Raw genomic sequence first — 54,833 nt, forward strand, 5'->3', positions numbered from 1 at the left:
CGCTCGACCGCCTGCGCCTGCGCGATGTCGGCCACCTGAACGGCGAAAGCCTCCCGCTCGACCGCCTGCGCCTGCGCGATGTCGGCCACCTGAACGGCGAAAGCCTCCCCCTCGGCGGCCTGCGCCCGCGCGATGTCGGCCACCCGAACGGCGAAAGCCTCGCGCTCGGCCGTCTGCGCCTGCGCAAGGTCGGCCACCTGAACGGCGAACGCGTCCCGCTCGGCGGCCTGTGCCTGCGCGAAGTCAGCCATCTGAACGGCAAAAGCCTCCCGCTCGCTCAGCAACTGCGCGCTCTGCTTCGCCCACGCATCGCGGTCCGACGACAGAGCGGCTACCTGAGCGGTCAGGATGTCCCGCTCGCGGCGCAGGCTGTCCCGCTCGTTGAGGAGCGGATGAATGCCTCCCTCCGGGGCCTGATCCAGTACGTACCGCGCGGCACCGACGTAATCGATGCGCCGATCGGTGTACGGCAGCAGGAAATTGTCGAATACGTTGGGCGGAACTGCGAAAAGGGATGTGCGCCACGCATCTTCGTCGCGAACGTAGTAGCGGTTGAGTCCATCAAAACAGCAGAAGCGATATCCTTTTGCCAGGAGATCGGGTTCCCAGTCGAGCGAGGCGGACGCGATGCTGTCGGGTTCCGTCGCTTCGATCACCAGAATGCGCGGTCGCACACGCACGAAAGGGTAGGCCATCAGGATCGACGCCTCCGCACCCTCGACGTCGATCTTGAGGAAGTCGACGGTCCGCTCGTCGAGATGGCGCTCGAACAGATCGGTCAGGCTCAAGGCGTCGATCGCGATCACCGCCCGTGCAACACGCCCGCCCGTCGCATGCTGATGCGCGACATCCTTGATGGTGGTCGAGAGACCGTCCAGGAGGTGGAGATGCAGGGGCCCCGTCTGACCACTTACGGCGACGGCCAGGTTGAGATCGTGGGGACGCTGGGCTCTCAGCAAATCTTGAAAAGCAGGGTTGGGCTCGACATTGATCCCGGTCCAGCCCTGACTGTAGAACCACTGCGTGACGTTGTCGACGACGGGGTGGAAGGCGCCGATATCGATGTAGAAACCGCGCGTGATGTCGGGCAGGGCACGGCGCAGCAGCACGTCCTCGAAGTTCTGCGCGTAGCTGATCATCGGCGGCAGAACGCGGCGCTCCGACCAATCCGTCGCGACCGCGGCGGGGGCCGGTGCGGCCTCGACGCCGCGCGTCGCGCCGGGCTGCCTCACCGGCGCCGGGGGACGTCTGTTTCCGCGTTGCCGGGTTGCCACGTTTCCGCCTCGCCTGTGCGCAACAGCTCTGTTAGGAGGGCACGGCGCACCGTCCCCGGGTCGTCTAGAGATAGCAGGCGTCGGTCGTTCGTCCAGAGCGTGTCGCCGTACAGCCCCGCTCCTTGTGCGCGATTGCCTGTCTGTTAGAGAGACACGATGTTTGAAGACCTTGTGTTCCGCGACGTTATCATCCAAAATTGGCAGATGATGCAGTGGGAGCGCATCGCTCTGACCGGGCTTCTGTCGCGGATTCGTCCAGAGGGTGCACTCGAGGTCGGTGTTTATCATGGTGGGAGCCTCAGTCTCACCAGTCAATACGCCCGCGAGATCATCGCCATCGATATCGATCCGGAGGTGCCCGGACGGTTCCATTGTCCGGCCAACGTCGACTTGCGGATCGGACCGTCCCAGGATCTCATTCCGCAGGCGCTCGCCGACTTCGAGGCGCGCGGCGTACCGCTTCACTACGTCCTGATCGATGCCGATCACTCCGCGTCCGGGGTGAAGCGCGACCTCGAACTCGTGCTCGCCTACAGCCCGAGACAGCCCCTCGTGATCCTCATGCACGACTCGGGAAATCCCGACACCCGACGGGGGATCCTGTCGGTCGATTGGGCCGCCAACCCCCATCTCCACTTCGTCGACTGCGATTTCGTCCCGGGTCAGATCATCGAGCACGCCGTGACCGCGGCCTCCGGAGAGATCTGGGGCGGCCTCGGGCTCGCCTACCTCGATCCCACGCCGCGCGCCGGTTTTCCCGAAATCCGCCAAAGCGCACAAACGTCGATCCGCTGCCTTCACCACTGTGCGCCGGATTTGTCGATTTTGCGTTGAGGCGTCAAGCATCTAAGACCCCGACCAGAGCCCTTGGCCGCGTCGAGGTTCGAAAGGTGCTGCGCGAGATCCGATACAACCGGCCGCTTCGTGAGACGCAAGCCGCCGCGAGACCTTGGAAGAGACACAATGCAGCGGGTCGTCATCGTCAGCAACCTGTTCCCGCCCACCGTGGTCGGAGGGGCTGAGATCGTCGCCCATCGTCAGGCGTGCGCGCTCGCGGCCCAGGGTGTCGACGTGGCCGTCTTCGCGGGCGGCTTCGCGCGCGAGGGCTGGGAGGCCGGTTCACTGGTCCTCGAGATGACGGACGGCTTTCCCGTCTACCGCATTGCCCTGGCCTCCCTCGATCCGGGCGAGAACTTCCACAGACCCGAGACGGAGCGGCGCTTCCTGTCCCTTCTCGCCACTCATCAGCCGGACATCGTGCATGTCCACAATCCCGGTGGCCTGGGCATGAACCTCATCCCGGCCGCGAAGGGCTTCGGTGCGCGGGTCGTCGTGACCCTGCACGATCACTGGGGCGTGTGTTTCAAGAACACGTTGCTGCGCAACGACGGGCGCGTCTGTCCCGATGTCGAGGCGTGCGCCGTCTGCCTGCCGGCGACGGCCGCCCGCGACGGGGCGCACCTGCCTATCCGGCTGCGGCGCGATTACGTGGCGTGGTGCCTCGATCAGGCCGACCAGCTCCTCAGTCCGAGCCGCTACCTCGCGGATTTCTACGAGACCACGAACGTCGTCCGGCGTCCGACTCAGGCCCTCTCGAACGGCATTCCCGGCGAGCACATCCCGGTCAGCGCCAAGCCTGCGCCCGATCCCGTGCAGTTTGCCTGCTTCAGCTACCTCGGCGAGCACAAGGGCATCCCCACGCTCCTCGCTGCCGCCGAGGCGCTGGCGCGCGATCCCGCGATGCAGGGGCGCTGGCATCTGACGATCGCGGGGCACGGACACCTCGCCGAGGGACTGGTCCGCGACATCGCCGCCGGGCGCTTCGGCGAGGCCGTGAGCTTCGCAGGACGCCTTGCCCACACGGACGCCCTCGTCCTGCTGGCGCGCGTGCACGTGGTGGTGCTGGCCTCGCACTGGCCCGAGAACGAACCGGTGACGCTGCTGGAGGCGATCGCATCGGGCACGGCGCAGCTCGCGAGCCGGATCGGCGGCAATATCGAGCTCGTCGCGGATGAGGCGTCCGGTCTGCTCGTGACGCCGGGCGACCCCGACGCCCTGGCCGCCGCGATGCGTCGGTTCGTCGACGAGCCGGACCTGGCCCAAAAGTTTGGCGCCTACAATGCGGCGCGCCGCGATGCGTTCGACGAGGCGCGGATCATGGAGCGCCTGCGCGCGCTCTACGAGACGGTGCCGGACGCGCCCGCGCCGGATGATCTCGTCGTGGTGTGCGCGGGCCGGGAACGATCCCGCGCCTTCGCGCTCAAGCTCCAACTGATGCTCGATCGCTTCCACATCGTCGAGGACAGGCCCCGCCGGATTCGCTTCATATGGCACGGCTGGGCCGGATCCCAGGTATGGCGCCGGGCCCGCCTGCTCTGGCTCTGGGGCGAGACGGGCGAGGCGGACCTGCCCCTGGTCCTGCAGGCCCTGCGCGCAGGCGTTCCCGTGCTGGCGCCCGCCGATTCCCCCCTGGCGCGCGTGACGGAGCGGGGCGGGGATGTGGGCACCTACGAGACGCTCCTCGACGCGGTGGGCCGGATTGCGGCCCTGCAGGACGTGGAGAGCGGGGCGGCGCTTGCCCCGAACGGTGCGAGCGCCGCACGCTTCCTCACGGCGCTTGCGCCGCGCACGAGCTTCCATCTCCCGGTCCGAGAACTGGCGTGACAGCCGAGCCTCGCCGCCTCGCCGAACCCCGCATCCTGATCTGCAACGAGCGCTTTCTCGCGCGCTTCGGCGTGGATCGCATCCTCGTCCTGCTCGCCGAGCATCTCGCGGCACACGGCGCGCAGGTGTCCTTCGCCTGCCTGCGCTGCGACCCGGCGGTACTCGGTCGGGTCAGCGATCGGATCGACGTGATTCCGCTTCCCGAGGGGATCGATCTGGCGGGCGCCGATGCGCTGGCCACGCGGCATCTCCTCGACGCCTGGGCGCTTGCGCCCGTCGACGTGGTCGTGAGCGGCGGATGGCCCTTCTTCGGGATCGCCGCACGGGCGCCGGCCATCGGCGTCCACAGCCTCTTCATCGACGCCGGCGCCGTGCCCCACGACGGATTTCCGCAGGCCGCCCTGCCGGTTCAGCAGGAGCTGCGGCGTCTGCGCCAGATGTGCCTGCCGGCCATCGGCGCCGTCCTGCCGATCAGCCGCTTCATCCGCGAGAGTCAGACGGAGCCGGATCGCGGCGGCAGCCAGGGCGTGACGACGATCCCCCTGGGGGCGGATCACATGGCGGATCGGCCCTTCGCGGCGGGCGACGTCGCGGCAGCCGAGGACGGCCTCATCGCGGCGCTCGACGCACGCGTCGAGGCCGGGGAGCGCCTCGTCCTCGCCCTCGGGCGCGTGGAGGTGAATGGCTACAAGAACTCCCTGGCCGCCCTCGACGTTCTGCGCAGCGTCCGGACCGCCGTGCCCGAGGCGCACCTGCTCCTGCTGACCGGACCGGATGCGCTTCCGCTTCCCTCCGACCTGCTGGCCCACGTCACGACGCTGCCGACCCTGAGCGATCCCGGTCTGCAAGCCGTCATGGAGCGGTGCGGGCTCGGCCTGAGCCTCTCGCTGTGGGAAGGTTTCAACCTGCCGATCGCCGAGATGCAGTGGCTGGGGCGCCCCGTCCTCGCCTTCGCGATCGGCGCCCATCCGGAGGTGATCGTCGATCCCTGGTTCCTCTGCCAGTCCCAGGCGGAGATGGCGGACAAGGCCGTCCAAGTGCTGACGACGGGCATCCCGGAGCCGATCGTCCGTCTCGAGCGGTTCGCGGGCTTTCGCGCCCGGTTGTCCTGGGCGGGGACGTTGGCGCGCTGGACGCGCGCGATCCTCGAGCCTCTGCGGCGCCCGATCCCCCGAGCGGCCGAAGCCCGGCGTCTCATCGTGATGGACGTGTCGAACGCCGCGCGCGATCCTGCCAATTCCGGCGTGATCCGGGTGACGCGCCGGCTGGCCGCGGCGCTGACGCAGCGCCCGGATCTCGACATCCTCTTCGTGAAGTGGGATGCGGCAAACCAGACCTACGAACGCTTGTCGATTCACAACTACCCGTTCCTATGCAGCAATGCGGGAGCCAAGGACTGGATCGGCGCCACGGCCGAGGCGCTCGCCTACCGCGAGCCTCTCTCGCATCTTCTGCGTGCGGCCGACCCCGGCTGCACGCGGCCGCCCGTGGTGTTCCTGGCCGAGGTCATCCTCGACAACACCGCCGAGGCGCGCGTGCGCTGGGCGCGCGACCACGGATATTTGACCGCGTTCGTCTTCCACGACATGCTGCCGATCTACGAGGCGCGCTATGTCGATGCAGCCGTCGCCGAAGCCTTCCCCTCCTACCTCGCGGCAGTCCGCGCCGCCGATGCCCTCTACGCGAATTCCGGCTTCAGCCTGCGCGAGTTCGAGCGGTGGCACCGCGACCACGGCGAGCCCGTGCCGGAGCGGCGCGAGGCGATCTGGCTGCCGGCGCAGTTCAGCGACCATGCGCGCGTCGAGACGGCACCGGATGCGGAGGGCGAGCTTCACATCCTCTGCGTATCGACGATCGAACCGCGCAAGAACCACCGCAGCCTGATCGAAGCATTCCAGGCTCTGCGGCGGCGCAGACCGGACTTGCCGGTGCACCTCAACCTCGTCGGCAACAGCTACACCGGCGCCGACGGCCTCGCGGCCTCGGTGCGGCTCGCCGAGCAGGCCGATGCCCACATCGTCTGGCACGGCATCCTGTCCGATGGCGACCTCGCCGCGCAGTACGGGCGCGCGCATTTTACGGTCTACCCCTCCCTCGCGGAGGGTTTCGGTCTGCCCATCATGGAAAGCCTCTGGATGGGCCGGCCGTGCCTGTGTCACGAGGGCGGCGTCATGGCCGAACTCGCCGCCGACGGAGGCTGCTTGACCGTCGATATGAATCACGTGGCCGAGGTCTCTGCCGCTCTCGAGGAAATGGCCACGAACGCGGATCTGCGCGCCATCCTGAACCGCCAGGTTCAGACGCGCGCGATCGGCACGTGGGCATCCTACGGCGACAGGATCGCGGACCGCCTGAGGGAGTTGTGAGCATGGATGCCGTGCCGTCCGGAGAGCTCTCCGCATCCGGCCTCTTCGCCCGGGCGGCGGATCGACGCCGCGCCCTGTTCGTGGCCCGCGATGCGCTCTCGGCGGCCATCCTCCACGAGGCAGAGGCGGCAAGCCTGCCTTCCATCGCGGAGGTCCAAGCCGCCCCGGCGCCCGCGCCGCAGTTCCCCGTCGACGTGACCCAGGAGAAACCGCGCTGGCGGGAACGCCGCCGCTTGTATTTCGTGCCGCCGCCGCCCGTCGTCCCGACCCTGAAGAAGCCCCGTCGCCCGACATCGTGGCGCGCCAAGTGGACCGCCGCGGCCCGGATGCGCAGGCGGCGGGCGGCACTCCTGGCCGCCGGCCTCTTCGACGGTGCATGGTACAACATCCGATACGTCGACGTGCCGGCGGCCGGCGTCGATCCGCTCGCGCACTTCCTCAACGACGGCAGCTACGAGGGCCGATCTCCCGGACCGGCCTTCGACACGATGGCTTACCTCGCACGCTATCCCGACGTCCTCGAGGCGCAGGCCGAACCCTGGCTTCATTATGCCCGACACGGAAAGGCGGAAGGCCGTATTGCCGTAGGACCGATCCAAGGCAGTCCGAGGTCGGTCAGGCATCGCTTATCGATCAAGCCGGCAAAAGTATAATGAATGCAACCGTGTAGGCACGCATGCTAAGGTCGGTTGTCTTGATCTGCGAACGACCGTAAGGATTGATTTTCCACGCATGCTCGCCTCGTTCTGAGACTAGGATCACTGCTGAACATGCATCGCTTGGCGTTCTCGGCGGTGTTAGACTCCAGAAAGGTACCATGATCATGGCCAATGAAAAAGATCAGCTCGGCATCTACATCGATATCAGTAAGGACATTATTCCTAGAATGAATTTTACGATCGGCGATCATACGACAAATGTCGACATCACTCCGGACGGCGCCAACAATCTCGGAACCTCCCTTCTGATGTCGAGCTTCATCTGCAGCATCGGAAGAGGCATTCCGGAGGGGACCGTCGTGTCTCCCGGCGCCCTGCCCGTATCGGGGGTTGAGGGTCACATCGACGGGGCTACGAGCCTGCCCGCTTTGACCCTTAGCTTGGTGGGCGGAGGGACAATGACGTTTCTGCTCTCAGCCGACCTCGTTGCGCAGGCGAGCGCCGCCTTGCTCAAAATGCAGCCATCCGACGAACAACAGTCACTTTCGTAGAAACGTGCCGTAAGAAGGTGTGGCTGTTCCGGGAACACCTGACGCGAGCCGGCGCGATCGACGAACTCTTTGCCGCCCTCGACGCCTGGCTGAAGGGCAAGGGTTGCCGACAGCTACACTCCCGCGTCGAACCGGTCCTTCGCCGTCGCGGCCGCGGGCGTGCTCGCCAACGACACCCTGCCGGGCGGCGGATCGCTGACCGTGACGGCCGTGAACGGGCAGGCCACCGCCGTCGGCCGCGTGCTCGCGGGTCGATACGGCGACCTCGTGCTGAACGCCGACGGCAGCCTCACCTACGCGCCGGACGGGACCAGGGCCGCGGCCGGGCTCGTCGAGCACTTCACCTACACCGAGACCGGAAACTTCCAGACCGCCACCGCGAACCTCGACATCCGGCTGACCAGGCCGAGCGCCGCCGATCTCGCCCTGTTCGGCGCCGTCGAGCACGGCGTGACGAGCCCGGCCGCGGGGGTCTACGCGCTGTACGAAGCCCTCCTCCACCGGGCGCCCGACCCGCTCGGGCTGGAGAACTTCACCGCCTCGATCCAGGCCGGGGCCGGCCTGGCCGAGGTGGCCGGCACCCTGCTGACCTCGGCCGAGCGGGGCGGCCCGGTCGCCGACGCGAACGCCTACATCCAGGGGCTCTACGCCAACCTGCTCCATCGCCCGGCAGACGGCGGCGGACTGATCTACTTCGCGAACGAGCTGGACCGGGGCGTGTCGCAGGCGACGGTGGCCGTGGAAGTCGCCACCTCGGCCGAGGCGCAGGGCGTCATCAGGCCCGCCTTCGACACCGGCGTGTTCGTGGTCGACGCGATCGATGCGGCGATGGCGCGGGAGTACTACGCGGTCCTGGGCCGGACCCCGGATGCGGGCGGGCTCCAGAGCTTCGCGTTCCAGGTGCATCAGGCGGCCGCGAGCGGGGGCGTCGACGGGGCGATCCAGGCGCTGGGTCGCGTGGCGGCCGGCATGCTGGGCTCGTCCGAGTATGCCATGACGCATGCGGGCCTGGACGATGCCGGGTTCGTGGACGGCCTCTACCTCGGCGCGCTCGGGCGGCATGCCGAGCCGGGCGGGGCGGCCTTCTTCGCCGACCAGCTCGCGCACGGCGTGTCTCAGGCGGCGGTCGCCCTGGAGATCGGCCAGAGCGCCAAGGCCCAGGTCCATCTCATCGCGCAGATCGAGAGCGGGCTGCACATCATCGGGTGAACGAGGCGGGGGTGAGCCTGGTCGGGCTGTCGGCGTGGTCCTGAAAGGCCTGGACGTACCGGCGCGCAGGACCTCGTCGGCCCGCTTCGTCTCATCCTCGGAGCGGAAGGGGTGCGGGCCGGCCCTTCCCGGTTGTCCTTGTGCTTCGTCGTCTTGCGCCGGCCGGTCTTCGCGTCGTGCCAGATCGCCGCGATCTCGCCGTGCTCCGGCCGGGCGTCCGTCTCGATGCTGCAGGCGTAGCCCATCTGGCGATCGATGAGGATCGGTTCCGGCGGCTGCCCGCCGGCGCTCTTGCCGCATCCGCGCTTGGGTATGATACCAGAAGCGAGCGTCTGGCCGGAGGGCTGGATCACGCTGGCACTGCAATCGGATCACCCATGCGCCTCCCGACACGCGTTTTCGGTCTCTTGCTCGGCGTCTTGCTGCCATGCTCGGCGATGGCGCAGCCCGCAGCCAAACCCACTGCGCCCGCCATCGCAGCCGATCCCGCTACCCTGAAGGCGGCTCGCGACGTGGTTGCGCAGATGCAGGGCGACCGCACGGCCCTGCTGAACGCGATGGCTACGCCCATGGTCGGAATGATGCAGCAGATCGGGGTCAAGCAGCAGGACCAGGCTCAAGCTCTGGTCCAGGAGGTCGTGCTGCCGACCCTCACCGCGCATTACGACGAGCTTCTGGACATTCAGGCGCGCGGCTTCGCCACCGCGCTCGGGAAAGACGACCTCCAGGCCATCGCGGCGTTCTACGCCACGCCGGTCGGCAAGCGGCTCGTTGCAGCCCAACCACAGCTCGCCCAAGCTCAGATGACGGGAACGCAGCAGTGGATGCAGTCGGTGATGCCCGAGATGCAAGGCAAGCTGGCCAAGGCGATCCAGGCACATGGTTGGGGCGCGGGCGGGCAAGCGCAGCCGCGCTGAGCCCGAGCGACCGAGCGGCGTCACGCCGCCCGCGCGTGGTGCAGCACCGCGACCACCAAGTCCTGGTGGCGGGCCGCATCGCTGCGGCGCTCGGCGTCGTAGGTTCGGACGAACACTTCGATCGGGCGCGGGCCGCGAGGTGCGCCCGCAGGCCGGCGATGACGGCCGCCTGCTCCGGGTCGATCCCGCGCTCACCCGGTGCGCCTGGCACCACGCGGCAGCCGTAGGCCAACCCAACCATGCGCCTCAGAGCGTCGGTCCGCCGTCGGATTGGCAGCACGCGCCTGCAGGGTCTGATGGAGGGTGCGGATACGCTGGGCCTGCGGGCGGAACAAGGTCGAGCATTGCCCGACCGGGCCGCGCTGCCCGTGGACGAACGGCCAACCGCTGTCTGAACTGTAGCCACGACGAGCTTCGTCACCATCTGCAACTGTTGGTGGGGGTGCATCTGGAGCCGCGCCGACGCGAGGGCTGAGATCGGCGCCGGTCTTCGCGTCGACGATCCTCACCGGCGAAGCGCGCCATGCGCCGGCCGGCCCCGACGGCGGAGGAGGCTCAAGGTCCCGCGGCGGCCCGGTTCGGGGCCGGGGCGCCCCAGCGCGTCGCCTCGATGCGCGCCGTTCCCCAGCCCGTGCCGACCGCGATCGCGAGCGGCAGCAGCAGCCCGTCTCCGGTGACGGGGGCGAGGCGCACGCGCATGTCGTCGTTCTCCGACATCCGGCGCACGGACGAGCCCTTGGCGCGGTGGCCCGCCACCGGGACCCAGCGGATTCGGCAATCGAGGGCGGGACCGCGATAGGGCCCGCTCTCGACCTGGACGACCGCGCCGCGCGACAGCACGATGTCGGCCCGCGTCGCGCCGTCGAAGACCGGGATGCGGCGATCGCACAGGGCCGGCGCGAGGGGGCCGGGGCCGACGGGGACGGCCAGCATGCCGATCGGATCGGTGACGCCGGATCGGTCGGCGGCCGTGACCGGCACGCGGTCGGGTTTCGGGGCGGGCTCGGGCTCCACCTCGGCCCTGCGCACGCTGCCCGCATCGAAGGTCACGTGGACGCGCACCGGCGCGGTGCCGTAGCGGCTGTCGATCCGGAACTCGGCCGGCACCGTGCCGCCGGGCGACAGGCGCCCGGCCGAGCGCGCGCTGCCAGACCCCTGGAAGAACCAGCCCGCGAGTCCCGAAAGGCCGCCGCCGAGGCCGATCGCGTAACGCTCGGGCGTGAGGTCCGCTGTGAGTTCCGCCGTGCCCACGCCGAGATCGAGAAAGCTCAGGCGGTAGCTGGCCACGAAGTGCTGCGGCCCGTCCGGGCGCGGCGCCGCCGGAGCAGGGCTCGCCGCGAGGACGGCGAGGGCGGCCGAGAGGACGAACCCGGCAGGCCGAACGGACGTGCGGGCACGCGCACGATCCGGCTTACCCTCCCGTGCGGGAGAGGATCGGGGGAAGCGGACGGGTCTCTCCGGAAGGGTCACGTCCCTCACCTTCGGTCTCTCGCGCGCACGGGGAAGCACTGACGCTCGGTCGAGACGCGTCGGGACCGGCGGCTGCGGCGCGAAGCCTAAGCGGGCTTTCGTGGCTTCGCCAACGAAAGCCTGCTTCGATCTCCTTGGTGCCGCATCATTGGGTGCCGCATCATCGTTCTCGCGCGAACCGGCGGCCACTTCGCGCAATGATGCTTAGCGCGCCGCGGCCGCGAGCGCCATCGTCGCGATGCGCGCGGCGCCGAGCCGGCAGGCGCGACGCGATCCGGTCCCGGACGTGGTGACGGGCGCGGCCGGCGGCGGTGGGCTCCGAGACGGGTCGCCCCGACGCGATCGCGCCGTGCGGGTTTCCCGAGGGCGACGGACTTCGGGTCGAGCGCCGCCTCCGAGCCCCTCGGGGCGGCGCTCGGACCTCTGTCACCGGAGCGTCATGCGCGCGCTTTAAGCGGGCGGTGTTCCGAAGCGTGATCGTCGGTGAGGCCCCGGATGTCCGATACCGCTATGTCACCGGCAGGCTTGCCGGGAGGGGCGTCCGTGCGGGCGCACGGTCCCAAGCTCGATCGCGGCATGCACCCGGGTGGCGTGATCGTCTTCCTGCTCGTGCTCGTGGCCGGCCTCGGCTACGCGGTGGTCAGCCTGATCGCCGACATGAACGCGGTCGGCGAGAGCCCGCTGGCCATCGGCGCCTTCGCGCTGCTGGGCCTCGCGCTGCTGATCGCGCTGGCCTTCGAGTTCGTGAACGGCTTCCACGACACCGCCAACGCGGTCGCGACCGTGATCTACACCCACTCGATGCCGCCGCTGGTCGCGGTGGTGTGGTCGGGCGCCTTCAACTTCCTCGGCGTGATGCTCTCCTCGGGCGCGGTGGCCTACGCCATCGTCACATTGCTGCCGGTCGAGCTGATCCTCCAGGTCGGGTCGGGGGCCGGCTACGCGATGATCTTCGCGCTGCTCATCGCCGCGATCATCTGGAACCTCGGCACCTGGGCGTTCGGCTTGCCGAACTCCTCCTCGCACGCGCTGATCGGCTCGGTGATCGGCGTCGGGCTCGCCAACCAGTTGATGGCGGCCGAAGGCTCGGCGACCTCCGGCGTCGACTGGGGCCAGGCGACGGGCGTGTTCAAGGCGCTGCTGTTCAGCCCTGTCCTCGGCTTCATCGCCGCCGCCCTGCTGCTGCTCGCGCTCAAGGTCACCGTCCGGCGCCACGACCTCTACGAGGCGCCCAAGGGCAACACGCCGCCCCCGCTGTGGATTCGCAGCCTGCTGATCCTGACCTGCACGCTGGTGTCGTTCTTCCACGGCGGCAACGACGGGCAGAAGGGCATGGGCCTGATCATGCTGATCCTGATCGGCGCCGCGCCCACCGCCTACGCCCTCAACCGCACCATGGCCGACGACACCACGCCGGCCTTCGTCCAGGCGTCGCAGGCCGCGAGCCGGGTGTTTGCGGGCTACGCCGGCGCCGACGCCCAGCCGGAGGCGGCGGCCGCGCGCAGGCAGGTCGCCGACGCGCTGCGCACGAAGGACCTGAACCGGCCGGCGGTGTACGGGGCGCTCGCCGCCCTCTCCGCCGACATCGCGGCCAACGTCAAGAACTACGGCGCGATCAGGCAGGTGCCGGCGGCGCAGACCTCGAACCTGCGCAACGACATGTACCTCGCCTCCGACGCGATCCGCCTCCTGCCCAAGAACGGCGCGACGTTCTCCGACGCCGAGGCCGGCACGCTGAAGTCCTACACCGGCCTGCTCAACGACGGCACGCGCTACATCCCGACCTGGGTGAAGGTCTGCGTCGCCCTGGCGCTCGGCCTCGGCACCATGGTCGGCTGGAAGCGGATCGTCGTCACCGTCGGCGAGAAGATCGGCAAGACCCACCTCACCTACGCCCAGGGCGCATCGGCCGAGCTGGTCGCGGCCGGCACGATCGGGCTCGCCGAGCTCTACGGCCTGCCGGTCTCGACCACCCACATCCTGTCGAGCGGGGTCGCGGGCACCATGGCGGCCAACGGCTCCGGCCTGCAGATGTCGACCGTGCGCAACATGGCGCTCGCCTGGGTCCTGACGCTGCCGGCCGCGATCACGCTGGCCGGCGTGCTGTTCTTCATCCTGCGCCACGTGTTCTGAGCGGGTCCGCGCTTTGTGAGGGCGGCGCGGGCGCAGCCGATCGAGGTCGCCGGATGCCGGGAAGACAGCGATGACGAATGCCGCCGATGCGGGGCCGACGCGGCGCGCGGCGGTCACCGGCCTCGGAGCCGCGGCCGGCATCGCCCTCGGCCCGCGCCGGCGCGGGCCGAGGGCCGCGCCTCGGGCACGGTGACCGGCATCGTGTTCGAGGACCACTCCGGGACCGGAGGGACGACCCCGGCATCGCCGACGTGATGGTCTCCAACGGGCGGGACGTTGCCCGGACCGACCGCGACGGCCGCTACGCGCTGCCCGTCGCGGACGGGTCCGCCGTCTTCGTGGTCAAGCCCGCGGGCTGGCGCGTGCCGTGCGACGGCAACAACCTGCCGCGCTTCACCGACCTCCACCAGCCGGCCTCCGAGCCCGAGCGGGCAATGCGGATATGCCTGGAGAGCCAGTTCCACGGCCGCAACCCCGAGCTCGCCCGCGACTACACGATCCAGCAGTTGCTCGGCTCGCCGATCGCCGCCGAGGCCGCCGGCGCGACCGACCTCGTGGTCAACGTCTTCGACGGCGGCCCGAGGACGACGGTGACCTGCCGGCTCGGCGACCGGCCGCCGGCCGCGATGCGGCGGGTGCGGCGCCCCGACTCCTTCGTCGAGCAGGTCTAAGCCCACAACGCCGCGACGCGGAAGCCCTGGGTCAAGGCCGAGCCCTCGACGCGCGTCTGGACGCTGCGCCGGCCGGCCGGCTTGCCCCCCGGCACGCACCGGGCGATGGTCGAGGTCGTCGACGAGTACGGCCGGACCCGCGCGGACGCGCTGCTCATCGAGGTCGTCGGCGCCGACCCGGACGCCTCCGGCCGGCGGATCTGAGGCCGGAGGCGTCGCGCCGCCGCCCGGCGGATCGATCGTGACCCGGACAGTTCGCCCGTATGGTTTGCCGTCTATATTGACTTCGCGTTGCTTTGAGGCAACATCGCCGGACTTGTCTTATTGTGACTGGATTATGACGAAGACGGAAACGTAGACTTCGGTACGACTTCCCCATCCGCCGTCGGGAGCGGTGCGAGGGGGGCGAGCCATGGACCTGAAGCAGGGTGTGTCGATCATCGCGGTGATGGCCGCGGCCTACGCATCGACGGTGGCGCAGGCGCAGACCGTCAACACGACGCCGGCCAACGTGAACGTGCTGAACCTGCTCGGGCCGTATCTCGGCCTCAACGCGACGCCGGTCGGACAGCAGACGCTTCAGCTCAACCTGTCCCAGGCGGTCGCCGAGAACCGCAACGCGTCGATCGCGCAGCAGCAGTTCGCGATCAGCGACAAGTCGCTGCCGGGCAGCACCCCCTTCCTCGGCTCGATCACGCTGGTCAACGGCAGCGTCGTCAACCTCGGGCCGGGCGACAACATCGCGGGCGGCCTTCCGCTCCAGGCGATCCAGAGCAATCCGGGCATGCCGGGGAGCCTCAACCCGCTCCAGCCGGTCGGCGGCCTCGGTCCCGTGCTCGGATCGATCTACCAGACGGGCATCCGCGCCAGCACCGCGACCACCGGGCCGCTGGCGGCGACCTTTAACCTGCTGAACAACGCCTACAACTTCACGAGCGCCGACCTCGGCGTGGCGAAGAACTTCTTCGCCAACGGAGCCGCCACCAACCCGGGCACGACGCCGCCGGGCTACGTCCCGGTCCCGGCCGTCGCGCCGGCCGGCTTCACGCTGCCGACCGCCAACGGCCTGCCGAACACCCGCGACAGCGTCTACGACCTCGCCTACGGCGTGACCAACCGGCAGGCGAACCAGGACGTGTACGGCAGTTCGCGCCCGGTCCAGGTGGCGCCGAACAGCTACAACATCTTCGACCCGACCGCGCTGAACGGGCTCGCCACCAACCCCTCCTTCCCGAGCGGCCACACCAATTACGGGATCACCGACAGCATCCTGCTCGCCATGCTGGTGCCGCAGCAATACCAGAACCTGCTCGCCCGCGGCGCCGAGTACGGCGACAGCCGGATCGTGCTCGGGGTGCACTACCCGCTCGACATCATCGCGTCCCGAGCCTTCGCGGCCTACGACCTCGCCCAGGCCTTCACCAATCCGGGCTACATCGGCAACGCCGCGACGACCGGCACGGCGATCAACCTGCCGGGCCTGTTCACGGCGGCGGCCGCCGAACTCCAGTCCTACGAAGCGGCACAGTGCGGCGCCTCGGTCGCGGTCTGCGCCGCGAGCGCGGCCAACACCGCCGGCAACCCCTACGTCCCGTCGGCGGCCAACCAGGCACTGTACCAGTCGCGCCTCACCTACGGCCTGCCGACCCTGAGCTTCGCGCAAGCACCGCGGGAAGCGGCCCCGACGGGCGGCCCGGACGCGTCGATCCTGCTGGCGCCGCTCTACGGCGGCAGCACGACGGCCGCGCGGACGATCGCCCCGAGCGGCGGCCTCTACGGATCGCTGCAGACGAGCACGATCAACCAGATCATCGTCAACACCGAGACCAACGCGCTGGCGGCGTTCTCCGGCACGGCGCTGAGCTACTGGAGCCGGATCGACCTCTACGCGGCGGCGGGCTATTTCGGCAACGTCACCGGCACGCTCCGCATGGATACCGCGGATCGCGTGACGACGAACGTCGCCATCGGCAACGGCGGCGCCCTCTACGCCAACGGCACGATCACCGGGCTTGCCACGATCGGCAGCGGCGGCCTGCTCGGCGGCACCGGCACGGTCGGCGGCATCGGCGCGATGTCTGGCGGCACGGTCGCGCCGGGCAATTCCATCGGCACGCTCAACGTCTCCGGCAACGTCGGCTTCGCGGCCGGCTCGACCTATCAGGTCGAGGCGAACGCGGCCGGCCAGTCCGACCGGATCGCTACCACCGGCACCGCGACGCTGAACGGCGGCACCGTGCAGGTGCTGGCCGCCGGCGGCAGCTACGACCCGCGCACCCGCTACGCCATCCTCGACGCCGGCGGCGGCGTCACCGGACAGTTCGCGGGCGTGACCGCGAACCTCGCCTTCCTCACCCCGAGCCTGCGCTACCAAGCCAACGCGGTCGACCTGACGCTGACGCGCAACGACATCGCCTTCGCGGCGATCGCGCAGACCCGCAACCAGGCCGCGGTCGCCACCGCGGTCCAGGCCGGCGGCGCGGGGCTGGGCGCCTACGACCGCACCATCGCGCTCTCCACCCCCGAGGCGGTGGCCGCGTTTCAGGCGCTGACCGGCGACATCCACGCCAGCGCGGTCTCGGCCGCGTTCGAGACCGCGTTCTTCGTCCGCGAGGCGATCCTCGACCGGATGCGCTGGGGCGCGACGCCCGGCTACGCCGACGGCGCCGATTACGGCCGCCTGCCGGCGGCCTACACCGCGGACCTGCCAGGCCGGCAGGCGGCGCCCGTCCCGGTGCCGGTGCGCGTCCTCGACCCGCGGGTGTTCGGCCTCTGGGGCCAGGGCTTCGGCAGCTTCGGCCAAGCGCGCACCGACGGCAACGCCGCGGGCCTGTCGCGCCAGACCAGCGGCTTCGTGCTCGGCGCCGACGCGCGCGTCGAGAGCGGCTTCCGCTTCGGCGTGGCCGGCGGCTACACCGTGACCAACCTGGACACCGCCGGCCGCCTGCAATCCGGCTCGATCGAGAGCGGCTTCGGCGGCCTCTACGGCGGCTACGAGCTCGGGCCGGTCTCGCTGCGCCTCGGCGCGGTCTACGCCGACAACTCGGAACGCCTGCGCCGAACGGTGCTGTTTGCCGGCTTCAGCGACACCCCGAGCGCGCGCACCGGCGGCTCGACGATCCAGGGCTTCGGCGAACTCGGTTACAGGTTCTTCCTCGGCGGCGGCGCCTCGCCGCCGATCCGCAAGGATGCCGCGCCGGTGCCTGTGACGACGCTCTCCTACATCGAGCCCTTCGTCGGCGGTGCCATCATCGCGATCGGCCGCGACCGCTTCGCCGAGACCGGCGGGGCCGCCGCGCTCACCGGGTTCGCCCGCGACTACGACCTCGGGACCGCGACCGCCGGCATGCGGGCGCAGACCAGCCTCGACCTCGGCTTCGCGGCCCCGGTCTCGGCCCACGGGCTGCTGGGCTACCGCCGCGCCTTCGGCGACGTGGTGCCCACCGCGCTGCTGGCCTTCGGCGCGAACGGCCCGAGCTTCCTCACGGCCGGCATCCCGATCGACCGCGACGCGCTCGTGGCCGAGGCCGGCCTCGACCTCCGGGTCTCGGCCAATGCGACGCTCGGCATCGCCTATACCGGCCAGGTCGGAAACCGCGCCGAGGACCATGCCGTGAAGGGCAACTTCACCTACCGGTTCTAGAGCACTGTTCGTGATCCCCGGATCATGAAAAGTGCTCTAATACCGACGGCGGCTATCCCTCACCCTTTTGTCTCGGCCCTGCGCAGGGGACGGATGGGTAGATGATAGCCGCCACTGCCATTATATCAGCCCGATGTTGCTACCTGTTGACTGCATCCTCAAATAGTACCGATTCCATGGAATCAATCGTGATTGTTATTGGTAATTTTGATAAACGTAATCGAATTACTTATCAACGTTCATGGTCAAATTAATAAATCATGAGAAGTCTCCGATTCTAGTAACGAGTATCGCAAGCTCGCTCTGCCTTGAAATTCCAAGTTTTCCATAAACCGACTTCAGTTGTGTGCGAACTGTACAGGTCGAAACAGAACCCATCTCAGCGATATCGCGAGGTGATCGACCTGCACCGACAAGAGATGCGATGCGTGCTTCCGCTGGGGTAAGTCCGAGATCCTGCAGCACCTTGATGACTTGATCAGAGGCAGATCGGTATAGATCGCGCAGAAGCAGCATGACCGCCCGACCCGCGACACCGGTGATGCCTGCTGCGACCGCTTCGGAACGGATACCCACCACCTCGACGTACAGCGAGCGGCCACAGCGGGGCCGGCGGATCGCCATCGCGCCTGCACGAACCACGCGACCCTCACTGGCATCTGCGATCAGTCGTTCGAGTTTCATGCGTTCCGTGGATGTCGATGCGCGGGGGACTTGACCAAGCGGCGCTTGAAGACCATCGCCCAACAGCTGCCGTGCTGGTTCACTGACGAAACGCACGCGGCCCTTGGGATCGAGAATGATCACCCCAACGGTCAAATGCTGCAGGGTGGACGAAAAATCAGATGTGAGAGCAAGGGCCTGTGCGAACCGGGACGAGATGGTGAAAGCCCGCGCGATGTGCGGCGCCAAGATTTCAAAACAAGAGATTTCAGTATTCTCATAACGACCAGATTTAAGAGCACGCTGTGTGCTGATCGTTACCAGCCCTCCATCAGGATCATCGGCGATGTAGCTCAGGCAGCTACCAAGCCCGTATTTTCCAAGAAATTCTTGATAGAACGCATCGCGCTGAATAAATTCAGGTGTTATGTGCTGACTGTCGAGAAACACTATTCCGGGGGGGAGGTGTATGTCTTTTGCTTTTTGGATTCGGCTATCAAATTGAAACCATCCCGATCGATAGGCCGCATTTCCTTCGGCCAAACTTTCCGACGCGACGCTCTCTGAAGCACGTGCTTGGTCAAAGGGCAGAATGACAGTCCCGACGGCACCGACATTCTCTGCGAGCACAGCGAGTGCCCGCGGCCATTCGTTGGAATCGAGGGCTGCGGCATACAGGGCATCAAGTGCGGTCTCGACATCAGATTGAGCCATGATGGGGATGCGCCATTTGCCGATCGAACTCTCGATTGGAAGTATCCGCAATTTCCACACCTTATACCAACGGCGGCTAACCCTCACCCTTTTATCTCGGCCCTGCGCAGGGGACGGATGGGTAGATGATAGGCGCCACTGGTATGAGGTCGCATTTTCTCCACGCGAGCCGGTCACCACCTCGCTGGAAGATGCTCCACGGATGCTGGTGGCCCGGCCGGAGCGGATCGGCCGGGCCTCGATGAAGCCGCTCCGTGATGGCCGGGTCGCGCACCGGTGCTTCCTCCGGTTCGGGCCCTCAGCCGCGCGGGACGTCGCGGCGCTCCAGCAGCTCGATGCGCACGTCGTCCGGGCCGGCGATGAAGGCGACGCGCAGGCCCGGCCGCATCGCCTTCGCGTCGACGAGGATCAGCACGCCGCGTGCGCGCAGGTCGGCGAGGGTGGCGTCGAGGTCGGCGACGCCGAGGCCGATATGCTCGATGCCGAGATGGGGCGCCTTCGCCGGCGGCGCGAGGTCGGCGGGCGCCTGCTCGATGAACACGGTGAGCCCGCCGAGATCGAGCACGACCCGGCTCGGCGGCGCGCCCTCGCGGCGGACCTCGCGGGCGGCGAGCACGCCGACGTAGAATCCCGCCGCCGCGACCGCGTCGCGGCTGCGCAGGTGGACGTGGTCGATGTGGAAGCCCATCGCTGGTCTCTTGGTCTCGCTCAGAGCAGGGTGCGGTCGAGGCGGATGATCCGGCACGGGTCGCCGGCGCGGGCCGCCGGGGCGTGCGGCGCGCGGATCAGCAGGGCCTCGGCTTTGCCTAGCACCGCCAGCATCGACGAATCCTGGCGCGATTCCGGGTGCGCCACCGGCATCCGGTCCGGCGCGGTGTCGAGGCCGGCGCGCAGGTAGTCCTGGCGGCCGTCATTGGCGTCGAGGTCGCGGCCGAGGGTGGCGGGCTCGCTGCGGTCGGCCCCCGCGAGGGGGTCGCCGAGGAGGGCCCGGACCGCCGGCACGACGAAGAGCAGCCCGCAGACGATCGACGAGACCGGGTTGCCCGGCAGCCCGATCACCATCATCGAACTTGCCGACGCATCGTCCGAATCCGCAAGCCGAGGATCACCGTGCGGGACGATGCGCAGATGCCCGTGCATCAGCGGCTTGCCCGGCCGCAGGGCCACGCGCCAGAACCCGAGCTCCAGCCCCTCGCGGGCGAGCGCCGCCTGGACGAGGTCGTGATCGCCGACCGAGGCGCCGCCGAGCGTCACCAGCAGGTCGGCGCGCGCGGCCCGCGCCTGCCCGAACGCCGCCTCCAGGGCGGGAAGGCTGTCGCCGGCGATGCCGAGGTCGATCGCCTCGGCCCCGGCCGACGTCACCAGCGCGGCCAGCGCCAGCGCGTTCGAGGCGATGATCTGGTCCCAGGCCGGGGTCTCGCCGGGCTGGACCAGTTCGTCGCCGGTGGCGAGGATCGCGACGCGGGGCTTGCGCCGCACGGCGACGCGACCGTGGCCGGCGGCGGCGGCGAGCGCGAGGCGGCGCGCGTCGAGGGTGTCGCCGGCCGCGAGCAGCGCGTCGCCGGCGAAGAAATCGAGCCCCGCGCGGCGGATGAACCTTTGGGGGACCACCGCCTCCAGGACGACGACGGCCCCGGCCTCGGCTCGCGCGTTCTCCTGGATCAGGACGGCGTCGGCGCCCTCGGGGACCGGCGCCCCGGTGAAGATCCGCACCGTCTCGCCCGGGCCGATCGCGCCGGAGAAGCCGTGGCCGGCAGCACTCGTGCCGACGAGCCGCAACGCCGCGCCCGCCACCGCCGCGTCGGCGCCGCGCACGGCGTAGCCGTCCATCGCCGAGGCCGGGAACGGCGGTTGCGTGCGGAGCGCCGCGACGTCGGCGGCGAGCGTCCGCCCGGCGGCGCGCGCCAGCGCCACCGTTTCGGCCGCGACCGGGCCGGGCACGCCCGCCAGGATGCGCGCCAGCGCCTCGGCGACGGAGATCAGGCCGCTCACGCGAAACGCCTCACCGCGCACCATCCTCCGCCCGGTAGGCGCCGGAGCGTCCGCCGTCCTTGGCGAGCAGGCGGATGCCCTCGATGCGCATGCCGCGATCGACCGCCTTCACCATGTCGTAGACCGTGAGGCAGGCCACCGACACGGCGGTCAGCGCCTCCATCTCGACCCCGGTCGGGCCGTGCACCCGTACCTCGGCGGTCAGCCGCAGGCCTGGCAGCGCGTCGTCGGCCTCGCATTCGACCCGGACCTTGGTGAGCAGCAGCGGGTGGCAGAGCGGGATCAGCTCGTGGGTGCGCTTGGCCGCCATGATGCCGGCGAGCCGCGCCGTGCCGATCACGTCGCCCTTCCTGGCGTCGCCCTCGCGGATCAGCGCGAGCGTCGCGGGCCGCATCACCACGAGCCCTTCGGCGCAGGCGGTGCGGGTGGTCGCCGGCTTGTCGCCGACATCGACCATGTTGGCCGCGCCCGCGGCGTCGAGGTGGGTGAGGCGGGGTGCGGTGTCGTCCACGTCAGCCCTGCGCCTTCGCGGGTGTCTCGCCGAACAGCAGGGCGCGGGTCGCCGCCGTCACGTCGGCCTGCCGCATCAGGCTCTCGCCGACGAGCACCACGTCGAGGCCGTGGGCTGCAAGCCGCGCCACGTCGGCGTGATCCGCGATGCCGCTCTCGGCCACCGCGATGCGGTCGGCGGGAATGCCGGCGCCGAGGCGGATCGCGGTCTCGAACGAGACCGCGAAGGTCTTCAGGTCGCGGTTGTTCACGCCGATCAGCGCGGTGCCGAGCGGGATCGCGCGGGCGAGCTCGGCCGCGTCGTGGACCTCGGCCAGCACGTCCATACCGAGGTCGTGGGCCGTCTCGACCAGGGCCTCGGCCTCGTCGTCGTCGAGGCAGGCCAGGATCGCGAGGATGCAGTCCGCGCCCCAGGCCCGCGCCTCGTAGACCTGGTAAGGCTCGAACAAAAAGTCCTTGCGCAGCACCGGCAGCGCGCAGGCGTCGCGGGCCTGGGTGAGGTACTCGGGGCGCCCCTGGAACGAGGGCTCGTCGGTGAGCACCGAGAGGCAGGTGGCGCCGCCGCGCGCGTAGGCGGCGGCCAGCGCCGCCGGGTCGAAGTCGGCCCGGATCAGGCCCTTCGACGGCGAGGCCTTCTTCACCTCGGCGATCAGCGCCGGGCGCCCGTCCGCGACGTGGGTGCGGATCGCGGCGGCGAATCCCCGCGGCGGGGCGGCCTCGGCGACGCGCGCCTCCAGCTCGGAGAGCGGCACGCGCAGCTTCGCCTCGGCGATCTCGCGGCGCTTGTAGGCCGCGATGCGGGCGAGCACGCTCGGCCGGTCGGGGATCGCGGTCGGCGGTTCGGGCGCGAGGTCGGTCGTGAGGGCGGCGGGCATCGGCACTCCCTATCCGTTCGAGACCGCGACGAGTCGGGCGAGCGTGGCGCCGGCCGCCCCCGAATCGATCGCATCCTGCGCCCGCGCGACGCCCTCGGCGAGGGTGCCGGCTCCGTCTGCGACGACGAGCGCCGCGCCCGCGTTGAGGACCGCGATGTCCCGGTAGGCGTTGCGCGCGCCCGACAGGATCGCTGCGAGCGCGCGGGCATTGTGCTCGGGATCACCCCCGCGCAGGGCGTCGAGGCCGTGGAGCGGCAACCCGACCTCGCGCGGGTCGATGGTGAACGTCGCGATCCGGCCATCCTCCAGGGCCACCACCCGCGTCGGCCCGGTGACGGTGATCTCGTCGAGCCCGTCGGAACCGTGCACGGTCCACACCCGGCGGCTGCCGAGGTCCGCCAGCACCTGCGTCAGCGGCTCGGCCCACGAACCTTGCGAGACGCCGAGGAGCTGATGCTCGACGCCGGCCGGGTTCGCGAGGGGGCCGAGCAGGTTGAAGATCGTCCGCGCCGGCAGTTCGGCGCGCACCGCCGCGACGTGGCGCATCGCGCCGTGGTGGACCTGCGCGAACATGAAGCACAGGCCGGCCTCCCGCAGGCAGCGGCTCAACCCCTCCGGGTCGAGGCCGAGCCTGACGCCCAAGGCCGCCAGCACGTCGGCCGAGCCCGAGCGCGAGGTGGCGGCGCGGTTGCCGTGCTTGGCCACCGGCACGCCGCAGGCGGCGACGAGGATCGCGGCCAGCGTCGAGACGTTGTAGCTGCCCGAGTGGTCGCCGCCGGTGCCGACCACGTCGACGGCGCCCGCCACCGGCGCGACCCGGATCATCCGCGCGCGCATCGCCTCGACGGCGCCGACGATCTCTTCGCGGCCCTCGCCGCGGACCTTCAGGGCGATCAGGAAGGCGCCGGCCTGCACCGGCGTCACCTCGCCCGACAGGAGGTCGTCGAAGGCGGCGCGCGCCTCGGCGCGGCTCAGGCTCAGGCCGGCGGCGACCTTCGCGAGGTGGGGTTTGAAGGCGTCCATGGCGTCTGGCGGGGCCGGCTTTCCGAGGCTGCGATCGGGCCGTCCGGCGGGCGGAGGGCGCCTCGTCAATGCACGCCGGCGCGGGCCTTGTCACGCGCCGCGTTCCACGCGGTCGCGATGTCGAGGAAGTTGCGCAGGATCTGCGCGCCGTGCTGCGAGCGGATGCTCTCGGGGTGGAACTGCACCCCGTGCACCGGCAGGTGCGCGTGCTCCAGGCCCATGATCAGGCCGTCGGCCTCCGCCGTGACGGTCAGCGCCTCCGGGCAGCCGGCCCGGTCGACGACGAGAGAGTGGTAGCGGGTGGCCTCGAAGGCGTCGTTGAGCCCGCGGAAGACGCCGCGCGCGCCGTGGCGGATGGTCGAGACCTTGCCGTGCATCGGCGCGGGCGCCCGCACCACGTCGCCGCCGAAGGCCTGCCCGATCGCCTGGAGCCCGAGGCAGACGCCGAAGATCGGGATCTCGCCGCTCAGGCGGCGCACCGCGTCGAGGCAGATCCCGGCCTCGTTGGGCGTGCACGGGCCGGGCGAGAGCACCAGCGCGTCCGGCGCCCTCAGCCTGATATCCTCCACCGTGACGGCGTCGTTCCGCACCACGTCGATCGCGCCGCAGAGCGGGCCGATCAGGTGGACGAGGTTCCAGGTGAAGGAATCGTAGTTGTCGATGACGAGGACGTTGGGCATGGGCTCACGCGCGGGCCGACGCGCGTGTGTGACGGGGCGGCGTGCGCCGGTCAACTCGGGCTCGATGCGGGCAGGGGCGGCTCGGGACGCGACGGGCTCAAGCCCGCCTTGGTGCCGACGCGCCGCGCGCCGCTCCAGGCAACCTCGGCCCGGGCGCGCAGCGTGGCGGCGTCAAGCTCCGGACCCGTCCTGGACGGGCTCCGGAGCGATCATCACCGCCGCGAGCACTGAGACCGGGACGATGACGCACCAGAACGACCAGGCCGCGACCCCGAACGCGCCGGCCAGTGCCCCGACGGCGAAGGCGAGCACGGCGGGCAGCATCCGCCGGAGGCGTGCGCGTGTCCGAGCACCGCCGCCGCGCTCTCCGCGCAGGAGGTCGGTGACGTCCAGCACGGCCTGCGTGACGTTCACGGTCATGACGGTCGTGGCGGCGAGGTGCCCGAGGGCGAGCCGGCCGGTCGCGTTCTGAATCCCCATCGCGGTCACGCCCAGCATGCCCACGAGCACGGCCGGTCCGCTGTCTGCCGACAGGAAGGGCGCCAGCGAGACGCCGGCGGCGCCGAAGCCGGCCAGGACGACGGCTTCGAGGCCGAGGAGGCAGCGAAGCGGCGCGATCCCGCGGCGCTCCAGCGCCAGCGCGATCAGGCGCGTGGCGGCGACCGCCAGGATGAACGCCGGCAACGCGCAGAGCTTGGAGACGACGCCGCTCGACGTCGAGACGAGTTCGGCGCCGATGAGGACGAAGTTGCCCGTGACGTGCGCGGTGAACAGGCCGGCCAGGGCGACGAACGCTGCGGCGTCGACGAAGCCGGCGACGAAGGCGAGCCCGGTGCCGATCAGCCAGTCCCGATCCATCATACGGTATCCGATGAATGCTTCGGTCGCGCCGTTTTCCCGGACGCCTGGAGCGTGAGCGGACGGTGATCCGGCGCCAAGCGAAACGAAGGGCCGCGTCAGCGGCTCGATCCGACCGGAGCCAAGGGTTCGACTGCCAAGGGTTCGGCCGCCAAGGGGTTCGACGCTTCGCGACGTCCCGTGCCGGGTCCCGGATCGGGTTCCGCTGTCGCGTCACCCGTCCGGGAAAACGGACCCTGCATCGCATGCGGTCCGGCGGACGACCGCCGCTCCGCCCCTGCGGGAGACGCGACGCCCCCGAACCCATCAGCCGGAGATCCTATCAGGCCGCCCGGATGGCGGCCAGGAAGTCGTCCACGTCCTTCTTGACCGAGAGCGACTGGCTGGCCAGCTCCGCCGCCGCGCCGAGCACCTGCTGGGCGGCGCTGCCGGTCTCGCCGGACGAGGCCAGCACGCCGGCGACGTTCATCGACACGTCCTGGGTGCCGCGGGCGGCCTCCGAGGCGTTGCGCGCGATCTCGTTGGTGGCCGCCGTCTGCTCGACCACGGTCGCGGCGATCGTGCCGGTGATCTCGTTGACCGAGACGATGGTGCGGCCGATCTGCTGGATCGCGTTCAGCGCCTGGCCGGACGCGGCCTGGATCGCAGCGATCTGACCCGAGATCTCCTGCGTCGCCCGGGCGGTCTGGCCGGCGAGCTCCTTGACCTCCGCCGCCACGACCGCGAAGCCGCGGCCCGCCTCGCCGGCCCGCGCCGCCTCGATGGTGGCGTTGAGCGCCAGCAGGTTGGTCTGGCCGGCGATGCCGGAGATCATCGTCACCGCATCGCCGATCTTCTCCGCGGCCTGGGCGAGATCGGTCATGGAGGACGTGGTCGCGTCGGCCTCCCTGACGGCGTGGCTGGCGACTTCGTTCGAGCGATGGACCTGACGCTCGATCTCGTGGAGCGATGCCACCATCTGCTCCGCGGCCGCGGCCACCGTCTGCACGTTGGCCGAGGTCTCCTCGGCGGCCGCGCTGGAGGCCATGGCCTGGCTGCTGGTGTTGTCGGCGACCCCCGTCATCGAGCGGGCGGTGGCGTCGAGTTCGGTCGCCGCGGAGGTGACGACGTTGAGCGAGCCTTCGATCCGGCTCTCGAAGCCGCGCACGAGCGCGTCGACGCGATCGGCCCGGCGCTGCCGCGCGGATTGCTCGGAGACCTGACGGGCCTCGAGTTCGGTGCGTGCGATGGCGTTCTGCCGGAAGACGTCGACGGCCTGGGCCATCTCGCCCATCTCGTCCGTCGCGTCCTGCGAGGGCACGACGATGTCCGTCTCGCCGGATGCGAGGCGCTTCATCGCCTGCGTCATGCCGGAGATCGGCCCGATGATGCTGCGGGCGATGACCAGGGCGAGGCCCGCGCCGAGCGCCAGGATCAGGCCGAGGAGGCCGAGTTGCACGGCGCGCGCACGACTCATCGTCGCCTCGCTCTCGTCGAAGAGACTCTTCAGCGCGACGTCGAGCTTCTCGTGCACCGCGAGGCCGACCGCGTCCATCTTGGAAAGCTTCGGCTTGAGGATCTGCTCATAAAGCGCGTCGGTCGCGAGCAGCGCGGCCGATACCGTATTGAAGTTCGCCACGTAGGCCGCGAGCGCGTCCTCGACCGCCTTGAGGGCCGCCTGCTGCTTCGGGGCGAGGCTCAGTCCGCGGATGGATTTCAGAAGCGTCTCCGCGCGGCCGGTGCTGGCGGCGAAGGTCGCCGGTCCCTTGGCATCGAAGGTCGCGAGGAAGCGCCAGTTGGCGACCCGGACGGCGAAGATCGCATTCTCGAGCGCCAGCGTCTGAGCCGCCCCGGCCTCCTCGCCGTTCGCCCGCATCTCCGAGGCCAGGGCCGCGACGGCCTTGACCATCGCGTCGCCGGTGCCGAACAGGCCGGCCTTGCCGTCGCGGATCGTGCCGCCGACCTCGGCCAGGCGCGCCATCCGACCGGACAGGTCCAGGCTCTGCTCGCGGATCGTCGCGTACATCGCCTTGCGTTCGTCCGTTTCGGCGCGGTCGATCAGAGCCTCGGACAGGGTCCTGATCGATGCGAGATCGACCGTCATGCCCGCCACGTCGGCCTGGGTCTGACCTGCCCGGAACGCGTAGCTCTGGGCCAGGAAATGATCGCTCAGCTTGTTGATGGAGGACACGTCGCGGACGTTCTGCTCCAGGCGACCCCTCTGGTTGTAGATCTCGTCCACGTCCACGAGCTGCATGTAGGAAAACAAGCCCATTCCGCCCGCCAGGACGACGAGGGCTGCAAAACCGCCATAGAGGCGCGCGCGAATGCCGAGCTTCATCTGATCTCACGCCTGACTGCCGGAATGTGACGTGACGATCGTCAAAATCCCTTAGTTTTCGATGAAGTTTGGATGATACCGCCGGCTCGGACGTTGACCTCGCGGCATTTTGATTAGGCCTCGATAGACGGCGACGTGGAAGCTCTCCCGCTCCGCGCGTGCCCCTCACGCCAACCCAAGCGCGCCGCCCTTACGAGACCGTGGCACCGGACTACTGCCCCCGCCGCGCGCGGCTTGCGAACATCACCGCGTCCTCCGCCGCCCGGAACAGGGCGCGCGCCTTGTTCACGCATTCCTGCTGCTCTGAGGCCGGATCGGAATCGGCGACGATGCCGGCACCGGCCTGCACGTGCATGCGGCCGTCCTTCACGATCGCGGTGCGGAGCACGATGCAGGTGTCCATCTCGCCCCGCGCCCCGAAATAGCCGATGCAGCCGCCGTAGGGCCCGCGCTTCTCGCGCTCCAATTCGTCGATGATCTCCATCGCCCGCACCTTCGGCGCGCCCGAGACCGTGCCGGCGGGAAACCCTGCGGCAAGCGCCGCGAGGTTGTCGTGCTTCGGGTCGAGGTCGCCCTCGACGTTCGAGACGATGTGCATCACGTGGCTGTAGTATTCGAGGAAGAACGAGCCGGTGACGGTCACCGTGCCGAGCCTGGCCACCCGGCCGACGTCGTTGCGGCCGAGGTCGAGCAGCATCAGGTGCTCGGCGCGCTCCTTCGGGTCGGCGAGCAGCTCGTCGGCCAGCGCCCGATCCTCGGCCGGCGTCGCGCCGCGGCGGCGCGTGCCGGCGATCGGGCGGATCGTCACCTTGTCGTCGCGCACCCGCACGAGGATCTCGGGACTGGAGCAGACGACCTGGAAGTCCTCGAAATCGAGGTAGCACAGGAAGGGCGCCGGGTTGGTGCGGCGGAGCGAGCGGTAGAGCGCGAACGCGGGCAGGGTGAACGGCGCCTCGAACCGCTGCGACAGCACCACCTGGAACACGTCGCCGGCGACGATGTACGCCTGAGCCCGCGCCACCATCGCCCGGTAATCCTCCGGCGCGGTGTTCGAGACCGGCTCGGGATGGGCCACGTCCGCGGGATCGACCCGCGCCTCGATCGGCAGCGGGCCTTCCAGCGCCGCGGCGACCCCGTCGAGACGCATCATCGCCGCCTCGTAGGCCGCCCGCGCACCGGTGCCGGCGATGGGCCGCACCGGGCAGACCACGGTGATCAGGTCGCGCACCGAATCGAACACCACCATCACCCGCGGCCGCACCAGGATCGCGTCCGGCACGTGCAGCGGGTCGGGGTTCGGCGCCGGCAGCCGCTCCATGGCGCGGACCATGTCGTAGCCGAGATAGCCGAACAGGCCGGCTGCCATCGGCGGAAGCTCGGGGCCTTCGCCGGGCAGGATCGCGCTCTCGGCGATCAGGGCCCGCAGGCTGTCCAGCGGCGCGCGCGCGTCGGCGGAGAAATCCGAAAGGTCGCCGCGGGCGAGCGCGGCCCGGCCGTCACGGCAGCGCCACGCGAGGTCGGGGTCGAGGCCGATCATCGAGTAGCGCCCGCGCACCGCGCCGCCCTCGACCGATTCGAGCAGGAAGGCCGGGCCACGATGGCAGGCGCGCAGCTTCAGGAACGCCGCGACCGGCGTCTCGAGGTCGGCCACCAGGGTCAGGTCGAGGAGGACCGGGCGCCCGGCCTCGTAGGCGGCGGCGTAGGCGGCGTAGTGCGACGGCTCGGCCATGGGCCTCAATACTCGCCGCCGATCGCGCGCCGCAGCGCCGCCTGATCGACGCTGACGCCGGCGCTCTTCTGCACCTCGGCGATGTATTCGCCGAGCACGTCGTCGGCCAAAGCCGTGCGGAAGTTGCCCTCGATCGTCCTGTCCGCCGGGCTGGCCGCCACGTAGGCCGGCATCGTCGCGGCCTCGACCTTGTAGACCGCGCGCGCCTCGCCGGCCGAGGCCGAGCCGGCCTGGCCCACGCGCGTCGCGAAGATGCGGTTGACCACGTCCACGGTGAGGCCGTCCTTGGGCTGGTTGCGGGCGAGGTCGTCGGCATCTTGCGGGTTGACGCCGACCTCCGTGCCCAGAGCCTCGAGCGTCTCGCCCTTGTCGAGGCGCTCGGCGAGCGCCTTGCCCCTGGCCTGGAGCAGGCGCGTCACCTCGCCCGCCCGCCAGCCGGCGGCGACCGCGTCGCGCACCGCGTCGAGCGGCTTGTCGTGGGCGGCCTCGATCTTCGTGACGTCGTACCAGACGTAGCCGCCGGCCTTCGTCCGCAGCGGCTCGTTGTCGCCGCCGATCTCCGAGCGGTACAGCGCCGGCAGCGTCGCGTCCGGGTCCGGGATGCCGGCCACCGGCTGGCCGGCGGGGTCCTTGCCCTGCGCGTCGACCGCCGCCGTCACGAGCGGCAGGTCGCGCTCGCGCGCGATCTCGGCGAGCGGCTTGGCGCCCGCGCGCTGGTCCTCGATCGCGTCGTGGAGCTTGTCGAGCCCCTCGCGGGCGCGGGCCTGCGCCATCTGCCTGCGGATCTCGGGCTCGACGTCCGCGAAGGGCTTGACCGTCTCCGGCTCGATGGCCGGGACGTGCAGCAGCACCGTGCCGAACCGGCCCTTCACCGGCGCGCTGGTGCCGTCCTTCTCGAGCGCGAAGGCGGCATCCGCCACCGCCGGGTCGAAGAGCTCGGCTCTCGTCAGCGTTCCGAGCGTCAGGTCCTTGCCGTCGGTGCCGCGTTCCCGGGCCACCGCCTCGAAGGTCCTGGCGCCGTCGGCGATCGCCTTACGCGCGGCCTCGGCGGCGGCGGCGTCCGGGAAGACGATCTGCTGGATCGTGCGCTTCTCCGGCGAACCGAAGCGGCCTTTCTCCCGGTCGTAGACCTTTCGCACCTCGTCGGCCGGGACGGCGTCCGGCTTGGCCAGGGCGTCGGGGTCGAGGATCAGCAGGCTCGCGGTGCGGTATTCCGGTGCGCGATAGGCCGAGATGTTGCCCGCGTAATAGGTCTTCAGCGCGTCCTCGTCCGGCGCAGCGACCGCGCCGGCGGCCGACGGCGGCAGCATCAGGTAGGCGGCCCTGCGCCGCTCGGTCGCGTAGCGGTGCACCGCCCCGCGCATCGCCTCGGGCACGTGCAGCTCGGCCGAGACGGCCTCGGCGAGTTGCAGCCGGGCGATGACGGCGCGCTGCTCGCGCACGAACATCGGTTCGTTCAGGCCGGCGCGCTGGAGGGTCTGGTAGAACAGGGCCGGCTCGAACTGCCCTTGCGCGTTCTGGAAGCTCTTCTCGTCGTGGATCGCACGGATCACCGCGGCATCCGGCACCGCGAGGCCGAGATCGTGGGTCTTCTGGTCGAGGGAGGCTTCCGTGACGAGCTGCGCCAGCACCTGCCGGTCGACGCCGAGCGCGCGGGCCTGATCCGGTGTGAGCGTCCGGCGCATCTGGGTCTGGTAGCGTTGGAGCTGGTTCTGGTAGGCGGTGCGCACGGCCTCGGCCGTGATCGGCGTCCGGCCGACGGTGGCGACCGCCGTGCTCGACCCGCCGCGGAAGAACTCCTCGACGCCGAAGATCGCCACGCCCGCGATCAGGAACGTGAAGATCACGATGAGCACGATCTTGCCGAGCCAGTGCTGGCTGGCGTTGCGGATGTTCTGCAGCATGGTCTCGTCTTAAACACGCGCTCGGGCTGGCGACGGAGCCGCCGTCCCTCGAATCCGTCCGCGATAGACCATCCGCGCGGGCGGGCAAAGGCCGGCGCGGTTTGCGCCCTCAAGCTTGCTCTGGTAGCCCCGGCCCTCGCGGGCGGCGGCGGGACGGCGAGGACATCGATGATGCGTTCGGGACGGCGGCCCCTGGTTGCGGGCAACTGGAAGATGAACGGCACGCGCGCCTCCATCCCGGTCGTCGACGCGGTGCGCACCGGCCTCCAGCCCGCGCTCGCCGAAGAAATCGACCTGCTGATCTGCCCGCCCTCGACCCTGATCTCGACCTGCGTCGCGGCCGCCTACGGCTCGCCGATCGCCATCGGCGGCCAGAACCTGCACGCCAAGGCCAGCGGCGCCTTCACCGGCTCGATCTCCGCCGAGATGCTGGCCGACCTCGGCGCGACCTACGTCATCGTCGGCCATTCCGAGCGCCGGGCCTACCACCACGAGACCGATGACGGCGTCCACGCCAAGGCGCTCGGGGCCAGGCGGGCGGGGCTGTGCGGCATCATCTGCGTCGGCGAGACCATGGAGGAGCGCGAGCAGGGCCGGGCGCTCGACATCGTGCGCGCACAGCTCGCCATCGGCACGCCGAAGGGCGCCACGGCGGCCGACACGGTGATCGCCTACGAGCCGGTCTGGGCGATCGGGTCGGGCCGCACGCCGACGCCCCGCGACATCGCCGAGGTCCACGCATCCTTGCGCGAGATGCTGGACAAGCTCGTGGGCGAGGAGGCGGCCAGGATCCGCATCCTCTACGGCGGCTCGGTCAAGCCGGGCAACGCGCGCGAATTGATGTCGGTCGAGAACGTCGACGGGGCGCTCGTGGGCGGTGCAAGCTTGGTCGCCGAGGACTTCTTGGGGATCTGCGCCGCCTACGCGTGAGGGGTGCCCCGCGACGCGTTCCGCAGGCTTGACGGACCCGTCAATATCCCGCCGCCAGACCGGTGTTGCGGCGGGGATCGTTGGCCCCGTAGAAGCGGTTCCTCCCGACCGGCTTGCCCCCGAGCGTCGGCGCGCCGATGAGGATGGCCGCAAGATGGTTGGCCGGCTGCGGCCCGGCGAACGTGTGCCCCATGCTCTCCAGGACCGTGCGCGTGTCCGGCGACAGGGCGAACCGCTCCACGTACGTCACGTCGGGCAGCCACTGGTGGTGAATGCGGGGCGCATCGGCCGCTTCCTGCACGTTCATCCCGTAGTCGATGATGTTCAGGATGCTGTGAAGCACGACGGTGATGATCCGGCTACCGCCCGGCGTGCCCGTGACCAGGACCGGCTTGCCGTCCTTCGTCACGATCGTCGGACTCATCGAGCTCAGGGGTGTCTTGCCCGGCGCGATCGCGTTGGCTTCACCCTGCACGAGGCCATAGATGTTGGGTACGCCGACCTTGGAGGTGAAATCGTCCATCTCGTCGTTCAGCAGCACCCCCGTGCCCGCCGCCGTGACGCGCGCACCGAACCAGTCGTTGAGGGTATAGGTAACCGAGACCGCGTTGCCCATCTCGTCCACGACCGAGTAGTGCGTCGTGTTGCTGCCCTCGTGCGGCGGCACGCCGACCTTCAGCGCGCTGGACACGCCGGCTTTCTTGGGATCGATACTGTTCCGGATCGAGGCCGCGTAGGCCTTGTCGGTCAGGCGCTGGATCGGGTTCGATACGAAATCCGGATCGCCGAGGAAGTTGTTGCGGTCGACGTAGGCGTGGCGCATCGCCTCGATCGCGTAGTGGAGGGCCTGGGCTGAGCCCCAACCCAGCTTCGCCATCGGGTAGCCGTCGAGGATATTGAGGATCTCGCAGATGACGACACCGCCCGAACTCGGCGGAGGTGCCGAGACCACGTGGTAGCCGTGATAATCGCACTCGATCGGTGCCATCTCGCGGGTCTTGAAGCGATCGAGGTCCGCCTGGACGATGATCCCCTTGCCGGCCTTGCTGGACGCGACGATCGCGTCTCCGATCTGACCTTTGTAGAAGCCGTCGACGCCGCGCGCGCCGATCGCCCGCAGGGTGCCCGCGAGATCGGTCTGAACCAGCTTGTCGCCGACCTGAAACTGCCGGCCTTGGTTGAGAAAGATGGCGGCCGTCGCCGGGTCCTTCCGGAAATCGTCGGTGGACAGGGCGAACATATCGACGTCACCCTGTTCGAGGGCGAAGCCGGCCTCGGCAAGATCGATGGACGGCGCGATCAGATCGCTCCGCGCCATCGTCCCGTACCGCTCGCGCACCGTCTCCAGGCCGGAAACGGTGCCCGGCACGCCGACGGCGAGATGCCCACCCGTGTTCAGCCCCTTGATGACGTTGCCGTCCTTGTCGAGGTACATGTCGCGGCTGGCACCGAGCGGCGCCTTCTCGCGAAAATCCAGGAACGTCCGGCGCCCATCCGCGAACTGGATGGTCATGAAGCCGCCGCCGCCCAGGTTGCCCGCGGCGGGGTAGACGACGGCGAGCGCGTAGCCGACCGCGACGGCCGCATCGATCGCGTTGCCGCCTCGCTTGAGAACATCGACGCCGACCTTGGTCGCGAGGTGCTGCGCGCTGACCACCATGCCATGCTCGGCGGCCACGGGGGCAACCGAAGCGGCACGGGCCTGAGACCCTGCGGCGAGCGGAGCCGCGAGGCCCAACGACAACGCAAAGACCCGGAGCCGTGCTCCGACGACGTTCGAAGCATTCAAGATCGACTTCCTATATTGGTTCGCTCATGATTTCCATAGGTACAGATCGGCTCATAAGCAAGAGCGCCATCGATGGCTTCTTGGTTTGTTCCGACGGTTTTTCGTCGATCAAAGCTCGCTGGATTTCGAAAGCCGGCAAGGCCGGACATAGTCGTCGAGCAACCATGCTTCCGTTCGCCTATCGATGGACTCGCCGATCTCGTCCAAATTCACGTCATCGCTGCGCCGATCGTAAAGCTGCTCGGTGCGCGTCGAAGGATGAACGGATATCGGCGATGGCTCGACCCTGCTTTCATACGAGTCCCGGCTGGCGGCGGAAGGTCGCCGGTGAAGGCAGCTGTGCAGCTTGGCCGGTGAAAAAATCCTGATTTCTGCACGGTGGCAATCGCCGAAAGAAAAGGCCCGCTCGGCGCAGACCGGGCGGGCCTCGGATGTAGCATCGCGTCTCAGAGCCAGCCGAGCGGCGCTGATGCCGGACCGGGCATGCCGCGATCAGGCGGCCGCCTAGAGCATTTTCCAGCGAGATGGATACCGGCTCGCGTAAAGAAAATGCGACCACACAAGGGCTTAGAGCGTTTTCCGTGATCCGGGGATCATGGAAAACGCTCTAGTACTACAGCCGGGTTTTACGCGGCTTTTGGTTTGTCGGTGGCCTTCGGGCTTTTCGGGTTCGCCGCCAGTGTGAGCGTCTTGCGCGTTGCTGATGGCGTCGTCGCCAGATGGACCAGCGCAGCACGGGGCTGGCTTCGGGCCGCGGCAGGCCGACGAGGGCGGCGAGCAGGTGCCGGATCTCGGGCACGGTCAGGGGCAGCAGGTCCGCAGCCAGATCCGTGGGGCGCACGCCCCCCGTTGGCCGCCCGGCGCAGGGCGGCGAGGTCGGCATGGGCAAACATCGCCAGCGTGACGTGCCGGTGCCAGCCAACGAAGGAGCGCACCTCGTACTGGTCGAGCCCGACCTCGCCCCCCGGATCGGGTCCAGGGCAGGCTCTTGGCCTGCTCGAAGTTGCTCTCGATGGTCCAGCGCTGACCTGCGATCCGCACGAGATCGCACAGCGGCGTGCTGCTGGGCGCGTGGGTGAGATAGAAGGTCTTCTCGTGCGGATCGGTCAGGGAACGGCGCACGAGAAGCGTGCATCGGAAGCCGGGCGCGCCGCCGCGGTACGGGACGCAGGCCCAGTCGTAGAGGCGCGGCCCCTTGGCGCCGTCTCCCGCGCTCAGGCGCTGCCAGACCGGCGGCGCGTCCTCAGGCAGAGCTGCGATCTGCTCGGCAAACCAGTCGGCTACCGGGCGCATGGCCAGACGCTGGCCCGTCGTCACGGCCAGCACGTAGCCGATCCGGTTCTCCTGCCCCCAGCGCCGGATAGCAGGCTCCGCCCCGTAGACGCTGTCGCCCGCGATCCAGGAAAACGGCAGGCCCGCGGCGCGCCCGCTCCGGCATGGCAAGGCCGAGCTTCGGCTTGGTGGCAAATCCCACATCGTCCGGCACGTGCGCTGCCCGGCAGCGGGCACGGTCTTCGGTCCAGGACTTGGGCAGGTACAGCGCCCGGTCGATCAACGCATGGCCGTGACGCCCGGCATAGCCCAGGAACACGCCCACCTGCGCATTCTCGATCCGCCCGGCCGTGCCGTTGTCCTGACGCTGCACCCTGGCCGACGTGATCCCCTTCTTCAGGAAGCCGGTCTCATCCAGCACCAGCACCGCGTTCGGTGTCGCGTCACCGGCCGCTTCCGCCAGTTGCCAGCCGTTCTTGCGCTCCACCGGCGCCAGAAGACCGCGCAGGTAGGCCTCAGCCCGCCGACACGGCTCGGTCCGTCCAAACCGATCGGCAATCCGCTCCAGCACCTCGTCCAGACCCCGCGCCCAGCCCGCTGCGTCCGCTGGCATCACCATCGTCATGGCACACCTCCACCAGGACAACGCACAAACCCGGCCGTAGTACTAGAGCCCGGCGAGCGCCGCGGGCGTATCGACGTCGAGGCCCGTGCCGAGCTCGCCCACGATCTCCAGCACGTCGAGGCGGCGCGTCAGCAGCGGACCGGCGCCGTGGTCCCCCGTGAGCCGGGCGAGATCGGCGCCGAGCCGGCAGCGGTCGAGCAGCACCGGGTTCCCGCGCCGGCCGGCGACGACCGGCACGACGGCCGCGGGCCGCGGGTCGGCTGTGCGGTAGGCGGCGACAAGGCGATCGATCTGCTCGGCACTGACCCGCGGCATGTCGCCGAGCAGGATCACCGCTCCCGTCGTTCCCGCCGGCAGCGCGCCGAGCCCGACCCGCAGCGAGGTCGAGAGCCCGGCGGCGAAGGCGGCGTTCTCGACGAAGGCGAGGTCGAGGCCGTCGAGCGCGGCGCGGATCCGGTCCGCATGGGCGCCGAGCACGACCACCACCGGCCGCGCCCGCGACGCGAGGGCGGCCTCGGCGGCATGGCGCACCAGCGGCTTGCCGTCGAGGCGGGCGAGGAGCTTCGGCTCCGGGCCGAAGCGGGTGCCGCGGCCGGCCGCGAGCAGCACGGCGCCGACGGCGGCGTCAGGCATCGTCGGCCGCGCGCGGCGCGCCGGAGCGCGGCTGCGGCCGCGAGACGATCTCCATCAGCAGGCCGCCGACGCCGAGGGCCACGATGTCGGCGCGGGCGACGGGCAGGTCCGCGAGCAGGCGGTGCAGCACCCAGTCGAAGCCGTTCTCCTTCGCCGAGCGGGCGCAGCCGGGAGCGCCGATCACCGGCACACCTGCGCGCGCGCCGACGAGCAGGAGGTTGCCAGGATCGACCGGCATGCCGAAATGGATCACCGTTCCGCCGGCGGCTTCGATGCCCGCCGGGATCACGTCGCGCCGGTCGGCGATCGCCGAGGCGCCGAACACGATCGCCAGATCGGCACCGCCCCGGTCCACCGCTGCGCAGAGCGCGGCCGCGACGGCACCGGCCGCGTGCGGCACGCGGGCCTCCGCAACGACCTCTGCGCCGGTCGGCGCGAGCCGCTCGGCGAGGACGGCCAGTGTCCGCTCGATGGTCGCCTCCTTGAGGCTCGGCAGGCGGGTCGAGACCACGCCGACGCGGCGGCGGCGATAGGGCGCGACCCGGAGCGCGCCGGGCCCCGCCGCCGCGCGGGCGCGGGACAGCGCGTCGCCCGGCACCGCGTAGGGGATGATCTTCACGGTCGCCACCATCTCGCCCGCGACGACGGGCTTGAACGGAGGCAGCGTCGCCGCGGTGATCGCCTCGTCGACGCCGTTGACCGCATCGATGCCGGCGCGGTCGATCACCAGCACCCCGCCTTGCGTGGAGAACAGGTTGCAGCGGCCGGTGAACGGCGCCTCGCGCCGCACGCCCGCGCCGGAGAGGTGCCGGGCCAGGGCCTCGGCGGCCTCGTCCTCGCCGACGTCGCCCGGCTCAAGCGTCGCCGCGACGAGGTCGCGCACGCCCGCCGCTTCGAGGCCGGCGACGGTCTCGGGACCGATCGCGCGGCCCTTACGCAGGGTCGCGCCGCCGGCCGTGACGGTGTGGGCCGCGATCAGCCCGAGCGCCGAACCGACCGGAACCGGCCCGAACTTCACGCGCCCGGCTCGCGCGGCGCGCGGCGCAGGGCGGCCACCACCTGCGCCAGCACCGAGAGCGCGATCTCGGCCGGGCTGACCGCACCGATGGCGAGGCCGATCGGCGCCCGGATCTCCCCGATCCGCGCCTGCGTGAACCCGGCCAGCCTCAGCCGCTCGACGCGGGCCGCATGGGTCTTCCGCGAGCCGAGGGCGCCGATGTAGAAGCACTCCGCCGTCAACGCCGCGATCAGCGCCGGGTCATCGATCTTTGGGTCGTGGGTGAGGGCTGCGAGCGCGCAGTACCGGTCGAGGGCCGGCACGGAGCCGCCGAGCGCGGCATCCGGCCATTCCGGCACGAGCGCGACATCGGGAAACCGCTCGGGGCTGGCGAAGGCGGTGCGCGGGTCGATCACCGTCACGGCCAGATCCAGCGCCGCGGCCATCGGCACGAGCGCCTGGCTGATATGCACCGCGCCGATCACCACGAGCCGCACCGGCGGCACCTGGACGGTGAGGAACAGCGTCCTGCCCTCGGCCTCGATCAGCCCGCTGCGGCCGGCGGCGAGGTGACGCCCCAGGGGCTCGGCCAGGGGGTCGGCGGCGATCTCCGCGTCCCGCACGAGGCGCTGCGTGCCGTCGGCGATGTCGGTGACGAGGATCGCGGCCCGGCGCGCACGCCGCTCAGCGTTCAGGTCGACCAGGGTTCGGCTGAGCATGGTCAGTCGATCCGCTCGACGAAGACGCGGATGCGGCCGCCGCAGGACAGCCCGACCCGCCACGCGGTCTCGTCGGCGACGCCGAACTCGATCACCCGCGGCCGTCCGTCGGCGATGGCGTCGGCGGCTTCCGTGATCACCGCGGCCTCGACGCAGCCGCCGGAGACCGAACCGAGGAAGTTGCCCGCGCCGTCGACGACGAGGTGGCTGCCCACCGGGCGCGGCGCCGAGCCCCAGGTCTCGATCACGGTGGCGAGCGCCACCGCGCGCCCGTCGCGCCGCCAGGCTGCGGCAGTGGCGAGGATGTCGGCATCGGTGGAGGTCATGGACATGCCTCGAAGGCCGGGGGGCGCCGCGGCCCGTGCGCGACGGTGATACGCCCGATCCTGAGTTATGGCACGGCGCGGCGGGCGCAAGGCACGCCGCACGCAGCGGCGTCTCGCGCGCCGGACGTTTGCCGGATGTCGAGGCGGGCGCGGGCGATCGGACACGCGCCGGCACGTCATTCGGCGGCCTCGGCCATCGGCGTTTCCGGCCGATCCTCGGGAACCGGGACGGCGCGCGGAAGCTCGATCGCGGCGCTGAGCCCGCCCTCGGGCCGGTTCGCGAGCGTCAGCACGCCCGCATGCGCCTCGACGATGGCGAGCACGATCGACAGGCCGAGGCCGAAGCCGCCCGCCTCGTTGAGGTTGCGCGCCCGGTCGCCGCGCACGAAGGGCTGGAGCATCGCGTCGCGCTCCGATTCCGGGATGCCGGGACCGGAATCGTGCACGCGCACGCGCACGCCGCGCGGCGTCCCTTCCATGCTCAGGCGTGCCCGCGCGCCGTACTTGACCGCGTTGTCGACGAGGTTGGTGATCGCCCGCTGCAGCTCGTCCGGCCGGCCGCGGACCAGCACGTGGCGGGTCTGGGTCACGGCGACGTCGGCGCCGATGTCGGCAAAGCCGTCGCAGACGGTCTGCACCACGGAGGCGAGGTCGACCAGCGTCCGGGCGCCCCTATCCGGTCCGCGCCCGTCGCGGACGAACGAGAGGGCCGCCTCGACCAGCGCGTTCATCTGGTCGAGGTCGCGCAGGGTCATGGTGCGGGCATGGTCGTCCTCGATGAACTCGGCGCGCAGCCGAAGCCGGGTGATCGGGGTGCGCAGGTCGTGGCTGATCGCGGCCAGCATCTGGGTGCGGTCGTCGATCAGGCGGCGCACGCGGCCGCGCATGCGGTCGAGCGCGCGCGAGACCGCGATCACCTCCCGCGGGCCGGCCTCGGGCAGGGCGACGTGGTCATCGCCGGTGCCGAAGGCTTCGGCCGCGCCCGCGAGCCGGGCCAGCGGCGCCGTCAGCGCGCGCGTCGCCCAGAGGGAGAGCAGGGTCAGCGTCAGCGCCAGGAAGAGCACGGTGAAGATGATGGCGCCCTCGTGGGGCGGCCGCAGGGGGTCGTCGGTCAGGCTGGCCTGAAGCCGGGCGCCGCCCGGCGTCGCGATCCCGAGACGCAACTGGCCCGCGGCACGGGCCTCGGGACCGCCGATGTCCACGACGGTCAGCGGCCGGGCGAAGCCGTCGCGCAGGCGGCGGACCACCGGGCGGTTCAGGCCGCCATCGGTCGCGTCGGCTCCGTCCCAGGGTGCGAGCTGGAGGTTCGGCACGGCCCGCGCCGCGTTCGCCAGCAACGCGCCGCGCTCCTGCGCCGGGGAGGCGTCGAGGAGCCGGGCGATGATCGCGAGCCGGCCGGCCGCGACGCCGGGATGGTCGTCCGGGCGCCAGGGCTCGCGCAGCAGCACGAAGGCGGTGGTCGCGACGGCGTGGGCGACGACGATCGCCGCGACGACGAGCAGCGCGATCTGCCCGGCGACGCTGCGCGGGCGCAGGCGCGCCGTGAGATCGGCCAACCTCATGAGCGGGTCACCTCCGGCGTGAACAGGTAGCCGCCGGAGCGGATCGTGCGGATGATCTCGGGGTTGCGCGAATCGCGCTCGATCTTCTGGCGGATGCGGCTCACCAGCACGTCGATGCTGCGCTCGAACGGCCCGGCGCTGCGCCCCTGCGTCAGGTCGAGGAGCTGGTCCCGCGAGAGCACGCGGCCCGGCCGCAGGCACAGGGCGTGGAGCAGGTCGAACTCGGCGCCGGTGATCGCGATGCGCGCGCCCTCCGGGCCCGTCACCTGCCGCAAGGCGACGTCGAGCGTCCAGCCGACGAAGTGCATCCGGCGCACGCCTTCGTCCTCCGTCGCCTCGTTGCCGGAGCGGCGCAGGATCGCGCGGATGCGCGCGAGCAACTCGCGCGGGTTGAACGGCTTGGCGAGGTAGTCGTCCGCGCCGATCTCCAGGCCAACGATGCGGTCGATCTCCTCGGCCTTGGCCGTCAGCATCAGGATCGGGACGGCCGAACGCCCGCGCAGGCGCCGGCACAGGCTGAGGCCGTCCTCGCCCGGCAGCATCAGGTCGAGGACGATGAGGTCGACGCGGGCATCGGCCAGCGCCCGGTCCATCTCCGTGCCGTCGCCGGCCAGCGTGACGCGGCAGGCGTTGCCGCGCAGGTAGCGCGCCACGAGGTCGGCGATCTCGCGGTCGTCCTCGACGATCAGGATGTGGGGCACGGTCGCGTTCATCGAAAGCCGTCTCGCGGGCGTCCCGGCCGGACGTGTCCGGTGCTTATGCCCTGCGGCGGGCGACAATCGAAGATGGCGGGCGGCCCCTGAATTGTAACGCCGTGTTGCCGGAGGGACTCCGGAGGTGCCGCGGGCCGGCGGTTGACGCGGGATTCGGCCCCGTCCACCGCCGCCGCGGGGTCGTCCGTGCCGGAGAACGGCGCGACGCCGGGCGGCGCCGCGCCCAGGCGGGACCGCCTTTCCATCGCGGGCTCCGCGCGCCACATCCCGTCGCGTCACCACGAACGCATCCGCGACGAGCCAACGATGTCCGGGCCGGTGCATGTCCAAGCCGGTGCATGCGATGATCCGCGTCCGCGACGCGGCGCGGTCGATCGCCTACGATGCCGGAGCCTTCAGGCTCAGGTTGGTCGGCCTGCGCGATCCGTCTCCGCCGCCGACCCGGACGGCGACGGAATCGACATGGTCCGGCGCGGCGGACGCTTCCCTGAGACCTTTCGCCCGAGACCTTTCGCCCGAGCCCCTTCCCCCGAGCCCCTTCCCCCCCAGCCAGCGAGACCGCGAGACCCATGAACGGCCCGACCCGCATCGTCTGCATCCGCCACGGCGAATCGACCTTCAACGCCGCCCACCGCGCCACCGGCCGCGACCCCGGCCACCGCGACGCCCGCCTGACCCCGCGCGGGCAGGCGCAGGCGCAGGCGGCGCGGGCGGCCCTGGCGGCGATCCCGTTCGACCTCGTCGTGACCTCGCCCCTGACCCGGGCGATCGAGACCAGCGCGATCCTGTTCGGCACGCACCCGGCCAAGCCGCGGGTTCTGGTCGAGGTGCTGCATCGTGAATGCCAGGAGAGCAGTTGCGACGTGGGCCGCGCGGCCTCCGAGATCGCCGCCGAGTTCCCGCACCTCGACGTCGGCCACGTGCCGGAGATCTGGTGGCATGCCGCGGACGGCGCCGGGATCGACGGCTACCCGGTCGAGCCGCGCCGCCTGTTCGACGGGCGCGTCGCGGCGTTCCGCGACTGGCTGCGGGCGCGACCGGAAGCGACCGTCGCGGTCGTCGGCCACGGCACCTTCTTCTTCCACCTCACCGGGATCTGGCTCGACAACTGCCAGATGGTGGAGCTCGATCCCGCGGCGGAATCCGCCGCGGCGTGACGGCGTGCGGCCGGTCCTGCCGCCGCGTCGACCGGGAGATCCACCGCGCCGTCAGGCGTGCGCGAGCGCCCGCGCCGCGTCGAGCCGGTCCCTGGCCGCGACGCGGTCGATGTCGGGCGCCCGCCGTCCGATCAGGAGCGCGGCGTCGAGGATGTCGACCGCGCGCGCCCAGGTGCCGGGCGCGAACGGGGCGGCGCCCTCGGCGATCTCGGCGGCGCAGCGCGGGTCGTCGGCCGCGCGGAGCGCCGCCGTGGCGGTGCGGGCGACGGCGGCTGCGAGCGCCCCCGCGACCCAGGCCCTGCGCCCGGCCGCCGCCTCAGCCCGCGCGCCGCCGTGCCAAGCCGCCGACCTCGCGGCGGCGAGTGCCGCCGCGAGGTCGGCGGCATCCGCGCAGGCGGCCGCGCGTCCGTGCAGGCCCGCCCGCGCCAGCAGGGGCGGCAGCAGGCGGCGGATGCTCTCGCGGGCGAGGAAGGCGGTCCGCTCGGCCTCGACGGGCGGCGCGTCGGCGGAGCCCGACAGGCGCAGGACGAAGGCCATCAGGCGGTGGCGCTCGCCGTCCGGCATCGCGTCGTTGAGCCCGAGGGCGTAGGCGCCGAGCGGGCGCGAGAAGCAGGGCGGGCAGTCGTCGCTCGACCGGATCGCCCGATAGGGCAGCCCCGCGGCGACCAGGGCCGCCTCGTTGATGCAGGTGCCGCCGTCCGGCCCCGGGAACGGGTGCGAGCCGGCCAGCAGCCGCCAGTTCAGGATGTGGTCGAACCCCGTGTCGAACCCTGTCATGCCGAACCTCGTCGCCCAGGCGGGAAGCGTGCCATGCCGGCAGCCGGATGGCGAGGGCCGATCAGCCGCCGGGGTTCAGCGCGAGGCCGAGCAGCATCGCGGCGCCGAGCACGAGCACGAAGGCCCCGGCCAGCAGTTCCAGGGCCCCGACCGCGAGCACGCCCGCCTGCCCGCGGCCGCCGGCGAGCCGCAGGGCCGCGCCTTTGGCGAAGACCGCGAGGCTCGCGAGCGCGCCGGTCGTCAGCGCGGTGCCGAGCGCCATGGCGAAGACCGCGAGGATGCCCGCCGCCGGCATGCCCTGCGCGCCGGCGAAGACCAGGAGCAGCACGGCCCCGGCGCAGGGGCGCGCGCCCGCGGCGATCACCACGCCGGCGCCCTCGCGCCACGTGTCGAGGGCTTCGAGGGCGCGGGCATCCGCCAGCGCCGCGTGGCCGCAGTCCGGGCCGCAGGCGGGCGGCGCACCGAGGGCGGCGAGCCGCCCGGCCTTGCGCCACGTCAGCGCGAGCCCGAGGAGGGCGACGAGGGCGAAGCTGACGGTCTCGATCGTGGTGCCGGCCCGCGTCATCCCGGCGGCGGTGGCGCCGAGCACGAGGCGGCCCGCGCCGACGAGGGCGACGGCGACCAGGGCCTGGAGCATGGCCGCGGCCAAGCACAGCCCGAAGCCGCGGCGCAAGGCCCGCTCGCCGGCGAAGAGATAGCCGGCGATCACGGCCTTGCCGTGCCCGGGCCCGGCCGCGTGGAACACGCCGTAGGCGAAGCCCAGCGCCACCAGGGGGCCCCGGTCGCCGCCGTCCTTCAGGGCGGACAGCGCGGCCTGGAGGTTGCGCGAGAAGCTCGACTGGACGGAAAGCAGCCAGCCGCCGAGGCCCGTCGCCGCAGGGGCGGCCTCGCGAAAACCGATGCCAAAGGGTGAGCGCGGCGGCGGGGCCGCGAGGCCGGGCGCCACGAGCCAGACGAGGGCCGACAGCAACAAAGCCGCGCCGACGATCGCCCCCGCGACGAGGGCGAGCCGCAGCGGCAGGCGCCGGCCGGCGGGCGCGACGAGCCCGGTGCCCGAGCCGGGTCGCGTCGGCAGGCCGACGCTTCGTGCGCCGAGGTCCTGGGCCTGTCGCAGGGTCTCTTCGCGAAACCGCGGGGCAGTTTTGCGAACCCTGCTCAGGGACATGCGACGAGGATTCGGTCGGCGAACTGGGCGCCGTAGCCGGAGGCCGCGGTCAGCGCCTCGAAGAACGCCTCGCTCATGCCGGGCTTGCCGGCCTCGGCGGTTTTCGGTTCGGCGGGCTTGGGCCGGGTCGCGGTCGCGGCGCAGCCGGGCGGCGCGCCGGCGAGCGTCGCGGCGTCGGTCGCCCCCGAGAGGGCGAACGCGACGAAGGCGGTCGGATCGTAGACTTCCAGGGAGACGATGCCCCGCCCTTGCGCCGCGGGCGTCCTCAGCGGCAGGCGGAAGCTCAGCGTGAGCGCGCCGCCCTCCACCGCCATCCGCGGCTCGGCCGGGTCGGCGAAGCCCTGCTCCCGGCCGCCGACCTTCAGCTTGGTGAAGTAGCCGGACGCGGCGAGGTTCGCTGTGTTCTCGGCGGCGAGATTGGCCAGTTCGTCCGGGGTGAGCTTGCCGTCGCCGTCGGCGTCGAGCCCCTGCGTGACGAAGGCCGTGTAGGCCGCGTCGAAGGTCCAGGCGTGGCGCACCGCCGCGACCCTGCCGCCCTCGTAGGCGATCTCGGCCTTCGTGGTGACCCAGACGTGCGGGTGGGCCTCGGCCGGCACGGCGGCGAAGGCCAGGACCAGCGACAAGAGAGGACGGCGGAGGATCACGGCGGTCTGCATGGGACGGAACGGACGCTCGCGGCGCGTGGTGAAAGATCCGTTAACGGTCGGCCGCGACCTTACCTCGTGGGCCGGTGGGGCGAAAGCGAGGCGTCGGCAGGACGCGGGAACCCGGCGCCGCCGTGCGGAGCCGGGTCCCGGTGTCGTCCGCCCGATGGGCGTCGGCGCCGATCAATCGGCCGCGGCGACCTCGACGACGTCGCCGCGGCGCGAGAAGGCGACCGTGGTCTCGCGGCCGCCGGCGTCGAGCGTGCCCGGCACCGAGAGGGTGACGGTCTGGTCGGCGTTCAGCGTGGTGACGAGGCGCACGACCGGGGTGTGCTCGCCGTCGGCGTCGAGCGGGGTCAGGGTCGCGACCATGCGGTAGCCGTTCGCGGTGGCGGTGTAGTAGATCGAGCCGCGATAGGTGCCGAGATCGACCGAGCTGGCCCTGGCCGGCTTCAGCTCGACGGCGGAGGCCGAGGCGACGGAGACGGCGAGGGCAGCTAGGGCGTAGGTGAGCGAGCGCATGGGACGTCCTGTGCGGTACCTGTCCGCCGGGCGTGTCCGGACGGAGAGCCGGTTGCACCGGGAGACCGCACGATGGCCGATCCATGTTGCGCTGCACAGCTCGGTTTTGTGCATTGCAAAAATGCGTTGGACGCATAGATCGTGCGCCGTCGCACGTGAGCCGGCAGCATAGCGCATGGGACTGCGTCGCCGTGCTGCGGATTCCGTTTTTCCTGCCGATCCGCGATGGCTTGAGAAGGACGCGGCGCCGCAACCCTGCGCCGCTCCGGTCGTCGGCGACGCTTCGCGGCGGACGGCCGGGCGAGCCGTGGCGATACGGGCGGCGCGCTCGCGCATGGGCCGAGCTTCCGCGTCGTCATCCAACCGTCACGAACGCGCCGCACGGGTGCGCCCAACCGCCAGGCAGAGGCCCGCCATGGATTTTCACCGCCGCTTCACCGTGCTGATGTGCGCGCCGGCCTTCGACCCGGACGACCTGGAGGGCGTGCGCGTCGCCCAGATCGTGAAGGCGGTCGAGGGGCGGGGCTTCGAGGTGATCCGGGCGCGGCGCGTCGAGGACGCGGCGATCGCCGTCCAGACCGACGCCGCCATCGGCTGCATGGTGGTCGATTGGGGCAAGCGCGGGCTGGACGGCAGGGCGGCGGCGCTGATCGACATGATGCGCCGGCGCGGCCTCGAGATGCCGATCGTCATCCTGGTCCGCCGCAAGCGCCTGGAGGACATACCCGTCGAACTGCTCGACTTCATCGACGGCTACATCTTCCTCGCCGAGGAGACGCCCGAGTTCATCGCCCGCGGGCTGGTGAGCCGGGTGACGCAATACGCCGAGACCCTGAAGACGCCGTTCTTCGGCGCGCTCGTCGACTATGCCGAGAAGGGCAACCAGCTCTGGACCTGCCCGGGTCACAACGGCGGCATCTTCTACAATCGCTCGCCGATCGGCCGCATCTTCGTCGAGCACCTCGGCGAAGCGATTTTTCGCGATGATCTGGACAATTCGGTTCTCGACCTCGGCGACCTCCTGACCCACGAAGGGCCGGCGCTGAGGGCGCAGAAGGAGGCCGCGATCATCTTCGGGGCGGAAAAGACCTACTTCGTCCTCAACGGCACCTCGGCCTCGAACAAGATCGTGCTGGGGTCCCTGGTGGCCGAGGGCGACCTCGTGCTGTTCGACCGCAACAACCACAAGGCCGCCCACCACGGCGCGCTGATGCTCGCCGGCGGCATCCCGATCTTCCTGGAGACCGACCGCAACGCCCACGGGCTGATCGGCCCGATCTACCACGAGGCCCTGGACGAGGCCGCGATCCGCGAGAAGATCCGGCGCAATCCGCTCGTGGAGGACGCCGACGCATGGCGGCGCGAGCGGCCGTTCCGCGTCGCGGTGATCGAGCAGTGCACCTACGACGGCACGATCCACGACGCGCAAGGGATCGTCGCCCGGATCGGGCACCTGTGCGACTACATCCTGTTCGACGAGGCCTGGGCCGGCTTCATGAAGTTCCACCCGCTCTACGCCGGCCGCTTCGCCATGGGGCTGAAGGGTCTCGACGCGACCTCGCCCGGCATCATCGCCACGCAATCGACCCACAAGCAGCTCGCGAGCTTCAGCCAAGCCTCGCAGATCCACACCAAGGACGCCCACATCCGCGGGCAGACGCGGCGCGTCGAGCACCGCCGCCTCAACGAGAGCTTCCTCGTCCACGCCTCCACGTCGCCGTTCTATCCCCTGTTCGCCTCCCTCGACGTCGGCGCGCAGATGATGAAGGGCCGCTCCGGCATGATCCTGTGGGACGACACGATCCGCCTCGGGATCGAATGGCGCAAGAAGGTCCGCGCCATCCGCCGCGAGTTCGAGGAGAAGGAGGCCGACCCGGGCCGGCGCTGGTTCTTCGATCCCTTCGTCCCCGACGTGACGACCGGCCCGGACGGCGCCGAGGTGCCGTGGGAGAGCCTGTCCACCGACGCGCTCGCCTCCGACCCGAGGCATTGGGCGCTGGCGCCCGGCGCGCGCTGGCACGGCTTCACCCATGTCGGCCCGGACTCGGCGCCGGGCTACGCGATGACCGACCCGAACAAGCTCACCGTGCTCACCCCCGGCTTCGACCGCGCGACCGGCACATACGCCGATCACGGCGTGCCCGCCCCGATCGTCGCGCAGTACCTGCGCGAGAACCGGATCGTAGCTGAGAAGAACGACCTCAACTCGCTGCTCTTCCTGCTCACCCCCGGCGTCGAATCCTCAAAAGCCGGCACGCTGATCTCGGGGCTCGTCGCCTTCAAGCGCCTGCACGACGACAACGTGCTGCTCGACGACGCGATGCCGGACTTCGTGCGCCGCCGCCCGAACCGCTACCGGGGCGTGCGCCTGCGCGACCTCTGCGCCGACCTGCACGCCTTCCACCGCGAGGCCGGCACCAGCGCCCTCCAGCGCAAGCAGTTCGAGCCGGGCCACCTGCCCGAGATGGTAATGCTGCCGAAAGCCGCGGCGCAGATGCTGACGCGCAACCACGTCGACTTCGTGCCGATCGCGGAAGCCGAGGGCCGCGTGGCGACGACCTTGCTTCTGGTCTACCCGCCGGGCATCGGCACGGTGCTGCCGGGCGAGCGGATCGACGCGCGAGCGAAACCCATGCTGGACTACTTTAAGATGTTCGAGGCCTCCGCCAACCTGTTTCCCGGCTTCGAGGCCGAGATCCAGGGCGTCTACCGGCAGGTCGAGGCGGACGGTCAGATCCGATTCCACACCTACGTCATGCGCGAGGCGCGCTGATGGAGGACGTGTTGGCGGCCGCCGCGGCCTGCGCCGACATCGTGATCCGTCCCTCTTCCGACGCGGACGTCGCCGCGATGGTGGCGATCTACGAGCACCACATCCGCCGCGGCGTCGGCGATGTCGGCGAGTACGAGGAGGAGCGGCTGTTTCCCGACGACCTCCGGCGTCGGCGCAAGGCGATGCGCAAGCACCGGCTCCCGCACCTCGTCGCCGACCGGAACGGGATGGTGGCGGGCTACGCCTACGCCGTGCCGTTCCGCAAGCGCCCGGCCTACCGCTACACCCTCAAGCACTCGATCTACGTCCACCCCGAACACCTGCATGCCGGGATTGGCCGCCGCCTGCTGCCGGCGCTGATCGAGGCCTGCGCCGCCGGCGGCTACCGCCAGATGATCGGCTACATCGATTCCGAGAACGCCGCGTCCCTGGGCCTGCACGAGGCCTGCGGCTTCGTCCGCGTCGGTCACCTGCCCGCGGTCGGCTACAAGTACGGCCGCTGGAGCGACAGCGTGATGGTGCAATGCCCGCTGGGCTCGGGGTCCGACGACCAGCCCTCGACGTGGCGCAAGCCCGTGGAGGCCTTGATCGCAGGGCACGACGGGACGGGGACGTAGTTTTCGCCGGGTTCACTGCGGGAGGCGGTCCAAGTTGGGCACGCCGACCGATGTCCCCGACGCGCCCTCCCTCCCCCCTCTGCGGAGGAGGATGGCCCTCGCGTGAGCGAGGGTCGGGAGAGGGAAGCGCGCTATCTGGAAGCGTCGCTCCCCTCTCCCGACCCGCTTCGCGGGCCACCCTCTCCCGCAGAAGCGAGAGGGACGAGCGCGCCACAGGGATTGCGGCAACAGGTCCGGCTAACCTTCGGTCAGTGCTGCAGGATCTTCGACAAAAACTGCTGCGCGCGCTCGCTGCGCGGCTGGCCGAAGAAGTCCTCCTTGCGCGCATCCTCGACGATCTCGCCGCGGTCCATGAAGATCACCCGGTCGGCCACTTTCCGGGCAAAACCCATCTCGTGGGTCACGACCATCATGGTCATGCCCTCCTTGGCCAGTTGCACCATCACGTCGAGCACCTCGCCGACCATCTCCGGGTCGAGCGCCGAGGTCGGCTCGTCGAACAGCATCACCACCGGGTTCATGGCCAGCGCGCGGGCGATCGCGACGCGCTGCTGCTGGCCGCCGGAGAGCTGGCCGGGAAATTTCTTGGCGTGCGCCGAGAGCCCGACCCGCGCCAGCAGGTCGAGGCCGCGCTGGTGCGCCTCCTCCTTCGAGCGGCCGAGCACCTTGCGCTGGGCGACCGTGAGGTTCTCGGTGATCGAGAGGTGCGGGAACAGCTCGAAGTGCTGGAACACCATGCCGACCCGCGAGCGGAGCTTGGGCAGGTCGGTGGCCTTGTCCACGACCTTGGTGTCGTTGACGGTGATCTGGCCCTTCTGGATCGGCTCCAGGGCGTTGACGCACTTGATCAGGGTCGACTTGCCCGAGCCCGACGGGCCGCACACCACGACGACCTCGCCCTTGGCGACCTGCGTGGTGCAGTTCGTCAGCACCTGGAAGTCGCCGTACCATTTGCTGACGCCGTCGATGGCGATCATCGGCGTGCCGGTCGCGGTGACCGGCGGCGGGCCGGCGAGCGGCCCTTTCTGGAAGCCGGCATCGCCGGGCGCCACGGAGGCGGGCGCGACGGGGATCGTGATGGTCGGGGCCGGCATCGGCGTCGAGGTCATGGCGCGGTCCCTTCAGGATCGGACGTCAGCGGATGATGGCGACGCGGCTCTGGAGCCGCCGCACCAGGAACGAGGCCGAGAAGCAGACGGCGAAGTAGACCAGCGCCGCGAACAGGTACATCTCGACGAGGCGTCCGTCGCGCTGGGCGATCTTCGAGGCGGCGCCGAGGAAGTCGGTGAGCGAGAGCACGTAGACGAGCGAGGTGTCCTGGAACAGGACGATGGTCTGGGTCAGCAGCAGCGGCAGCATGTTGCGGAACGCCTGCGGCAGCACGACGGTGAGCATCGTCTGCGCGTAGGTCATGCCGAGCGCGTAGGCCGCGCCGGTCTGGCCCTTGGGGATCGACTGGATGCCCGCGCGCATGATCTCGGAGAAGTAGGCCGCCTCGAACAGCGTGAAGGTGATCAGCGCCGAGGCGAAGGCGCCGACCTGGATCGGCCGCGAGGCGCCGGTGACGTAGGCGCCGAGATACGGCACCAGGAAGTAGAACCAGAAGATCACCAGCACGAGCGGCAGCGAGCGCATCAGCTCGACGTAGACCTTGGCTACGTGCTTGAGGCCCGGCACGCCCGACAACCGCGCCATCGCGAGCAATGTGCCGAGCACCACGCCCATGCCGGCGGCGAGCGCCGTCAGCGTGACGGTGAAGACCATGCCCTGGCCGAACAGGTAGGGCAGCGATCCGAAGACGACGCCGAAATCGAAGTTCGAGAACATCAACGCTGCCCGGGAACCGCCACGCCGCGCTCGAGCAGAGACGCGAGCAGGATGACGACGAGGTTGATCAGGACGTAGAGGATCGTCGCCGCGGTGAAGGCCTCGAACACCTGGAACGAGAATTCCTGCATCGAGCGCGCGCGCGCCGTCAGTTCGAGCAGGCCGATGGTCAGCGCGACGGAGGTGTTCTTAAGGTTGTTCAGGAACTCCGAGGTCATCGGCGGCAGGATGACCCGGTAGGCGTTCGGCAACAGTACGTAGCGGTAGGTCTGCGCCACCGTGAAGCCCATCGCCGTGCCGGCCAGCCGCTGGCCGCGCGGGAGCGACTGGATGCCGGCGCGGACCTGCTCGGCAACGCGCGACGCCGTGAAGAACCCGAGGCAGATCACGCCGGTGTAGAACGGCGCGTTCGGCAACTGCTTCAGCGCGTTGCCCCAGGATTGCGGCAGCAGTTCCGGCAGCACGAAGTACCACAGGAACATCTGCACGAGCAGGGGGATGTTGCGGAACAGCTCGACGTAGGCCGTGCCGACGGCGTTGGCCGCCTTCGACGGCAGGGTGCGCATGACGCCGATCAGCGATCCGAGGGTGAAGGCGATGGCCCAGGAGCAGAGCGCCGTGACGACCGTCCAGAGGAGGCCCGACAGCAGCATGTCGGCGTAGCTGCCGGTGCCTTCGGGCGAGGCATCGAAGAAGATGCGCCAGTTCCAGTTGTAGTTCATCGCCCGCGCTTCACCGCTCGTTCTTCGTTGGATCGGCGTCTCGGGTCCCGGCGGGCGTTGCCCGCCGGGACCCGCGGACGGGACGTCAGTAGACGGCCGGATCGGCGCTGTCGCTCGGGCTCTTGAACTGCTTGGCCATCGCCTCGCTCATCGGGAGCTTGAGGTTGATGCCCCGCGGCGGGATCGGCTTCTCGAACCACTTGGCGTAGAGCGCCTTGCCCTCGGCGCTCTCGTAGAGCGCCTTGGTCGCGGCATCGGCCACCGCCTTGAACGGCGCGTCGTCCTTGCGCAGCATGATGCCGTAGGGCTCGGGCTTCGACAGTGCCTCGGTCGAGATCTCGTAGGCGTCCGGCGTCTTCGAGCCGGCGACCAGCGAGGCGAGCAGCACATCGTCCATCACGAAGGCGACGGCGCGGCCGGTCTCGACCATCAGGAACGCCTCGGCGTGGTCCTTGGCCGGCAGGATCGTCAGGCCCATGCTCTTTGCGGTGTTGGCCTCGTTGATCTGCTTGATGTTGGTCGTGCCCGAGGTCGAGACCACGGTCTTGCCCTTGAGGTCGTCGATGGTGTGGAGCTTGGCGTCCTTCTTCGAGACGTAGCGCGTCGCCGTCAGGAAGTGGGTGTTGGTGAAGGCCGCCTGCTTCTGGCGGTCGAGGTTGTTCGTCGTCGAGCCGCATTCGAGGTCGATCGTGCCGTTGGCGATCAGGGGGATGCGGGTTGCCGACTCGACCGGGTTGAACTTCACCTCCATCTTGTCGAGCTTGAGGCTCGCCTTCACCGCGTCGGCGATCTTCATGCAGATCTCCATCGCGTAGCCGACCGGCTTCTGGTCGCCGTCGAGGTAGGAGAACGGCACGGACGAGCTGCGGTAGCTGATCGTGATCGAGCCCGTCTCCTTCACCTTCTTCAGGGTGCCGGTGAGCTCCTCGGCCTGGGCGCCGGCGGCGAGCAGCGAGACGCCGAAGGCGAGGCCAGCGACGATCCCGCGACGATCGAGATAGGATTGCGTCAAGACGAAACTCCCGGAACGGGCCGCAGCGATCGCGGCGTGTGGTGGACGCGCAGCGGGCGGCCGGCTGTGACCGCACCTCTGCAATGATGGTGCCGGATCGGCGGGATGGGGTGCAAGCTTGGCGGATTTGCCGGGGACATGCCGGTCCCCCTGCCCGGCCGGCCGCCACGGACGGCCGGCGCCGCGGCGCGCGGCATGCTTGCGCGACCGCAAGCCCGGATCGTCCTCCGGTCGTGCGGGATGTCCGGCACGGCCGGCACCTGCGAAATTTCGGCGTTCAAGCATCCCACCCGAATGTCGATCCGAACCGTCGGAGCCGGGCGTTGTCCGCCCGTGCTCCGCGCAGTGTGCACGATTTCTGGGCGGACGCATGGGAATTCCGGATACCGGCATCGAATCTGCTTGCAAAGCCGCCAATCTGTCTCGGGCTCCGGGCAGGAAAAAGCCGCCCCGCGGGGTGCGGGGCGGCTCGGTTTCGGGCGCGCCGCGATGCGGCTACCTGGCGATGCAACTACTTGGCGATCTCGTTGCCGGTGTAGTCGACGTTGCCGGCGGCGTTCTTCTTCCAGGCGTAGAGGACGTAGTCCGGCCGGGTGATGTCGCCCTTCTTGTCGTAGGCGATGTCGCCGATCACGGTCGGCGTCGGCTTGCCCTGGCGCAGGTAGTCGGCGAGCTTCTTGCCGTCCGTGGAGCCGGTCTCCTCGATCGCCTTCTTCAGGATCTGGACGGCGGCGTAGGCGTAGAGGGTGTAGGCCTCTGGGTCGATGTTCTTGGCCTTGAAGGCCGCGACCGCATCCTTGGCCGCCGGGTTCTTGCGCGCGTCAGGGGCGAAGGTCATCAGCGAGCCATCGGTGCCGGGGCCGCCGATCTGCGCGAACTCCTTGTCGGCGATGCCGTCGCCGCCCATCAGCGGGGCCTTCAGGCCCTGGTCGCGCATCTGGCGGATCAGCAGGCCGGCCTCGGCGAAGACGCCGCCGTAGTAGACGATGTCGATGTTGGCCTGCTTGAGCTTCGACACCAGCGCGGAGAGGTCCTTCTCGCCGGGGTTGATGCCCTCGTAGAGCACGTCCTTGCCGCCCTTGACTTTCAGCGCCTTCAGGGTCTCGTCGGCCAGCCCCTTGCCGTAGGGCGTCTTGTCGTGGACGAAGGCGATCTTCTTGCCCTTGTACTTGGCGGCGAGGTAGTCGCCGGCGACCGCCCCCTGCTGGTCGTCGCGGCCGCAGGTGCGGAAGGTGTTCCACATCCCGCGCTCGGTGAACTTCACGTTGGTCGAGGCCGGCGTGATCTGGATGATGCCGGCGTCCTGGTAGACGTCGGAGGCCGGAATCGAGACGCCGGAGTTGAAGTCGCCGACCACCATCTTCACGCCTTCCGAGGCGAACTTGTTGGCCACCGACACGCCCTGCTTGGGGTCCGAGGCGTCGTCGCCGGACGAGAGCACGAGCTTCTGGCCCTTGATGCCGCCGGCCTTGTTGATGTCCTCGACGGCCTGGGTGGTGCCGTTCTTCAACTGCGCGCCGAAGGCCGCGTTCGGGCCGGTGATCGGTGCCGCGACGCCGATCTTGATGTCGGCGGCGTGCGCCTGCCCGTAGGCCATCATGCCGAGCGCGAGGCCCGCCAGAAGTATCGCTCTCATCCCTTGTCCCCTTCGTTGTCCGATTCCGGATACCGCACGCCGCGCAAGAATCGTGCTTTCGCGCCGCGTGCGGGCGGCGATCATGGCTCACCCGGCGCCGTTTCGCGAGCGCGCCACGTCAGCGGAGAGGTCCGCTCGTAGAGCCAGCGATACTGCGTCGTCATCTGCCGCGTCCGGGTCCAGCGATAGCCCGCCGCGCCGACGATCATGACGACGACGGCATCGACCGCATAGTAGTGCGGCGACGCGAGCGTGCCGTTAAACAGCGCGAAGTGGATGAAGCGCACCACCGCCGCGACGGCCAGCAGCGCCGGCACGATCTGCCAGAACGGCCGCCACGCCTTGGCCAGCCCGCGCGCCGCCATCCACCCGGCCCAGCCGCCCATCGCCACGGTGACGAGGAGGAACAGGCCGATCGCATCCTCCTCGTAGATCAACCCTTGCATCGCTCACACCTCCGCCGGGGCGGCGTGGCCGCCCTCGAGGTAGGCGGCCTTGATCGCAGGGTCGGCGAGCAGCGCGCGGCCCGTGCCGCTCATGGTGATGCGCCCGTTGACGAGCACGTAGCCGCGGTGGGCGAGCTTCAGCGCGTGGTAGGCGTTCTGCTCGACGAGGAAGATCGTCATGCCGTCCTGCCGGTTGAGGTCGCGCACCGCGTCGAAGATGCCCTTCACCACCAGCGGCGCCAGCCCGAGCGACGGCTCGTCCAGCAGCAGCAGGCGCGGCCGGCTCATCAGCGCGCGGGCGATGGCGAGCATCTGCTGCTCGCCGCCGGACATGGTGCCGGCGCGCTGGGTCAGGCGCTCCTTCAGGCGCGGGAACAGGGCGCAGACCCGCTCCAGGTCCCGCGCGAAGTGCTGGCCGGCCTGGAGCGCCGCGCCCATCTGCAGGTTCTCGTAGACGCTCATGCGCGGAAAAACGCGCCGCCCCTCCGGCGACTGCGCGATGGCAAGGCGTGCGATCGCGTGGGTCGGCATCCGGGTGATGTCGCGGCCGTCGTAGGTGATCGTGCCCGCCCTGGCCTGGGGCGCGCCGAAGATTGTCATCATCAGGGTCGACTTGCCGGCCCCGTTCGCGCCGATAAGCGTGACGATCTCGCCCTCGCTCACGTCGAGGTCGACGCCGCGCAACGCCGCGACGCTGCCGTAGTAGGTCGAGACGCCGCGCACCGAGAGCAGCGTCGTCTTCGCCCCGGCCTTCCCGGCCGCGAGGGCGCGGGTCTCCTCGACGAGGACGTTGATGCCGGCGACGCTCACGCTTTCATCCCCGTGCTCAAGCCTCGACCTCCAGGTGGGTCACGGCGAGGCCGACCTCGGCATCGACCGCCTCGACCTCCTCGTCCTCGACGCCGAGATAGGCGGCGATCACCTTCGGGTCGGCGCGCACGGCGCCCGGCGTGCCGTCGGCGATCTTCACGCCGTAATCGAGCACGACGACGTGGTCGGAGATCTCCATCACCACCGACATGTCGTGCTCGATCAGGAGAACCGAGGTATCGTGCGCGTCGCGGATGTCGCGCAGGAGCGCGTTCAGCTCTCCGCTCTCGCGCGGGTTGAGGCCGGCGGCCGGCTCGTCGAGGCAGAGCAGCAC

Annotated in this window: 46 protein-coding genes and 4 pseudogenes; 17 read left to right on the plus strand and 33 right to left on the minus strand. The window is 70.4% G+C overall.

Going from position 1 to position 54,833, the window contains the following annotated elements; all coding sequences use genetic code 11:
* The coding region (locus tag ACFE86_RS02600) for an FkbM family methyltransferase (protein ID WP_375453774.1) at positions 1-1,232 on the minus strand (1,232 nt) is incomplete at its 3' end.
* 198 nt (positions 1,233-1,430) lie between these two features.
* Here ACFE86_RS02600 and ACFE86_RS02605 point away from each other — a divergent pair.
* The 9 genes and pseudogenes from ACFE86_RS02605 to ACFE86_RS02645 all read left to right on the plus strand — a co-directional run.
* The gene (locus ACFE86_RS02605) at positions 1,431-2,108 is read left to right on the plus strand and encodes a class I SAM-dependent methyltransferase (RefSeq protein WP_375453775.1); all 678 of its coding nucleotides are present in this window, start codon (positions 1,431-1,433) and stop codon (positions 2,106-2,108) included.
* Between the two features lie 129 nt (positions 2,109-2,237).
* Positions 2,238-3,938: a glycosyltransferase gene (locus ACFE86_RS02610; protein WP_375453776.1), complete on the plus strand. Its 1,701-nt coding sequence runs from the start codon at positions 2,238-2,240 to the stop codon at positions 3,936-3,938.
* The gene (locus ACFE86_RS02615; protein WP_375453777.1) at positions 3,935-6,304 is read left to right on the plus strand and encodes a glycosyltransferase family 4 protein; all 2,370 of its coding nucleotides are present in this window, start codon (positions 3,935-3,937) and stop codon (positions 6,302-6,304) included. Before ACFE86_RS02610 ends, ACFE86_RS02615 begins: the two co-directional genes overlap by 4 nt.
* A gap of 2 nt (positions 6,305-6,306) precedes the next feature.
* Positions 6,307-6,957, plus strand: a complete 651-nt coding sequence (locus ACFE86_RS02620) for a hypothetical protein (RefSeq protein WP_375453778.1) — start codon at positions 6,307-6,309, stop codon at positions 6,955-6,957.
* A gap of 164 nt (positions 6,958-7,121) precedes the next feature.
* Positions 7,122-7,514 carry a hypothetical protein gene (locus tag ACFE86_RS02625; protein ID WP_375453779.1) on the plus strand — a complete coding sequence of 131 codons (393 nt, stop codon included), beginning with the start codon at positions 7,122-7,124 and terminating at the stop codon, positions 7,512-7,514.
* Between the two features lie 114 nt (positions 7,515-7,628).
* Positions 7,629-8,273, plus strand: a pseudogene (locus ACFE86_RS02630) (Ig-like domain-containing protein); the annotation flags it as partial.
* 45 nt (positions 8,274-8,318) lie between these two features.
* Positions 8,319-8,723 carry a DUF4214 domain-containing protein gene (locus ACFE86_RS02635; protein ID WP_375453816.1) on the plus strand — a complete coding sequence of 135 codons (405 nt, stop codon included), beginning with the start codon at positions 8,319-8,321 and terminating at the stop codon, positions 8,721-8,723.
* A 377-nt stretch (positions 8,724-9,100) separates the two neighbouring features.
* Positions 9,101-9,640, plus strand: a complete 540-nt coding sequence (locus ACFE86_RS02640; protein WP_375453780.1) for a DUF2059 domain-containing protein — start codon at positions 9,101-9,103, stop codon at positions 9,638-9,640.
* 315 nt (positions 9,641-9,955) lie between these two features.
* A pseudogene (locus ACFE86_RS02645) lies at positions 9,956-10,103 on the plus strand (IS481 family transposase); the annotation flags it as partial.
* A gap of 92 nt (positions 10,104-10,195) precedes the next feature.
* On the opposite strand, the gene ACFE86_RS02650 reads toward ACFE86_RS02645, so the two are convergent.
* Positions 10,196-11,299: a DUF3108 domain-containing protein gene (locus ACFE86_RS02650; protein WP_375453781.1), complete on the minus strand. Its 1,104-nt coding sequence runs from the start codon at positions 11,297-11,299 to the stop codon at positions 10,196-10,198.
* Between the two features lie 306 nt (positions 11,300-11,605).
* Between ACFE86_RS02650 and ACFE86_RS02655 the strand changes: the two genes are divergently transcribed.
* From ACFE86_RS02655 to ACFE86_RS02670, 4 genes are all read left to right on the plus strand, one after another.
* A complete protein-coding gene (locus tag ACFE86_RS02655) occupies positions 11,606-13,243 on the plus strand; it encodes an inorganic phosphate transporter (RefSeq protein WP_375453782.1) in 1,638 nt (545 codons plus the stop codon).
* An 86-nt stretch (positions 13,244-13,329) separates the two neighbouring features.
* Positions 13,330-13,914: a metallophosphoesterase N-terminal domain-containing protein gene (locus ACFE86_RS02660; RefSeq protein WP_375453783.1), complete on the plus strand. Its 585-nt coding sequence runs from the start codon at positions 13,330-13,332 to the stop codon at positions 13,912-13,914.
* 81 nt (positions 13,915-13,995) lie between these two features.
* Positions 13,996-14,118, plus strand: coding sequence for a hypothetical protein (locus ACFE86_RS02665; protein ID WP_375453784.1), 123 nt, complete (start codon positions 13,996-13,998; stop codon positions 14,116-14,118).
* A 208-nt stretch (positions 14,119-14,326) separates the two neighbouring features.
* A complete protein-coding gene (locus ACFE86_RS02670) occupies positions 14,327-17,557 on the plus strand; it encodes an autotransporter domain-containing protein (protein ID WP_375453785.1) in 3,231 nt (1,076 codons plus the stop codon).
* 258 nt (positions 17,558-17,815) lie between these two features.
* On the opposite strand, the gene ACFE86_RS02675 is transcribed toward ACFE86_RS02670, so the two are convergent.
* The 11 genes from ACFE86_RS02675 to ACFE86_RS02725 all read right to left on the minus strand — a co-directional run bounded on the left by ACFE86_RS02675 (position 17,816) and on the right by ACFE86_RS02725 (position 30,825).
* Positions 17,816-18,934, minus strand: coding sequence for a helix-turn-helix transcriptional regulator (locus ACFE86_RS02675; RefSeq protein ID WP_375453786.1), 1,119 nt, complete (start codon positions 18,932-18,934; stop codon positions 17,816-17,818).
* A 298-nt stretch (positions 18,935-19,232) separates the two neighbouring features.
* Complete coding sequence (locus tag ACFE86_RS02680; protein WP_375453787.1) at positions 19,233-19,622, minus strand: VOC family protein; 390 nt, start codon at positions 19,620-19,622, stop codon at positions 19,233-19,235.
* A gap of 20 nt (positions 19,623-19,642) precedes the next feature.
* The gene (gene glp / locus ACFE86_RS02685) at positions 19,643-20,926 is read right to left on the minus strand and encodes a gephyrin-like molybdotransferase Glp (protein ID WP_375453788.1); all 1,284 of its coding nucleotides are present in this window, start codon (positions 20,924-20,926) and stop codon (positions 19,643-19,645) included.
* A 10-nt stretch (positions 20,927-20,936) separates the two neighbouring features.
* Positions 20,937-21,437 (minus strand): cyclic pyranopterin monophosphate synthase MoaC, encoded by a 501-nt coding sequence (moaC, locus tag ACFE86_RS02690; protein ID WP_375453789.1) that lies wholly within the window; start codon positions 21,435-21,437, stop codon positions 20,937-20,939.
* A gap of 1 nt (position 21,438) precedes the next feature.
* Positions 21,439-22,311, minus strand: a complete 873-nt coding sequence (gene trpC, locus ACFE86_RS02695; RefSeq protein WP_375453790.1) for an indole-3-glycerol phosphate synthase TrpC — start codon at positions 22,309-22,311, stop codon at positions 21,439-21,441.
* 9 nt (positions 22,312-22,320) lie between these two features.
* Positions 22,321-23,334 carry an anthranilate phosphoribosyltransferase gene (trpD, locus tag ACFE86_RS02700; RefSeq protein ID WP_375453791.1) on the minus strand — a complete coding sequence of 338 codons (1,014 nt, stop codon included), beginning with the start codon at positions 23,332-23,334 and terminating at the stop codon, positions 22,321-22,323.
* 65 nt (positions 23,335-23,399) lie between these two features.
* The gene (locus ACFE86_RS02705; protein WP_375453792.1) at positions 23,400-24,014 is read right to left on the minus strand and encodes an anthranilate synthase component II; all 615 of its coding nucleotides are present in this window, start codon (positions 24,012-24,014) and stop codon (positions 23,400-23,402) included.
* A 171-nt stretch (positions 24,015-24,185) separates the two neighbouring features.
* Positions 24,186-24,872: a YoaK family protein gene (locus ACFE86_RS02710; protein WP_375453793.1), complete on the minus strand. Its 687-nt coding sequence runs from the start codon at positions 24,870-24,872 to the stop codon at positions 24,186-24,188.
* Between the two features lie 322 nt (positions 24,873-25,194).
* On the minus strand, positions 25,195-27,192 hold the full coding sequence (locus ACFE86_RS02715; protein WP_375453794.1) for a methyl-accepting chemotaxis protein: 1,998 nt from the start codon (positions 27,190-27,192) through the stop codon (positions 25,195-25,197).
* 211 nt (positions 27,193-27,403) lie between these two features.
* Entirely contained in the window at positions 27,404-28,921 is a 1,518-nt protein-coding gene (gene trpE / locus ACFE86_RS02720) for an anthranilate synthase component I (RefSeq protein WP_375453795.1), read from the minus strand.
* A gap of 5 nt (positions 28,922-28,926) precedes the next feature.
* Positions 28,927-30,825: a SurA N-terminal domain-containing protein gene (locus ACFE86_RS02725; protein ID WP_375453796.1), complete on the minus strand. Its 1,899-nt coding sequence runs from the start codon at positions 30,823-30,825 to the stop codon at positions 28,927-28,929.
* A 168-nt stretch (positions 30,826-30,993) separates the two neighbouring features.
* On the opposite strand from ACFE86_RS02725, the gene tpiA reads away from it, so the two are divergent.
* Positions 30,994-31,755, plus strand: coding sequence for a triose-phosphate isomerase (gene tpiA, locus ACFE86_RS02730; protein WP_375453797.1), 762 nt, complete (start codon positions 30,994-30,996; stop codon positions 31,753-31,755).
* A 40-nt stretch (positions 31,756-31,795) separates the two neighbouring features.
* Here tpiA and ggt read toward each other — a convergent pair whose 3' ends face one another.
* From ggt to ACFE86_RS02770, 8 genes and pseudogenes are all read right to left on the minus strand, one after another.
* Complete coding sequence (gene ggt / locus ACFE86_RS02735) at positions 31,796-33,415, minus strand: gamma-glutamyltransferase (protein WP_375453817.1); 1,620 nt, start codon at positions 33,413-33,415, stop codon at positions 31,796-31,798.
* A 755-nt stretch (positions 33,416-34,170) separates the two neighbouring features.
* Positions 34,171-35,435: pseudogene (locus tag ACFE86_RS02740) on the minus strand (IS701 family transposase).
* 48 nt (positions 35,436-35,483) lie between these two features.
* The gene (locus ACFE86_RS02745; RefSeq protein WP_375453798.1) at positions 35,484-36,074 is read right to left on the minus strand and encodes an NTP transferase domain-containing protein; all 591 of its coding nucleotides are present in this window, start codon (positions 36,072-36,074) and stop codon (positions 35,484-35,486) included.
* Positions 36,067-37,092 carry a molybdopterin-binding protein gene (locus tag ACFE86_RS02750; RefSeq protein WP_375453799.1) on the minus strand — a complete coding sequence of 342 codons (1,026 nt, stop codon included), beginning with the start codon at positions 37,090-37,092 and terminating at the stop codon, positions 36,067-36,069. Before ACFE86_RS02750 ends, ACFE86_RS02745 begins: the two co-directional genes overlap by 8 nt.
* Entirely contained in the window at positions 37,089-37,790 is a 702-nt protein-coding gene (locus ACFE86_RS02755; protein WP_375453800.1) for an XdhC family protein, read from the minus strand. The genes ACFE86_RS02750 and ACFE86_RS02755 overlap by 4 nt, the downstream gene beginning before the upstream one ends.
* Before the next feature lie 2 nt (positions 37,791-37,792).
* Positions 37,793-38,116: an XdhC family protein gene (locus ACFE86_RS02760; RefSeq protein WP_375453801.1), complete on the minus strand. Its 324-nt coding sequence runs from the start codon at positions 38,114-38,116 to the stop codon at positions 37,793-37,795.
* Positions 38,117-38,292: 176 nt separating this feature from the next.
* Positions 38,293-39,678, minus strand: a complete 1,386-nt coding sequence (locus tag ACFE86_RS02765) for an ATP-binding protein (RefSeq protein ID WP_375453802.1) — start codon at positions 39,676-39,678, stop codon at positions 38,293-38,295.
* Positions 39,675-40,391, minus strand: coding sequence for a response regulator (locus ACFE86_RS02770; protein WP_375453803.1), 717 nt, complete (start codon positions 40,389-40,391; stop codon positions 39,675-39,677). Before ACFE86_RS02770 ends, ACFE86_RS02765 begins: the two co-directional genes overlap by 4 nt.
* A gap of 569 nt (positions 40,392-40,960) precedes the next feature.
* Between ACFE86_RS02770 and ACFE86_RS02775 the strand changes: the two genes are divergently transcribed.
* Positions 40,961-41,548, plus strand: coding sequence for a histidine phosphatase family protein (locus ACFE86_RS02775; RefSeq protein ID WP_375453804.1), 588 nt, complete (start codon positions 40,961-40,963; stop codon positions 41,546-41,548).
* A 51-nt stretch (positions 41,549-41,599) separates the two neighbouring features.
* Here the strand turns inward: ACFE86_RS02775 and ACFE86_RS02780 are convergent, their stop codons facing one another.
* The 4 genes from ACFE86_RS02780 to ACFE86_RS02795 form a co-directional block, all read right to left on the minus strand.
* A complete protein-coding gene (locus ACFE86_RS02780; protein ID WP_375453805.1) occupies positions 41,600-42,325 on the minus strand; it encodes a hypothetical protein in 726 nt (241 codons plus the stop codon).
* 61 nt (positions 42,326-42,386) lie between these two features.
* Positions 42,387-43,490 carry a nickel/cobalt transporter gene (locus ACFE86_RS02785; RefSeq protein ID WP_375453806.1) on the minus strand — a complete coding sequence of 368 codons (1,104 nt, stop codon included), beginning with the start codon at positions 43,488-43,490 and terminating at the stop codon, positions 42,387-42,389.
* A complete protein-coding gene (locus ACFE86_RS02790) occupies positions 43,481-44,146 on the minus strand; it encodes a DUF1007 family protein (RefSeq protein ID WP_375453807.1) in 666 nt (221 codons plus the stop codon). Before ACFE86_RS02790 ends, ACFE86_RS02785 begins: the two co-directional genes overlap by 10 nt.
* 171 nt (positions 44,147-44,317) lie before the next feature.
* Complete coding sequence (locus ACFE86_RS02795; RefSeq protein ID WP_375453808.1) at positions 44,318-44,656, minus strand: hypothetical protein; 339 nt, start codon at positions 44,654-44,656, stop codon at positions 44,318-44,320.
* A 415-nt stretch (positions 44,657-45,071) separates the two neighbouring features.
* On the opposite strand from ACFE86_RS02795, the gene ACFE86_RS02800 reads away from it, so the two are divergent.
* Both ACFE86_RS02800 and ACFE86_RS02805 read left to right on the plus strand, forming a co-directional pair.
* On the plus strand, positions 45,072-47,429 hold the full coding sequence (locus tag ACFE86_RS02800; protein WP_375453809.1) for an Orn/Lys/Arg decarboxylase N-terminal domain-containing protein: 2,358 nt from the start codon (positions 45,072-45,074) through the stop codon (positions 47,427-47,429).
* On the plus strand, positions 47,429-48,046 hold the full coding sequence (locus ACFE86_RS02805) for a GNAT family N-acetyltransferase (RefSeq protein ID WP_375453810.1): 618 nt from the start codon (positions 47,429-47,431) through the stop codon (positions 48,044-48,046). The genes ACFE86_RS02800 and ACFE86_RS02805 overlap by 1 nt, the downstream gene beginning before the upstream one ends.
* Positions 48,047-48,294: 248 nt before the next feature.
* Here the strand turns inward: ACFE86_RS02805 and ACFE86_RS02810 are convergent, their stop codons facing one another.
* From ACFE86_RS02810 to ACFE86_RS02845, 8 genes and pseudogenes are all read right to left on the minus strand, one after another.
* Positions 48,295-49,023: an amino acid ABC transporter ATP-binding protein gene (locus tag ACFE86_RS02810; RefSeq protein WP_375453818.1), complete on the minus strand. Its 729-nt coding sequence runs from the start codon at positions 49,021-49,023 to the stop codon at positions 48,295-48,297.
* A 157-nt stretch (positions 49,024-49,180) separates the two neighbouring features.
* Positions 49,181-49,873: an amino acid ABC transporter permease gene (locus ACFE86_RS02815; protein WP_375453811.1), complete on the minus strand. Its 693-nt coding sequence runs from the start codon at positions 49,871-49,873 to the stop codon at positions 49,181-49,183.
* A complete protein-coding gene (locus ACFE86_RS02820; RefSeq protein WP_375453812.1) occupies positions 49,873-50,595 on the minus strand; it encodes an amino acid ABC transporter permease in 723 nt (240 codons plus the stop codon). The genes ACFE86_RS02815 and ACFE86_RS02820 overlap by 1 nt, the downstream gene beginning before the upstream one ends.
* Before the next feature lie 85 nt (positions 50,596-50,680).
* A complete protein-coding gene (locus ACFE86_RS02825) occupies positions 50,681-51,577 on the minus strand; it encodes an amino acid ABC transporter substrate-binding protein (RefSeq protein ID WP_375453819.1) in 897 nt (298 codons plus the stop codon).
* A gap of 541 nt (positions 51,578-52,118) precedes the next feature.
* Positions 52,119-53,243, minus strand: a complete 1,125-nt coding sequence (locus tag ACFE86_RS02830; protein WP_375453813.1) for a branched-chain amino acid ABC transporter substrate-binding protein — start codon at positions 53,241-53,243, stop codon at positions 52,119-52,121.
* A gap of 80 nt (positions 53,244-53,323) precedes the next feature.
* Complete coding sequence (locus ACFE86_RS02835) at positions 53,324-53,689, minus strand: DUF6867 family protein (protein ID WP_375453814.1); 366 nt, start codon at positions 53,687-53,689, stop codon at positions 53,324-53,326.
* A gap of 3 nt (positions 53,690-53,692) precedes the next feature.
* On the minus strand, positions 53,693-54,499 hold the full coding sequence (locus ACFE86_RS02840; RefSeq protein WP_375453815.1) for an ABC transporter ATP-binding protein: 807 nt from the start codon (positions 54,497-54,499) through the stop codon (positions 53,693-53,695).
* Between the two features lie 16 nt (positions 54,500-54,515).
* A pseudogene (locus tag ACFE86_RS02845) lies at positions 54,516-54,833 on the minus strand (ABC transporter ATP-binding protein); the annotation flags it as partial.

The organism is uncultured Methylobacterium sp., assembly GCF_964244095.1.
Classification (GTDB): domain Bacteria; phylum Pseudomonadota; class Alphaproteobacteria; order Rhizobiales; family Beijerinckiaceae; genus Methylobacterium.

What these genes read in the sequence shown, in the direction of transcription:
- ACFE86_RS02620 (WP_375453778.1), top strand. Translation starts at nt 6,307, where the DNA reads ATGGATGCCGTGCCGTCCGGAGAGCTCTCCGCATCCGGCCTCTTCGCC.
- ACFE86_RS02675 (WP_375453786.1), bottom strand. Translation starts at nt 18,934, where the DNA reads ATGGCTCAATCTGATGTCGAGACCGCACTTGATGCCCTGTATGCCGCA.
- ACFE86_RS02660 (WP_375453783.1), top strand. Translation starts at nt 13,330, where the DNA reads ATGCGGGGCCGACGCGGCGCGCGGCGGTCACCGGCCTCGGAGCCGCGG.
- ACFE86_RS02715 (WP_375453794.1), bottom strand. Translation starts at nt 27,192, where the DNA reads ATGAAGCTCGGCATTCGCGCGCGCCTCTATGGCGGTTTTGCAGCCCTC.
- ACFE86_RS02835 (WP_375453814.1), bottom strand. Translation starts at nt 53,689, where the DNA reads ATGCAAGGGTTGATCTACGAGGAGGATGCGATCGGCCTGTTCCTCCTC.
- ACFE86_RS02765 (WP_375453802.1), bottom strand. Translation starts at nt 39,678, where the DNA reads ATGAGGTTGGCCGATCTCACGGCGCGCCTGCGCCCGCGCAGCGTCGCC.
- ACFE86_RS02640 (WP_375453780.1), top strand. Translation starts at nt 9,101, where the DNA reads ATGCGCCTCCCGACACGCGTTTTCGGTCTCTTGCTCGGCGTCTTGCTG.
- ACFE86_RS02670 (WP_375453785.1), top strand. Translation starts at nt 14,327, where the DNA reads ATGGACCTGAAGCAGGGTGTGTCGATCATCGCGGTGATGGCCGCGGCC.
- ACFE86_RS02610 (WP_375453776.1), top strand. Translation starts at nt 2,238, where the DNA reads ATGCAGCGGGTCGTCATCGTCAGCAACCTGTTCCCGCCCACCGTGGTC.
- ACFE86_RS02770 (WP_375453803.1), bottom strand. Translation starts at nt 40,391, where the DNA reads ATGAACGCGACCGTGCCCCACATCCTGATCGTCGAGGACGACCGCGAG.
- ACFE86_RS02785 (WP_375453806.1), bottom strand. Translation starts at nt 43,490, where the DNA reads ATGTCCCTGAGCAGGGTTCGCAAAACTGCCCCGCGGTTTCGCGAAGAG.
- ACFE86_RS02625 (WP_375453779.1), top strand. Translation starts at nt 7,122, where the DNA reads ATGATCATGGCCAATGAAAAAGATCAGCTCGGCATCTACATCGATATC.
- ACFE86_RS02710 (WP_375453793.1), bottom strand. Translation starts at nt 24,872, where the DNA reads ATGGATCGGGACTGGCTGATCGGCACCGGGCTCGCCTTCGTCGCCGGC.
- ACFE86_RS02820 (WP_375453812.1), bottom strand. Translation starts at nt 50,595, where the DNA reads ATGAACTACAACTGGAACTGGCGCATCTTCTTCGATGCCTCGCCCGAA.
- trpC (WP_375453790.1), bottom strand. Translation starts at nt 22,311, where the DNA reads ATGCCCGCCGCCCTCACGACCGACCTCGCGCCCGAACCGCCGACCGCG.
- ACFE86_RS02780 (WP_375453805.1), bottom strand. Translation starts at nt 42,325, where the DNA reads ATGACAGGGTTCGACACGGGGTTCGACCACATCCTGAACTGGCGGCTG.
- ACFE86_RS02725 (WP_375453796.1), bottom strand. Translation starts at nt 30,825, where the DNA reads ATGCTGCAGAACATCCGCAACGCCAGCCAGCACTGGCTCGGCAAGATC.
- tpiA (WP_375453797.1), top strand. Translation starts at nt 30,994, where the DNA reads ATGATGCGTTCGGGACGGCGGCCCCTGGTTGCGGGCAACTGGAAGATG.
- ACFE86_RS02605 (WP_375453775.1), top strand. Translation starts at nt 1,431, where the DNA reads ATGTTTGAAGACCTTGTGTTCCGCGACGTTATCATCCAAAATTGGCAG.
- ACFE86_RS02755 (WP_375453800.1), bottom strand. Translation starts at nt 37,790, where the DNA reads ATGCTCAGCCGAACCCTGGTCGACCTGAACGCTGAGCGGCGTGCGCGC.
- ACFE86_RS02705 (WP_375453792.1), bottom strand. Translation starts at nt 24,014, where the DNA reads ATGCCCAACGTCCTCGTCATCGACAACTACGATTCCTTCACCTGGAAC.
- ACFE86_RS02810 (WP_375453818.1), bottom strand. Translation starts at nt 49,023, where the DNA reads ATGATCGCCATCGACGGCGTCAGCAAATGGTACGGCGACTTCCAGGTG.
- ACFE86_RS02790 (WP_375453807.1), bottom strand. Translation starts at nt 44,146, where the DNA reads ATGCAGACCGCCGTGATCCTCCGCCGTCCTCTCTTGTCGCTGGTCCTG.
- ACFE86_RS02680 (WP_375453787.1), bottom strand. Translation starts at nt 19,622, where the DNA reads ATGGGCTTCCACATCGACCACGTCCACCTGCGCAGCCGCGACGCGGTC.
- ACFE86_RS02815 (WP_375453811.1), bottom strand. Translation starts at nt 49,873, where the DNA reads ATGTTCTCGAACTTCGATTTCGGCGTCGTCTTCGGATCGCTGCCCTAC.
- trpD (WP_375453791.1), bottom strand. Translation starts at nt 23,334, where the DNA reads ATGGACGCCTTCAAACCCCACCTCGCGAAGGTCGCCGCCGGCCTGAGC.
- trpE (WP_375453795.1), bottom strand. Translation starts at nt 28,921, where the DNA reads ATGGCCGAGCCGTCGCACTACGCCGCCTACGCCGCCGCCTACGAGGCC.
- ggt (WP_375453817.1), bottom strand. Translation starts at nt 33,415, where the DNA reads ATGGTGGTCAGCGCGCAGCACCTCGCGACCAAGGTCGGCGTCGATGTT.
- ACFE86_RS02795 (WP_375453808.1), bottom strand. Translation starts at nt 44,656, where the DNA reads ATGCGCTCGCTCACCTACGCCCTAGCTGCCCTCGCCGTCTCCGTCGCC.
- ACFE86_RS02830 (WP_375453813.1), bottom strand. Translation starts at nt 53,243, where the DNA reads ATGAGAGCGATACTTCTGGCGGGCCTCGCGCTCGGCATGATGGCCTAC.
- ACFE86_RS02805 (WP_375453810.1), top strand. Translation starts at nt 47,429, where the DNA reads ATGGAGGACGTGTTGGCGGCCGCCGCGGCCTGCGCCGACATCGTGATC.
- ACFE86_RS02655 (WP_375453782.1), top strand. Translation starts at nt 11,606, where the DNA reads ATGTCCGATACCGCTATGTCACCGGCAGGCTTGCCGGGAGGGGCGTCC.
- ACFE86_RS02745 (WP_375453798.1), bottom strand. Translation starts at nt 36,074, where the DNA reads ATGCCTGACGCCGCCGTCGGCGCCGTGCTGCTCGCGGCCGGCCGCGGC.
- ACFE86_RS02775 (WP_375453804.1), top strand. Translation starts at nt 40,961, where the DNA reads ATGAACGGCCCGACCCGCATCGTCTGCATCCGCCACGGCGAATCGACC.
- ACFE86_RS02800 (WP_375453809.1), top strand. Translation starts at nt 45,072, where the DNA reads ATGGATTTTCACCGCCGCTTCACCGTGCTGATGTGCGCGCCGGCCTTC.
- ACFE86_RS02760 (WP_375453801.1), bottom strand. Translation starts at nt 38,116, where the DNA reads ATGACCTCCACCGATGCCGACATCCTCGCCACTGCCGCAGCCTGGCGG.